Source organism: Reyranella sp. (genome assembly GCF_004297265.1).
Classification (GTDB): domain Bacteria; phylum Pseudomonadota; class Alphaproteobacteria; order Reyranellales; family Reyranellaceae; genus Reyranella.
The window spans coordinates 1-57671 of record NZ_SCUT01000047.1 but is presented as its reverse complement, the minus strand read 5'-3'; the positions used below and the strand labels follow the sequence as shown (position 1 = coordinate 57671).

Below are 57671 nucleotides of genomic sequence, written 5' to 3'. Positions count from 1 at the left end.
CGTCGCACAGGTCCGCACGATCCTCAGCACGCTTGGCGTCGATCACACGCTGCGCGTCTTTTCCCAGGGCGATCCCGCCGATTTCTCCGCGCTCGGCATTCCCGAGAGCCAACTGTTCCTCGACGCCGATCCGTTCTGGAGCATGCGCGAGATGATCGAAGCCGATCTTCTGGTCACGACGCGGGGCACGTTCGGCCATGTCACTGGCCTGCTGTGCGATGGGATCGTCCTGGCCGATGGCCTGTTGCCGACGCAACGGGGCTGGCTGACCTACGATGCCGGCGGAGGGTTCGACACGCCGGCACTGGTGTCCGAAGTCTCAGCGAAGATGCGCTCGGCCAGCGGGAGGTAACGCAGCAGCAGCGGCTCGAACTTGGTGTATTCGCGTAGCGCCTTCGTGATCGCGAACAGCCGCAGCCGGAAAGGCGGTAGCGGCGCACGCGGGTCGATCAGCGGACTCTCGAACGTCGACGCCCTGGCGCCCCGCGACCGGAACTCGATCGCCAGGCTGAGGCGGGGCTCGGCGCTGCCGGCATTGGCGCCGCCCCAATGGAGGATGTCGCCGCGCCAGCCGATCATCGCGCCTGCGGCGGCCGGCAGGGCAATCACGTCCTGCAGCGCTGCACGAACGACACGTGGCGACAGGGGCGTATCGGTATCATTGGCGTTGGAAATCTCGCGCGAGACGCCGGCCGGCAGCAGGAACATGCAGCCGTTCTCGACCGTGGCATCGGACAGGGGAATCCAGGCCGAGAGGAACGCCTCTCCACCGTCGCGGTAGTCGTCGTGTGGGCTCCAACCGGCGACGCCCCTTTCGCCCGAGACCCAATGCGCCCAGACGACCGTATTCTGCAGATAGCCCTCGCCAAGCGCGGACTCGAGGAACGAGGCGACTTGTGGCGATCGCGCGATGCGCCAGAACTCGTCGAAGACGAAGGCGAAGGCGACCGGCCAGCCATCGGCCCGAACCGCCTCGACGGTGCGCCGCATCCTGGCAATGTGAGCGCGGTCGAATACCTGCGGCAACCGGAAGTAGCCCTCGCTGTCGAGGCGGTGCTTCTCGCGTGCGGCATCCACATCGGAAATCCGCGCCAGGCCTTCATCGCCGCCGCCATCCGCTCCGATGGAGGCGAAGGGCGCGAGCCTGCGCCAGCGCTCGATGTCGAAGGCTTGCTTGATCCGTTTGTCCGTGACCTCAGGCGGCAGTTCGGACTGCTTCAGCAGAGTCTGGAAAGCCGACGCGAGCTGCTCCGGAGAAGCGCGCATCAGGCGGCTGAGCGCACGTGGGCGAACAGCTTGCGGAGGTCCTCCGGCATGCCGCCGAGGAAGCCCGGCTCGAAGACCAGGCGCTGCAGCGTCTCCTTCCGGAAATTGACCGGATCCTGATACCAGCGGCGCGCATAGGTCGCGTAGACCATCGGCCGGACCTGATCGGACCGGTTGGCCATCCCGCTATGGTATGTACGGAAATCCCACATCACGCCGGAACCGGGCGGGATCGTCGGCTGCTCCGGCTCGGCGCCTTCGTGACCGCCCCGCCGATGGCTGCCGGGCCATAGCGCCGTGGTGCCCGTTGTCTCGTTCATCTCGATCAGGGGAAGGGCGAAGGTCATGGCGTAGGCCGGCAGCAGACGTGAAATCTCGGAATTGAACAGGATCGGACCGTCATGGTGGATGTGCTGCTTTTCGGCGCCGCTCAGCGAGAGGATCGCGCCGAAGGCTTCGATGATCGCCTCGTCGTCGAGGATCATGCGGACGAGCGCGATCACATAGGGATTGGCGAAGACCTGCGCCGCGCCGAGGCCTCCCGAGAATTGCAGTGGTATCATGAAGCGCCGGGCGCCGACCTCCAGCGAATCGGCCGTTTCCTTGTCCCTGATCTGGTCCTTGTAGCGTTCGAGGAACTCCTCATGCAGCGCGCGAACCGTGTCCTGCGGCACGATGTTGTCGAGAATGACATAGCCTTCGCGCGTGAACCCGTCGAAGGCCGCCTCGATCTCCTTCGATTGGGAGAGTCCCTCGGTCGGAACGCCGGAAAAATCGATTCGAATCATGTGCGTCGCCTATAATCCCAGCCAGACCGCTGCGGTATCGTGTCGATGCCAAGGCTGTCGCAACAATCGAGGAAGTCAAGGCATTCTGCTATGAGCATGCAAGGTGTCCGCCCCGGGCCGCCGGCAGGAGTGCACGTGAACGCCCGTTGTCGATTTCGTAATCGCCACCTCGTCTATGGCCTCATGATCGAGAGCGAGTTGCCGCTGACGTCGGTGCACGAGGCGGCGGGCGGCGACGGTTGCGCCGACCTCACGATCCTCGCCGGATCGCCGGACTATTTCCGGGCCGTGGCGCCCGGCGGCCCCCGCGATCCCGAGGACTGGATCGAGCATGTCGTGCTGGGCGACGGCAGCGTCTACATGAAGTCCAGCGAGGTCTTCGAGGCCACGATTTCGGCGAACGGCCGGACCGCGATCTGCCGGATGCTGGGCGACGTTGAGCAAAGAGCCTTCGAAGCCAATCTCCTGAACTTCGTCGTCAGCGCGTCGCTCACCCTGCAGGGCGAGGAGACGCTTCACGCGACCGTGCTCGAGATGGAAGGCCGCGCCGTTGGACTGCTGGGCCGAAGCGGCGCCGGCAAGTCGACGCTCGCCGCCTACCTGATCAGCCGCGGCGCCGATCTCATCACCGACGACATGCTGCGCGTGAGCTTCGCCGGCGACACGATACTGGCCTATCCCGGCCCCTATCGATTGAAGCTGCTCGACAAGCCCGCCACGGGCTTCCTGCCCGATGCCGTGGCCGACGGGCATTTCAACGCGTTGAGCGGAAAGATCATGGTCCGGCCGCGCCGCGAGGTGCACCACCATCGCGGACCGTCGCGGCTTGCCGCGCTGTTCCATCTCGGCGAGCCCGATGACGAAACCGTCACGGAGATTTCGAGCATCCGCCTGAACGGCCTGGAACTCGCGAAGACCCTGATGTCCTCGGCGATGGACACGCGGTACGCCAGCAGCCGTCGCATGGAAAACCAGATCCGCTTCGTGGCGCGCGTGGCGGATCTGCTACCGGTCCATGCGCTGCGCTATCCGCGAACCGTCGCGGCGCTCGACGGCGTCGCCCGCGAAATCCGCCGGATCATCGGACCGTGAAACGGCTGGCCGCCTTCCTTGCCTTGCCGGGAAGCGACCGCCTGCTGCTGGTCAGGGCCGCCGCGACGCTGGTGGCCGTGCGCTGCGCATTGCATCTCGTGTCAATCAAGCGGCTGCGCGCCTGGGCCGGCCATCTCCGCGAAGGCAATCGACCGGCCGCCCCAATCATCTGGTCGGTCCGCGCTGCCGCCCGACGCGTGCCCGGCGCCACATGTCTTTCCTCGGCCCTCGCGCTCCAGCGCCTGCTGTCGTCGGCCGGTCACCCGTCGCAGATCCATATCGGCGTCATCCGCGATGCGTCGGGCTTCATGGCCCATGCCTGGCTCGTCCACGACGGTGTCGTGGTGATCGGCGAGGAAGAGCACGAGCGCTACACCCACCTCACGGCATGGGACGCGCGCAAGACATTGGGCACGTCGGGCTAGTGTTCGCGGCGCTTCTCAACATCAGGGATGAGCCGATCGACCTGCGGCAGCTCCCTTCCGGCCTCGAGATCGTCGGCCGGGCCCGACGCGCGGCCCTCATCGCCGGACCGGGCAGCACGTCGGCCTCGCTGGCCGGACGCTACCGGATCGTGGGCCGCTTCCGTCTCGACGCGCGCGACGAACTTCGCGCACGGCTCGGCACATCTGCCGCCTCGGCATCGGACGCGATGCTTTGCCTGCAGGCTTATGCGAAGTGGCACGAGGCCTTCACCGACTTCCTTGCCGGCGACTTCGCCTTCGCCCTGTGGGACGACGAGACGCAGTGCCTGCTCGGCGCGCGCGACCGCCTCGGCGTGCACGCGCTCTTCCACTCGAGGACCGCGGACGCCTGGCTCGTCAGCGATTCGCTCGACTGGCTCGCTGCGCGGGTGCCGACGCGCGACGCGCTCGACGACTACTGGATCGCCGACTTCCTGGCCCTCGGCGTGGCGCGCGAGTTCGAGCGCACCGTCTATCGCGACATCAAGCGGCTCGCGCCGGCGCACCTGCTGAAGCTCGGCGAAGGTGGCCTCTCGCTGCGCCGCTACTGGCGGCTCGACATTCCCGAGCCGGTCTACCTACACAGGGAAGAGGCCTTTCACGAGCGCTTTCGCGAGCTGCTGTCGCGTGCCGTGGCGGACCGGCTGCCCACCGACCGGGTGGGTGTCGCGATGAGCGGCGGTCTCGATTCGACGACCCTGGCGGCGACCGCCGTCGAAGTGACCGGCGATCCGTCACGGATCGTCGCCGAGTGCGAGCACTACGAACGGCTGATGCACATCAGGGAGGACCACTACGCGTCGCTCGCGGCACGGCATATCGGGATCGAGTTGCGCATCCGGCCGGCCGACGACATTGCCTACGACCCGCGATGGCGCGCTCGCGCCCTGCGGTCCGCCGAACCCATGACAGCGCTGGTCAACGCGCACAACATGCAGCGGGTCGGGCGCGAGATGGGCGCCGTCACTTCCGTCTGGCTGGACGGGGAGGGTCCGGACAATGCGCTCGCCCTCGAACGGGACGCCTATCTCGGGTGGCTGCGCCGGCAGCGATCGTGGCGGCATTTGGCTCAAGCGCTGGTCGGATATGCCGCGGCCAAGGGCCTCGCCGGCTGGGTGCAGACGATCGGCCGCCACACAAGGCTGCAACGGGAGGCCGAACTGGAGCCGGCGGATACGCTGCCGCCCTGGCTCCGGCGCGACTTCGCCGAGCGGTTGAATCTGGCCGAGCGACGGGAGTCCCTCGGCCTGGGGGGTGAGATGTCGCATCCCTGGCATCCAGCTTCGATCGGCTCCTTCACCAGCCCGATCTGGCAAGGCCACTTCGACATCCGCGCCTTCGAAGGATCGCTTGGCGGTTTCGAGTGGCGCTATCCCTATCTCGACCTTCGGGTCCTCGAATTCATGCTGTCGGTTCCGCCGGTCCCCTGGGGCTGGAACAAGCGGCTGATCCGCGGGGCCATGCGCGGTCGGCTCCCGGCGGAGGTGCTGGCCCGCCGGAAGACCCCGCTGGACTGCTATCCGGAGGTGGCGACGATCCGGGAAGTCGGCCTGCCCGTCCTGCCGGAGGACCACCGGATCGGCCGCTACGTCGACCCGCAATTCCTGCCCGATCGAGGCGCCTCCGATACCGATCTGGCGACGTCGCTCAATGCCCATGCGCTGGACCACTGGCTCGCGTGCAAACGCCAATGAGGCGGCAAAATCAATGCCTTATCGCATTTGCTCAGCAAGAAATCTGTTGTTACCCTTGGCGTTGGCATCCTTGGGTCCAACGGCATGAACGGATCTTCCCTGCTCTACAAGAAGTCGGCGCGGCAGGTTTCCTGCAGGATCAACGACGAAGTCGCGATTCTGGACCTGGATCGGGCAATCTACTTCGGCCTCCAGGGCGTAGGCGTTCATATCTGGGATTCGCTCGAGCAGCCCCGGTCGGTGGATGACCTTTGCGCTTCGGTGATGGCCGAATTCGAGGTATCGGAAGAAGCTTGCCAGGCGGATGTCGTGCAAATACTTGGAAGCCTCGAGGCCGAAGGCCTCATTGAAGCAACCCGATAGAAGAGCCTCGACAGGGTGAAAGGCTGATCCAATGACCGAAAAGTCGATAGACACGGGTGATGAGGCCGCAATGCTCTCGCCTGCCCTGGAGAAGAAGCCTTACGAGCGGCCCGTTCTCACCAAGCTGGGTGCCCTGCGCGACGTGACGCTGACCCAGTGGACTTCCAGGGGCCGGCGCGACGGTTGGAAGAATCGCAACACCGGCCGCGGCGGGATGAATGGCCTGTCCCGGGATTCCAATTCCTGAGCCGTCTGCCTCGACGGCGTGAACGCCGGTGTCGAGGTGATGCCGGAGTTTCAGTTTCTTTGTCTTGCGACGCGTCCGCAGCCCGATCTGACTCGCTTGAGGGAACTGCTGCGCGAGGGCATCGATCATCGGGCCCTGATACGCCTGGCCGCAGACCATGGGGTTCGGCCCTCCCTCCTGGATTGCCTGGGGGAACTCTCCTGGGAGACGGTACCGGAGAACGCGAAGGCCGATCTCGACCATTTTCGCCAGCGCCACCTTCTGAAATCCCTGGCTCTGGCCGGTGAACTGCACCGTCTGGCGGCTTCGCTGTCCGCCCGATCGATCCCCTTCGTCGCATTCAAGGGTCCGACCCTGGCACTTGCCCTCTATGGCGGCCTCGCCGGGCGGGAATACAACGATATCGACGTGATCGTGCCGCAGCGGCGGATCGACGACGCCGAAGACGTGATCGCGTCGATGGGATACGCCAGCCCCCAGGGCGACAGGACATTCCGGCGCACTTTCCTCGCCTCCCAAAGGCAATACGCCTTCACCCGAGCCGACGATGGTGCCGCCATCGACCTGCATTGGGGCTTCTGCGGCGCACACGTTCCCTTCCCGGTCGCGCCACACGAGATCTGGGACGATCCGCCCCTCCTCTCCGTCGGCGGCCACGACGTACCGGTCCTTTCGGTCCCGAACCTTGCCCTGCTGCTGGCCGGGCATGGCACGAAGGAGAACTGGACCCAGCTGAAATGGGTGAGCGATTTCGCCCGCATGGTCGACCGGCATCGCGACCTCGACTGGGGATCCCTGCATGCGCGCGCGCAGGGCCGAGGTTGCGGTGGCGCCATCCTGCTGGGCTGCGCACTGGCGCAGGAGCTGCTGGATGTCACCGTTCCACAGGCGCTTGCCTCCCGGATTGCCGACAGCGACCGCGTGCGCAAGCGGGCTGCCTCGATGGCCGAGACGATGCGGCGGGGACTGCCACCACCGGCCCAGGTCGAACACTTCGCCGATCTCCTCCTGTGCGACCGGACGGTCGACCGCGTCAGGGGAGCCCTGAAACTCGCCTTCACCCCGACGGCCGGCGACTACGAGGCGATGAGGCTCCCACCCGCTCTCTGGAACGCCTACTATGCGAGCCGCCCCTGCCGGCTTGCCTTCAGAACAGTCGTCCGCCGTGCCTGACTTCCCGCCGGACGGCCTCTGTAATGCCGCCATAATCAGGAGTCGCTAAGCGTTCGGTCCGGAAATTGCGGAAAACGTGGTTGCCGCCGCCCGAACGGCACGCCAGAAATCGTCGCCGCAACCGGGCGGCCCAAAGAGGAGACTGCGCGATCAGTACACAGTCCGTGCCCCGCCCCCGCCCTCCCTTCGAACGGATCGCACTCCTGCTGCAGGGCGGCGGCGCGCTGGGCTCCTATCAGGCCGGCGTCTATCAGGCCCTGTCCGAGGCCGATCTCCATCCCGACTGGGTGGCCGGCATCTCGATCGGTGCCATCAATTCGGCGCTGATCGCCGGCAATCCGCCGGAGCGGCGTGTCGAAAAGCTGCGCACCTTCTGGGAGACCATCACACGCTCGCCCATCGGCCTGCCGATCATGAAGGGCCTCGAATTCAGCAGCGACATGGAACATCAGTTCGTGAACCAGATGCGCTCGCTGGGAACGCTGATGTTCGGCGCGCCCGATTTCTTCAAGCCGCGATTCCCGCCGCCCATCTTCACGCCCGCCGGCAATCCGGGCAATCTCGCCTACTATGACGTCTCGCCACTCAAGAGCCTGCTCGAGCGGCTGGTCGACTTCGACCTCATCAACGCGAAGGAAATGCGGTTCAGCGTCGGCGCCACCAACGTCAGGACCGGCAACTTCATCTACTTCGACAACGACACTCATACGATTGGGCCGCAGCACGTAATCGCCAGCGGCTCGCTGCCGCCGGGCTTTCCCGCGGCGGAAGTGGACGGCGAGTTCTACTGGGACGGCGGCGTCGTCTCGAACACGCCGTTGCAATGGGTGCTCGACGCCCGGCCGCGCGCCGACACGCTTGCCTTCCAGATCGACCTGTGGAGCGCGCGCGGCGACCTGCCACGCGACATGGTCGAGGTCGACACGCGCATGAAGGATATCCGCTACTCGAGCCGCACGCGCGCCGGCACCGACCAGTTCCGCCAGATGCAGGCGCTGCGCCGCGCGACCGCCAAGCTGCTGGCCGACATGCCGCCGGAGCTGAGGCAGTCGCCCGAGGGCGAGCTGGTGGCGAAGGAAGCCGACAACAAGGTCTACAACATCATTCACACGATCTATCACGCGCAGAAGTATGAGGGCTCGTCGAAGGACTACGAGTTCTCGCGGCGCACGATGGAGGAGCACTGGAAGTCGGGTTACTCCGACATGGCCCGCACGCTCGAACATCCAGAAGTCTTGCAGCGTCCGGAGAGCCCGGACGGCGTCTTCACCTTCGACCTGGCCCTGCAGGGCCGCAAGGAGCCCCGGAAATGAAAATCGACGATGTCCGCAAGAACGCCTTCGCGATGCCGCTCAACAACCCGAGCTATCCGAAGCCGCCGTACAAGTTCTACAATCGCGAGTTCGTCGTCATCACCTATCGCACAGATCCCGAAGTGCTGCGCGCGCTGGTGCCGGAGCCGCTGGAGGTCGTGGGCGACACGGTAAACTACGAGTTCATCCGCATGCCCGATTCCACGGGCTTCGGCGACTATACCGAGACCGGGCAGGTCATCCCGGTGCGTTTCAAGGACAAGGACGGCCAGGTGCAGGAAGGCGGCTATGTGCACGCCATGTATCTCGACGACAATTCGCCGATCGCCGGCGGCCGCGAGATCTGGGGTTTCCCCAAGAAGCTCGCCACGCCGAAGATCAGCCACGAGAGCGAGACGCTGGTGTGCACCCTGCACTACGGCTCGGTGCTCTGCGTCAACGCCACCATGGGCTACAAGCATCGCGAACTCGATCACGCGCCGCTGATCAAGGCGCTCGCCAAGCCCGCCTTCATGATCAAGATCGTGCCGCACGTCGACTGCACGCCGCGAATCTGCGAGCTGGTGCGCTACTACTGCGAGGACGTGACCGTGAAAGGGGCCTGGACCGGCCCGGCGGCGCTCCAGCTCTTCGATCACGCAATGTGCGACGTCTCGCGCCTGCCGGTGCGGGAAGTCGTCTCGGCCAGCCACTATGTCACCGACCTCACCCTGGGTCTCGGTGAAGTCGTGTTCGACTACCTCGCGAAGTAATCACGCACAGAGAAGGACAAAGCCATGTCGCGTTTCACCGGAAGAATTGCCATCGTCACCGGCGCCGCTTCGGGCATCGGTAAGGAAATCGCACTGCGCCTCGCCGCCGAGGGCGGCACGCCGGTGATCGCCGATCTCAACCTCGATGCCGCGACCGCGACCGCGAACGAGATCAAGGCCAAGGGTGGCGACGCCTTCGCCGTCGCCATGAACGTCACTGACGAGGCGCAGGTCGAAAAGGGCGTCGCCGACACCATCGCCAAGTACGGCAAGATCGACATCCTGGTCAGCAACGCCGGCATCCAGATCGTGAAGCCGCTGGTCGACTTCCCCTTCGCCGACTGGAAGAAGCTGCTGTCGATCCATCTTGACGGCGCCTTCCTCACCACCAAGGCCTGCCTGAAGCACATGTATGCGGCCAAGTACGGCCGCGTCGTCTACATGGGCTCCGTGCATTCCAAGGAAGCCTCGAAGCTCAAGGCACCTTATGTCACGGCGAAGCACGGACTGATCGGTCTCAGCAAGGTGCTGGCCAAGGAAGGCGCGGAGTACAACGTGGCGTCCAACGTCGTGTGCCCGGGTTTCGTGCGCACGCCGCTGGTCGAAAAGCAGATTCCCGAGCAGGCGGCGGAACTGAAGATCACCGAGGAAGAGGTGATCAAGAACGTCATGCTGAAGGATACGATCGACGGTCAGTTCACCACCACTGACGACGTGGCCGACGCCGTCCTCTTCTATGCCGCCGCCAAGAGCACCGTGCACAGCGGCCAGTCGGCCGTAGTGAGTCACGGCTGGTTCATGCAGTAGACCTGACGAAAAACTGTTGCTTTGCGGCCACGTCGCGTTGCCAAGTGGCTTGCAGGTTCCCTGAAAAGGGCAACTAATTTTGAACCGCCCCCGTTGGTGAGGCGCGTCCCCGAGCCTGGATGCGTCACCCAACGAGGGAACATGAAAATGAAGAAGGCACTTCTCGCTGCTGCAGCACTGATGGCCACCCCCATGGCAGCGAACGCGCAGTCGATGTGGTCTCCCGGCCCGTCGAACCCCGGCATCTACATCGGCGGTGAAGGCGGCCTCAACTGGCTGCTGAACAACAACAACTACAACATGGACCTCGGCTACGCCGTCGGCGGCTTCGTCGGCTACGATTTCGTGGGTCCCAGGGTCGAGCTGGAAGGCGTATTCCGATCCAACAACGGTCGCGGCACCGCCAACTTCGGCAACATCTTCAGCAACACCAGCGGCCGGATCGAGCAGCTCGCCATCATGGCCAATCTGCTCTACGACTTCATTCCGGGCGCGACCATCACACCGTACATCGGCGCCGGCGCCGGCATCGCGTTCGCCGATTCCTCCATCAACGGCTGCTCTCTCTGCAGCACGCAGTTCGCCTACCAGGGCATCATCGGCCTGGGCTGGAACGTCGACCAGAATTTCCGCGTGAACCTCGACGGCCGCTACTACGGCACGACGAATCCGGGCATGTACCAGAACAACAACATCACGACGATGCTGAGCGTCGCCTACAAGTTCGGCGGGCCGGCAGCAGCTCCGCCGCCACTCCCGGCGGCCGCGCCGGTCACCCCGCCGTCGTTCATGGTGTTCTTCGACTGGGATCGCTCGAACCTGAGCGACCAGGCGCTGACCACGATCCGCCAGGCCGCCAATGCCTACAAGCAGAAGGGCAATGCGCGCATCACCGCGACCGGCCACACGGACACGTCGGGCTCGGAGAGCTACAACATGGCGCTGTCGCTGCGTCGCGCCAACGCCGTCAAGGACGCACTGGTCCGCGAGGGTGTGCCGGCGACCAACATCGCCGTCCTCGGCCGCGGCGAGCAGGGCCTGCTGGTACAGACAGGGGACAATGTCCGTGAGCCGCAGAACCGCCGCGTCGAGATCGTGGTCCAGTAACCGGATCTGCGATCGGAACACGAACGGCCGGGCGCTCGCCCGGCCGTTCTCTTTTGGGGCGAGCGCGCTACACTGGTGAAAACGATCAGGAGGATTCGCATGGCACGCCCCTTCGACATCGCGCCGCTCGACGCCACCTTCGGGGCCATCGTCACCGGCGTGAAGCTCGCCGGTCTCGACGAGGCCTGTTGGCGCGCCCTGCATGCCGCGTGGCTCCAGTACGCGCTCCTCGTCTTTCCCAACCAGCATCTCGCGCGTGTCGAGCAGATCGCCTTTGCCAAGCGCTTTGGGCCGCTCGAGTTCGAGATGGCGGCGATCAGCAACGTGCGCGCTGACGGCAGCCTGAGGGTCGAGACCGACAATGACGACATGATGAAGATCCTGAAGGGCAACATGGGGTGGCATGCCGACAGCACCTACATGCCGGTCCAGGCCAAAGGCGCGGTGTTCAGCGCCGAGGTCGTCCCCACGATCGGCGGCCAGACCGGCTTCGCCGACATGCGCGCGGCCTACGATGCGCTCGACGAGGATTTGAAAGCGCGCGTCGAGACGCTGCAGGCCTATCACTCGCTGCACTACAGCCAGTCCAGGCTCGGCCACGAGACGAAGAAGGCCGATGGCGAGTACAGCGGCTACGGGCTGCACGACGGGCCGGTGCCGTTGCGACCACTGGTGAAGACACATCCGGAGACCGGCCGCAAGTCGCTGCTGATCGGCCGCCATGCCCACGCGATTCCCGGGATGGAGCCGGGCGAGTCCGAGCGCTTCCTGCAGGAGCTGATCGACTTCGCCTGCCAGCCGCCGCGCGTCTATCGTCACAACTGGGCGCCGGGCGATGCGGTGCTGTGGGACAATCGCTGCCTACTGCACCAGGCGACACCGTGGGACATGACCCAGAAGCGCATCATGTGGCACAGCCGCATCGCCGGCGATGCTGCGGGCGAGACGGCACTGGCGCATTGACGTATCGTTGGCGGCATGAGCCTCTTCCGACGCGAAGCCCTTCTGGGAAGCGCTGCATTGGCAGCAGCGGGGCTCGTTGAGCGCCGTTCGACGGCAGCGACGAACCCGATCCGCCTGATCTGCGGCTTCGGCGTCGGCAATCCGACCGACCTCTGCGCCCAGCTGATCCAGCATGGGTTTTCGGCCGCGCTCGAAGAGCCGGTGGAGTTCGACTATACGCTGGGCCAGGCGGGGCGGCGGGCCGCGCTCGAGGTAATTGACGCGCCACCCGACGGGCGTCTGCTGCTGATCGCCGAAATCCTGAATCTCGTCCTGCAGGAAACGCCGGCGGAGCCGCTGCTTTCGCGCCTGCAGCCGATCGCCAAGATAACGCGCGGCTTCTCCACGGCGCTCGTGGTGAACGAGTTGTCGGATGTGAGGGACTGGCCGGGCCTGCTGGCCGCCGCCCGCGCCAGCCGCCTGAAGGCGGCGACGATGGGCGCCGACACGACCATCGGCCTCCTGTTGGCACTGGTCGAACGTCGCATGAAGCTCTCCTTCGAGCCGATCGAAGTCGCCGGCACTAACGCTGCCGTGGACCTGCTGCTGACGCGTCGCGCCGACATCGCGGTCGTCGATACGCGGACCGCGCTGCTCCACAATGCCCGCAGCCGCGCGAAGCTGCGTGTGCTCGCCACCTCGGGCGCCGCCCGCTCGCCGCAGTTGCCAAAGGTGCCGACCCTGGCCGAACTGACTGGAGACAGGAAGCTTGCCTACACGATCAGCTTCGGCCTGTTCGCGCCTTTCGCGACGCCGTCGCCGATGGCCAGCCGACTGACGGATGCGCTACTGGGCCTGCGCCACGACAAGTCGTTGCAGACCCAGGCCCGCCTCGCCGACATCCCGCTGCAGTTCGACGGACCGGCCGCCGTCCTCGAGACGGTCGTGCGCGACCGGCGCGTTGCAGCCGACGTCGCCGGATAGGCGCTCCTTTCGCTGGGTAATGGCACTCGCCGCTGACTGATTGACCGCCTGCCCGAGCGGCCCAGTATGCGGCGGACGAGCAGATGCAGAGGCAATCCGAGGACGCCCATGGACAGCGTTGAGACGGCCCCCACCACCGCCCCCGAGCGGGCGCTCGCCCTGCAGCCGCTACTCGACCGGCATGGTGCCGAGATGGACCGCCGCCGCGAGGTCGTGCCTGAAGTGGTCGACGCGCTGGTGGCGAACGACATGCTGCGCCTGCTGCTGCCCCGCAGCCTGGGCGGCGCCGAGCTGCCGCTGATCGAGTTCTGCAAGACCGTCGAGGCCATCGCCTGGGCCGATGCCAGCGTCGCCTGGTTCGTCAACCAGTCCAACGTCTCCTCCGCCACCTCCGCCGCCGCGATGCCGCACGACGCGGCCCTCGCTTTCTTCGGCAGTCCCGGCGTCGGCCTCGCCTGGGGCGCGCGCAACGGCACCAGCAAGGCGATCCGCATCGAGGGCGGCTACCGCCTGAGCGGCACCTGGAGCTTCGCCAGCGGTGGGCGGCACACGACCTGTATGGGTGCACACAGCGCCGTGCAGAACCCGGACGGCACGCCGCATCAGCGCTACGGCAGGCCCGACGACCGCAGCTTCGTGTTCAGGCGCAGCGACGCCCGAATCGTCGACGACTGGTTCGTGCTGGGCCTACGCGGCACCGGCAGCGACACGTACACGGTCGAGGACCTGTTCATCCCCGACGCGCATGCGCCGGCGCGCGATGCGCTCCAGGAGCGGCGCGAGACCGGGCCACTCTACACGATCGGCTCGACCCTCCTCTATGCCAGCGGCTTCTGCAGCGTGACCCTTGGGCTCGGCCGCCGCCTGCTCGAAGCCTATGTCGAACTGGCGCGTGGCAAGCACAGCCGCGCGTCGATCAACGCCATGTCGGCCAACAATGCGATTCAGCGCGAAATCGCCCTGCTCGAAGCGAAGCTCTCAGCCGCCCGCGCCTGGCTACACGCCGAGGTGTGCGCGGCCTACGACAAGGCCGCGAACGGCACGCTCGACGTCGACGGTCGCATGCGGCTGCGCCTGGCGACCACCCACGGCATGAACGAGGCAACCGACGTGTCGATCGCCGCGTATCGCGCGGCGGGCACGACGGCCATGCTGAATTCGGCGCCGTTCGAGCGACGCTTCCGTGACGCCATGAGCGCCAGCCAGCATCTGCAGGGCATGATGGGCCATGTCGAGATGGTCGGCCGCCACATCCTCGGCGTGGAGAACAAGCTCCAGAATCTCTGATCGAACGCCTGACCGGACGCGCGGCAATCGGGTGGAGCGACTCGGACTAGCGGCGTCGGTCTCCCTTGTCGCCCTGTCCGCGCTTGGCAATGGTCTTCGCCCTGCGACGACGGTCCGCCGACAGGGAGCGACCGACGTCTTCCACTTCCTTGAATGACGTACCACGTGCGTTGCGCCGGACGTAGAGCTTGTTCGTCCCGGTGTCGATCAGTTCGCGCTTGGCGGCGCGCTTGCGTGCGACCTTCTTCCTGGCAGCCTTTTTCGCTGTGGCCATACGTCACTCCCTATGATGCAACGAGAACGAAACGCGGCACGCGGAGTTCCGCGAACGTGCGGATCGGCTCCCTGGCCTGATCGTCCCGGAGCGGGCGGGATCTCGGTGTCGCCGAGCACCAGAGTCGGAAGCGGGGAGTCCGCCCGAACGAGGCAATGGTCGGACCCTTCCAAGGTCCAATGTACAGAACGAGATCGGCTTTATATCCTGAAAGAATGCCTCTTCAACGGACACTTCAATCCAAGTTCAGGCTGGTCACCGTGTCAGTCGAGCGAGACGTGGTACGGGGCGAGATCGAAGCCTGTCCCGACATGGTCCGCGCTGCCAAAGTCAGCGCACGGCGCAAGCTCAGAAGTCGATTCTGATGGTCGGTCATTCGCCAAAGTTTCATGAGGCACGGCCATTTACGATGGCACGATTTGAGCTATACGCATCCGCGGGACGACCGCCGATGATAGCCTTGCGTTCCGCAACGAACGCATCGGCCCCGGCCTTGGGGGACGGAATCCAGTCGAACTTGCTCTTGTGATCACGCCAAGGGTATTTGCAACGCCGATGAAATAAGGGGATAATACTGTGACCAAAGAAGAACAGATCGAACTCGGCAAGAAGCTCATCGGAGAAATGCGTGCCGCCTTCGTCCGCGGTGCCTGGGACGAGACGACGAGCACCTACGAGCAGATGGAAGGCATCAAAACCGACCGGGCGATCAATCTGGAGGCAACATGCCTCGCGGTTCGCGCCCTTGTCGCCGCCAATGAACGGGCGGCCGCGCGTCAACTGCTCGCGAGAGTCGCGACGGCCCAATACAAGAAGCCTGCCCACTATGAATTCCTGGCGCGCGCCCACCTCGACCTCAAGCGGTACAAGGAAGCCGCAGCCGCCTGCGAACGCGCCGAGGAACTGCGCATCGCCGAGCTGAAATGACCGGCTGGTGCAAGTCCGAGCGATAGACTTGCAACTCGGACGCCGGGAGGATCGCCCCGCCCCCGGCGCCGAACTCAATCTTGCCGCCGCTGCTCCGAATTTCAGCGCATATGCAGTGGCGAGAGGCAAGAGGGGTCACGGACCCGACGACAGGGAAGAGGCAGCACGGACGTCCACCTGCCGGACATCAGCGTAGGAGCCGCGGTCCCGAGGCGCCCAGGTAGCGGAGCGATATGAGCCGGGCTAGCATGGGCTCAAATACGGGGAAGGTTGGCCGGACGCGGTCCGATCAGGGCGGGGAAATGGAATCCGAGCGGCATCATCAGGGAGGCGCTCCGACAGGAGCGCCGGCCAACGACCGTTCGTCGAGGTCCACAGCCTCGTTCGCTCCGAAGTTGAGTCCGTGGATCGCGACGGCCGCCCCTGTTCTGGTCGTCGGCGACGCGATGCTCGACGTCTCCGTTTTCGGGAGCGTCGAGAGGATTTCGCCGGAGGCTCCAGTGCCGGTTATCCGGCAGGAGAACATCGTCGAATCCGGAGGCGGCGCCGCCAATGTGGCCCTCAACATCGCCGCCATGGGCGGGGCCGCACATCTCGTCACCTGTGCGGCCGCCGATCCCGAAGGCGAGCGGCTGGTATGGCTTCTGCGCCAGGCCGGTGTCTCGCTCGACGTGGTCGCGACGCCGGGACGGCCGACGACGGTCAAGACACGGTTCCTCGCCCGCCACAATCAGCTCCTGCGCCTCGACCGGGAAGTCACGATGCCGATCACGCCGGCCTGTGAGGAGCAGATCGTTGCCGCGTTGCAGGCGCGGATCGACAGGTGCAGCCTCGTGGTGATCTCCGACTACGGCAAGGGGCTCGTCACGGATCGGGTGATCGAAGCGACGCTGGCGCTGGCGGCCCAGGTCGGACTGCGCGTGATCGTGGATCCCAAGCGTCGCAACCTCGCGGACTATCGCGGCGCCAGCGTCATCAAGCCCAATCGCCGCGAGCTGGAAGCCGCCACAGGCCTTCCCGTGAACGACGACCGGCAGGTCGAAGCGGCCGCGTCATCCCTCGCCGTGGCGACGGGCGCCACCCTTCTCGTGACGCGCTCCGAGGACGGCATGTCGCTGGTCAGGCCGGACGGCTCGGCGATCCACATGCCCACACATGCGCATGAGATCGTCGACGTGACCGGAGCCGGAGACGCGGCAATCGCCGCCTTCTCGCTCGCCATCGCCGAAGGTCGGCCGGCGGAGGAAGCCATGGCCTTTGCCAACATCGCCGCCGGCATCTCGGTGATCAAGCCGGGAACGGCCACCGTCTCCGCCACGGAAATCGAACACGAGCGCGCCGTCCTGGCGGGCCAGCTGCCGGTCCCGAAGGGCTCCCGCGTTTCGGCCGACACCGCCTCGCTGCTGCGCGCGCAATGGCGCCAGCAGCGGCTCACCGTTGGCTTCACGAACGGTTGTTTCGACCTCTTCCACCCCGGCCATGTCGCCCTGCTGCGCGAGACGGCCCGCCAGTGTGATCGTCTGATCGTGGGCCTCAACAGCGACGACTCGGTGAGACGCCTCAAGGGCGAGACACGGCCCGTGCAGGACGAGGAGGCCCGTGCCGAGATCCTCGGGGCGATCGGGTATGTCGACCTCGTTGTCGTCTTCGACGAAGATACGCCACACGACCTTATCGCGCGCCTGGAGCCGGATCTCCTGACCAAGGGAGCCGACTACAGGATTGAAGACATCGTCGGCGGGGACATCGTGCGACAGGCCGGCGGGCGGGTGCTGACCATCGACCTCGTGCCGGGCCATTCCAGCACGCGCCTCATCAACAGACGATAGCGCTGCGCGGGACGAGGAAGAGTCATGATCGTCGTCACGGGTGCAGCGGGATTCATCGGCTCGAACGTTGTCGCCGCGCTGAACGACGCCGGTCGCGACGACCTCGTGCTCTGCGACCGACTGGGACAGGACGATCGATGGCAGAACCTCCGGAAGAGGATGTTCCGCAACTTCGTCTTTCCGGATCAGCTCTTCGAGTTTCTTGCGAAGGCTCGGGATGTCGAGGCCGTCGTCCATATGGGGGCGATCTCATCGACGACGACCCGCGACGGCGATGCTGTGATGCGGGACAATTTCCAGTTCTCGCTCGGGCTGCTCGATGTCTGCGCGTCGCGCAGCATTTCGCTGGTCTATGCCTCGTCTGCCGCCACCTATGGCGACGGCAACCAGGGTTTCACCGACGACCTCCCCTTCTCAGGCCTGCGGAAGCTGCGGCCGCTCAACCTCTACGGCTGGAGCAAGCATCAGTTCGACCTGGTGGTGGCGGAGCGACGGGAACGAGGCTTGCCGCTGCCGCCGAGATGCGTCGGCCTGAAGTTCTTCAACGTGTTCGGTCCAAACGAATATCACAAGGGCGACATGATGAGCGTCGTCGCCAAGAACCACGACCTCGCCGCCGCCGGCGGCGAGGTCGAGCTGTTCAGGAGTCACCGCAGCGACTTCGCGGACGGCGGCCAACGCCGCGACTTCGTGCTTGTCGACGATGTGGCCGACGTCGTGATCTGGGCCCTGAACCACGGCCCTGCGTTTGGCCTGCTCAACGTCGGCACCGGCCATGCGACTTCGTTCCACGACCTGATCGATGCCCTGTTCAAAGCGGTCGGGCGCGAACCGCGCATCGCATACGTCCCGATGCCGGAAGACCTGCGCGATCGCTATCAATATGCAACCGAAGCGCCGCTCGGCGCATTGCGGAACGCCGGCTACCGCAGGGCGTTCACGCCCGTCCCGGAGGCGGTCGCCCGCTACGCCGGCTTTCTTGGTGCCGCCGACCGCTACCGCTGAAATCCGTCAGAGATGATCGCGGATGGAGTAGTAGGCGAGAGACCCCAGCCCCCAGGCGACGAGCCCGACGAAGAAGACGATCGCAATGATGCGCAGGCGGCGTGGATGCAGCGCCTCCTCGGGGAGCTTCGGCTTCACGAAGGCATTGAGATAGAGCTTCTGCCGCATCGCCTCGATGCGCGACTGCTCCGCGAACTGCAGCGCGAAGAGATAGAGCTTCTCGCGGAAGGCCTCTTCAAGCTTCAGCGCCTCGTATCCGCCCATCAGCGCCGTGATCGTCGGGCCGCCGGACTTCTCCGGCGCCGCCTTCCGGCCCTGCGTCATGCCGGCCTGCTGGTCGCGAATGATGCCCTCGATGGCGGCGATCTCGACCCCGAGATGGCGAAGCTGCGGCGAGTTCGGCGCCGACTTGCTGATGGAATTGTACTGGGCCTGCAGCGTCGCCAGCCGCTCACGCTGGTGGGCCTGCAGGTTGATGTCGACCTCGACCGAGCGTCCCGGATCGACCATCTCGGCCTTGTCGCGAAAGTCGCGGACGGCCACCCTCGCCTCGACGAGCCGGCGGTCCGCTTTCGCCACCTCCTCCTCGCCGAACGCGATCGCGTCCTTTTGTGCGCGCGTGGACAGGTCGTTCACCGTCTTCTCGGCGCTCCGCAGCACCGCATTGGCGACCGCCAGTGCATCCTCGGGCGTGAACGCCCGCACCGACACGGAAATGACACCCGTCATGGCGTCGAAGAACGGTTCGACCATGCCGCGCCAGTACTCGGTCTTCCGTTCGATCGACCGCGCGTCGCCAAGCCGGCTCACCCAGTCGACCTCGGCCCGCCGGTAGAGCCGCTCGAAGCCCAGCTCCGCCTCGAGTGCGTCGACGACGTCGCGGCTCCTTATGAACTGGACGATGGTCTGCGAGTCCCAGATCTGGCTCGCCGTCAGCCCGGTGGCGACCAGTGCTCCGGATGGGTTTCCATTGTTGGCGCCGCCCGCGAGAACAGGCTCCGCGGCACGCCGCAGGTTGAAACGGAACTCGGCGACATACTGGTCGGCCGCGAAGCCGTACAGGTAGACGCCGGCAGCGACCGTCGGGACGAGTGCCAGCAGCACGAAAGCCAGGAGATGGCCCTTGATGCCGCGCTTGCGCCGCATGGCAGGCATCGGACGCGCAAGCAGGTCCGGCTCCTCCGCCGTCTCCTTGCGCAGCTGGATGACCCTCTGGCTCATGTGACACTCACCCGCCCGGTTCCGGGACCCTATCAAGGCCCAGGAGCTTCCGATAGTCCGCAATCGCCCCTTCGATCGTCTCGTACATCACGAGCTTGCCGTCGTTGAGGACGGCACCCTTCTCGCAATAGGACCGGATCGTCTCGAAGCTATGCGAAACCATGATCACGCTAGCATGGCGGATCCGCTGCTGGAATGCCTCGTGGCAGCGCGACTGGAAGCGCGCGTCGCCCACTGCCGTGATCTCGTCGACCAGATAAACGTCAAAGTCGATGGCGAGACTGAGGCCGAACGACAGGCGCGCCATCATGCCTGAGGAATAGGTCCGGGTCGGCATGTCGAAGTAGCTGCCGAGTTCGGCAAACTCCTGCACGAACTCGATGGCGGCCCGCCGGTCGACGCCGTAGACACGGGCGAGGAAGATGACGTTGTCGCGGCCCGTGGCGTTGGGATGGATCGCCCCGCCGAACCCCAGAGGGAACGACACGCGGCTGGTGCGCCGGATGGTGCCGCGATCGGGCAATTCCGTCCCCGACAGCAGCCGCATCAGGGTCGACTTGCCCGCGCCGTTGACGCCCAGGATCCCGATGTTCACCCCGTCGGCAAGGACCATGCTCACGTCATCCAGCACCCTGCGGCGGGATTCCGGAGTGCGGTAGCTCTTGTGGACGTGGTCGAGCGTAATCATGCGACCGAGAGCCGCCGGCGGCAGGCACGTTCCAGGCTGAAGCCGATCAGCACGGCGGCAAATCCCCACAGGACGACGTATCCGCGATCCAGCCAGATCGGATGCCAGCTGTCGAAAAAGCCGCTGCGAATCCAGTCGATGGCCTGCAGGACCGGGTTCCAGACGAGGATGTCGCGCACCCATTCGGGCATCTCGGCCGGATTGAGGAAGATGCCAGAGGTGAAATAGAGGGCGCGCACGACGTTCGCGAAGACATGGTCCCACGACTTCACGAAATGGATGATGGTCGCATTGGTCACGCCGATGCCGAATCCGATAACCCAGATCGCGAAGAGCCCGCTGGCCGCGTCGAACACGTCGTTCGGAACCGCGGGCAGGCCAAGCAGAACGAAAGCAGTCAGCACGATGATGGCGACGCAGAACTGGGTCAGCAGCTCGAGCAGACCGCGCGCCAGCAGGACATCGACGTGCTGGACCAGAGGGATCTGCAGCAGGGGGCGGTTGGCGACGAGGCTGTGCTGGACCCCGAAGACCGTGTTGGAAAACAGCAGGTACGGCAGCACGCCGGTGAAGTAGTAGACGATGAGGTTGCTGCCGACGGGCGCCGTTCCGCCGATATGCGTGGCAGCGAACACACTGGCGATCAGCGCCAGATGGGAGATCGGCTCCAGCAGGGCCCAGAGGTAGCCGAGGCGCGTTTCTCCGAAGCGGGTCTGCGCGTCCCGCAGCAGCAGCGCGATCAGGATGCGTCCCTGGCTGGCCACGGCGGCCCGCCATCCCGGCCGGACGGACGGCCTGGCCTGCCAGCCCGGACGCGGCGTGGCCTGTTCTCCCGGTTCACCCGTATCAGGGGGGAGCAGCAGCTCCAGCCTCGCCGCCCGTCGCTTCTCGAGATCCGAGACATAACGGTCAAAGTCGAGATTTCCGGGCGCGAGAGCCCGGGCCTTACGGGCATGGTCGATCGCGGCATCGAGATCGCCGGCCCCGTCATGGATCACGCTTCGGAACCACGCGACCCGGGCGGTCTCGCCCTCGATCGCCTCGGCGGCACGGACCTCGGCCAGGGCGTCGGCAGTCCGGCCGAGATGGTTTAGCAAGCCCGCGCGATGGAGGCGGAACTCCGGATTGGAGGTCTCGAGCAACACCGCCCGGTTCGACGAAGCAAGTGCCCGATGGAATTCGCCCAGCGCCTCGAGCGCACCGGCATGATTGCGCCAGCCCAGCGCCGACTCGGGCGCTCGCTGCAGGTAGATGTCGAGATGATCCAGCGCCTCGCGGTGCTCGCGCAGCGCCAGCAGCCCGAAGATCAACTGGAAACGCGCCTCCGGATCCGCGGGGTCGCGCCCGACCAGCAGGCGCCCCTGTTCGACCGCGGCGGCGAAATCGCCCACCATGAGCAGGAGCGTCTGAGATTTCCTGAGTACGCGATCGTCGCCCGGATTGAGGGCGGCGGCCCGCCGGACGGCCGCGGCCGCCTCCTCCTCCCGACCGGCGAGACGAAGACGCTCGGCCACCACCGCGAGGCCGTAGGCGTTGGCCGGGTCGGCTTCGACGGCTGACAGCGCCAGCGCGAGTTCCTCGTCCAGCCCGTCCGGTGTCGCCATCGGAACTGCTCCCGTCGAGCGGCTCTACGCCGCCGGTTGCGTTGTCCCCGTCTGCGGCAGCCCAGGCTCGGCCGGCACGGTGAAGCCCAGTTTCTCCAGATGCAAGGCCACGTTGCTCTGCAGGTTGTAGGTCGCCAGGGCACGGTTACGCGCTTCCTCGAAGCGGTTACCGCCCCGCTGGATCTTCTGTGCCAGTTCCACATGATTGCCGATGTCGAACGAGACGAAGACCTCGCCGTAGTACTTCATCACTTCGGCGAAAGACCTGTTGCGGGCACAATACAGGTTGGCGCCGCATTCGATCGCGAGCGCGATGACACCGGACATGCTCTGGCCGACCTCGAGATAGGGCAGAGCAACCGCATCACAGCCGCGCAGCGCCTCGATGAAGTGCGGATCCGACAGTTCGCCAATGAAATGGACTCGCTTCAGCAGGTCGTAGGACAGGAGCCTCGAGAGCGTGTCTTCCCTGCGCTCCGCGACCTCCGGGCCGGTGTCCGCTGGCGCAACCGTCCCGCGTCCGAAGGGCATCAGTCGCCGACGGGAGTCGCCGACGACCTCGTCGTTCTTCTCCCTGATGAGCTTCAGCAATGATTCGATGTACGGATCCAGCTGGACATTCTCCGCGACGGAAGCGGGATGCTGTCCACCGAACAGGTAGAGGTGATGGTCCTCCGGCAGTTCCTTCAGCGCGTGGATCAGCGTCTCGTAGCCCTTGTAGGAGGAGATGAATCCGAAGGCGCCGATCACCTTGACGCCGGGCGCAATCCCGTGGCGCTGCCGAAAGGCCTCGACGTCGGTTTTCTCCAGCACGTCGCGCCGCTGGTCTTCCGTCAGGAAGGTGATCGGGAAATCGACCACCTTGTCGAACCTGTAGATCTCCCGGACGATGCGCCGCTCCCGCTTCGTGTGGACCATGATACTGACGTTTGCGGAACGCGAGCGCCGCCGGCAGGCCTCGATGATGCGGGAATAGAGCTTCGCCGCCGGACGCGCGTAGAAAATTTCCGCAAGCATGGCCCGGGTGGCCACGATCGGATGCCCCGCGACGAAAGTCTCGGCGAACTGCCAGAGGACGCGCGGCAGGTAGAAGGTCGGCGGGTTGATGCGATGCATCGTGACGACGACGCTCCGGCAGGCGTCCAGGAGCATCGTCAGCCGACGCAGAACGTCGCTGTCCTTCGCGCCATAGAGACCCGCCTCGAACTGGATGTTCACGTAGTCGTAGCCCGAGAGGCGCGCCGCGATCTCGGCAATATGCCTGTCGCCTGCCGACTGGAAAGCGGGACTGGACCTCTGCAGCAGGAAAAGGTCGAGCGGGATCACATCGCAGTGGACGTACTCCGAGAACTTGTTCCTGAGCACATGGGCGTAGGATGCGTTGCCGCAGCTCTCATTGTAGGAACAGACGATCGCCAGTCTCTTCTGCGTCATGGTCTTTCGGTTCCCGAACGTGATCGCCTATCGGGGAAGCAGGCCGAGCTGGCGGCCCAACTTCACGAGGGGGCTGGCTTCCAGCCGGGCGAGCCGGTCCTCGGCGAGCGCCTTTTCGGCCTTGAGCACGTCTTGGGCCGCCACGGCTTCGCGGAAGGCCTTCTCGCCATGGGCGACGGCCCGCGCCATCGCGGCTTCGGCCGCTTCCTTCTCGGCCTTCAGCGCGTCCTGGACGGCGACCGCCTCACGGAACGCCCGGTCGCCATGGGCCATGACCCGCTCGATGTCGGACACGCCCGGCTGCTCGTCCGGGACGGGCGCCGCACCGGCGAAGGGCAAGGTGCGGCCGCGCAGCCGCGAGGGCCGCGCAGGCGCCGTCGGTCGCAGCTTCACGTAGAATTCGGAGCCATGCCCGGTCTGCGTTGGCGGATTGGACTCGAGCGATTCGATCTCGAAATCGAAAAGGCCGATCTCCCTCAGTTCACGCGCGACTTCGGCAAAGCCGTCGCGGGAGAAGGCCCAGCAATGCACGTCGACATACTCCTGGCTCGCGCGCAACGCCGCGGCGTAGGAGTCGGAGTTGGTGAAGAGCCGCTTGACGTCGGCGAGCGTACGGCCCTCCAGGGGCACGTTCTGGAAGTCGAAGAGATTCTTGAGCCCGTCATAAACCTGCCCCGGTGAAGGCACGGTCTGTCCCAGCAAGTAGGAACTGATGAGCTCGGCTGCATTCGTCTCGCGCCGGAAATACTCGCCGCTGCCCTTGCAGTCCGGCAGCACCATCGCGATCACGCCATCGTCCTTCACGACGGCCCGGACCTGGTAGAGATACTCGAGAAAGTTCGGCACGTGCTCGAAGACATGGCACGAAACGACATAATCGAAGGGAGCCGCCGTGCCAGCGCATTCCTGCAGCGTCTTGCCGATCTCCCAGATGAAATCGAGGCGCTGGACGCGCAGGCCGTGCTGGATTCGGCCGGGATTCGTCCTTTCGCGCTCTAGCAATTGCTCGTAGGTGAGATAGTCACAATAGAGAACGTCGCCTTCCGACTTGGTGACGACCGGCGCCCAGTTCGGCGCGATCTCGAGCCCGCAGCCGGTTTCGAGAGGCAGCAGCCTGTGAACCATGCGCCGCCGGCCGTCGAGCCCGAGCGCGCTCAGCCGCTCCTCGGTGGTCGGTGCCCTCTGTGTTTCCGACGGTATCGCCGGGTCTGTGCTGATCGCCATGGCGTCGATGTATCCGCGGCCTCAAAGGCTCACGGACACCCCTTCGGCACGCGTCGATGCCGATGGCGACTCGCCGTCGAATTCACGGCAGTACCATTCCCAGGTCTCGCGCAGCCCGTCGGCGATGGCGTATCGGCACTCGAAACCGGCGAGACGCATGCGACTGAGATCGTATTCGCGATACTCCTGCCCGTTCGGCTTGGTCGGATCCCATCGCACGCGGTCCGCCATGCCCGTGATCGCTCCCAGCATGTCGACGATCTCGCGGATGCTGTAGACGACGCCGCTGCCGATGTTCACGGCGCCGTCGACGCTTTCCATGATCGTCTGGAACGCGCGGGCGGCATCCCGGCTGTACATGAAATCCCGCTGCGCCGAGCCATCGCCCCAGACGTCCACGCTGCCGCCACTGCGGCGGGCCTCGTGAAACTTCCGGATGAGCGCCGGCACGACATGCCCGAACTTCACGTCGAACCTGTCGCGCGGCCCGAAGAGATTGCAGGAGACGATATAGGCCCACTTGAGACCATAGCTCTCCTCGTAGGCTTCGAGCATCGCCAGCATCGCGCGCTTGGCGTTCGCGTACCCTCGTTCCGACGCATGCGGAATGCCGAAGTGGATCATGTTCTCGCGCAGCGGGACGCCCGGCGGCGGATAGGGATAGACGGCCCCCGTTCCCATGACGGTGATCTTCTCGACGCCATGCCGGCGAGCCGCCTCGACGACGTTCGTGTTGATCATGCTGTTGTCATAGAACGACAGCCCCTGGTTCATCATGTTGCCCAGGATGCCGTAGACCCGGCCGGCCGCATGGAACACGTAGGTCGGCCGCGTGCGGGCGAAAAGCGATTCGGTACTTTTCGAATCGGAAAGATCGCAGTCTCGCCGCAGCACTGGAACGAGGCGAGCAAACCCTTCGCGAGCCAAGTGCTCCAGTAACGTGGAGCCGACCAAGCCACCGGCGCCCGTCACCATGATCACCGCATCGCGCTTCATGGCCCTTGGCCGCCCCCGAGTTAACAATTACCGGTGGCATTATTTGCACGTTATCGACGCGATCTCCAGCACCCAAACGCCGGGAATCAACGCTCCCTCATGCTCTCTTGGCCATGGCGTGAAAGCGGCGACAGCAGGTAACTGATGATGGTGCGCTCGCCCGTCATGATCTCCACCGTCACCGCCATGCCGGGCGCCAGGCTGACGACCTTGTCGCCGACCTTGATCTGGCTGCGATCGAGCGAGATGCGCGCGGCGTAGACGGGGTCCTGCGGCGCGCCCGCGGCACCGGGCATCATGGAGTCCGGCGACCGTCCGTCCGGGAGGTCGCGTGTCGGGTCCGGCTTGATCGCGTCCATCGAGACGCTCTCGACGACGCCTTCCAGCAGGCCGTACTTCGTGAAATCGAAGGTCCTGACCTTGACCGCCGCCCTCTGGCCGATCTCGATGAAACCTATGTCCTGGTTCGGGATCATCGCCAGGATCTCGAGCCGGCTTCCGGTTGGCACCAGAACGAGCAGAGGCTGCGCCGGCGTCACGATCCCGCCGATCGTATGCACGGCGAGCTGCTGGACCACCCCGTCGATCGGGGCCACCAGGGAGCGCTCGCGCGTGCGCTGGGTGGTCTTCACGAGATCCTGGGTCAGAGCGGCGACGCGCTGCTCGGCCTTGGACAGTTCATCGGCGGTCTTGCGCCGGAACTCGGCCTCCACCTGGTCTCGGGTGGCCGTGATCGCCCCCAGCGCCGCGACGGCTTCCGCATGGCGACTTCTCTGGATCAGCAGCTCGTTCTCGGCGCCGACCAGCTCGCCCTGCTCCTGCAGGTAGAGCAGCCTGGAACCGAGATCCTTTTCCATCAGGGCCCGGCGGATCTCGAACCGCTGGCGCAGGATCGGCAACATCGCCTCGATCTTCGCGATGCTGGCCGCCAGCGTCGCGACTTCCTTTTCCTTCTGGACCTTCTGGTTGTCGACCGCTGCGGTCTTGGCGCGGCGTTCGGCAACTTCGCTGGCAAGGAGATGGCGTTGAGCGGCCACCAGGGCCGGGTCCGCTTCCCCGGGCGGTTCGAACTGCGCGACCGGATCGGGCACGTCGGAGAGCAGCGCGCGCAGCCGCGCCACGTCGAGCCGGGCCGCCACCAGGTCGGCCTCGGTGCGTGTGCGTTCGGCGACACTGACGGTCGAATCCAGCTCGATCAGGACGTCGCCCGCCTTGACCGTCTGGCCGTCCTTGACGTGGATCGCCCTTACGATGCCGCTCTCCAGCGGCTGGAGGGTCTTCGTACTGCCGCTCGGGATGATCTTGCCCTGCGCCACGGCGATGATGTCGATCGTGCCGAAGGACGCCCACAGGATCGTTGCGAGGAACACCACGACGATGAGGCCGCTGATCGCCCGCCCGATCGGCGATGGCGGCGTCTCGACGACTTCGAGGGCCGCCGGCAGGAACTCGACCTCGTGGGCATGACGCCGGACCGGCCGCGGTCTCGCGGGCGGCTTGGGCGGCGCAGCGACGGCGTCCGTCATCGGTCGCGCCCGGCCTCGGACACGACCTGGATGCCACCTTGCAGACGATAGAGCTGTGAGTAGCGGCCGCCGGTCCGCATCAGGTCCTCGTGCTTGCCGTCCTCGACGATCCGGCCGTGGTCCATGGTGATGATGCGATCGGCGTGCCGGACCGCCGAGAGGCGATGCGCGATAATGAACACGGTCCGGCCCCTCGCGATCTCGGCCATGTTTTCCTGGATGATGCGTTCGCTCTCGTAGTCGAGCGCACTGGTCGCCTCGTCGAAGATGAGGATGCGCGGATCGGTCACGAGCGCCCGCGCGATGGCCAGCCGCTGGCGCTGTCCGCCTGAGAGGCTGCCGCCGCGTTCACCGACGATCGTGTCGTAGCCCTCCGGCAACTCAAGAATGAACTCGTGCGCGCCGGCGAGCTTCGCCGCGGCGATCACCTTCTCCATGGGCATCGCCGGATCCGTCAGGGCAATGTTCTCGTGCACAGAGCGGTTCAGCAGCACGTTTTCCTGCAGCACGAAGCCGACCTGGCGTCGCAGCCAGGACGTGTCGACGAGAGCAAGGTCGACTCCGTCGATCAGGACGCGGCCGCTTTCGGGGACGTAGAGCCTCTGGATCAGCTTCACCAGCGTGCTCTTGCCCGAGCCCGACGAGCCCACGATGCCGACGGTCTGGCCGGCCGGCACCGTGAAGTTCACGTCGTGAAGGATCTGCGAGCCGTCCACGCGGTAGCGGAAGCTGACATGCTCGAACGCCACCTCGCCGCGGATCGGCGGCCGCACCACCCGGGTCGGATTGTAGACGGTCTCGGCCGGGGTGTTGAGGATGTCGCCCAGCCGCGCCACCGACAGCCTGGCCTGGTGGAAGTCCTGCCACAGCTGGGCCAGGCGCAGCACAGGCTGGCTGACGCGGCCGGCCAGCATGTTGAAAGCCACCAGCTCGCCCACCGACAGCGAGCCGGTGATTACGAGCTTGGCGCCGAAATAGAGCGTCGCGGAGACGACCAGCTTGTTGACGAGCTGCACCGCCTGACTGGCGTAGTTGCCGAGGTTGGTGACGCGGAAGCTCGCGGCGACGTAGCCCGCGAGCTGCTCCTCCCAGCGCCGCTGCATCTGCGGCTCGACCGCCATCGCCTTCAGGGTCTCGACGCCCGTCGTCGTCTCGATCAGGAAGGCCTGGTTCTCGGCGCCGCGCCGGAATTTCTCGTCCAGTAGCCGGCGGAAGAACGGCGTGGCACCGGCCGAGATGGCGACATAGACCGGCAGCGAGCCGATCACGATGAAGGTGAGAAGCGGCGAATAGACGAACATCACCGCCAGGAAGACGACGGTGAAGAAGAGGTCGACCACCAGCGTGAGCGCCGAGCTGGTGAGGAAGTTGCGGATGTTCTCGAGTTCCTGCACCCGCGCCACCGAATCGCCGGCGCGGCGGGTCTGGAAATAATTTATCGGCAGCGCCAGCAGATGCCGGAACAGCCGCGCGCCCAGCTCGACGTCGATGCGATTGGTCGTGTGCGAAAAGAGATAGGTGCGAAGTCCCCCCAGGATCGTCTCGAAGATTGAGATGGCGACCAGGCCGAGGATCAGGACGTCGAGCGTGCTGATCACACGGTGCGACAGGACCTTGTCGATGACGACCTGGAAGAAGAGCGGCGAAACCAGTGCGAAGACCTGCAGGAAGAACGAGGCAACGAGCACCTCGCCCAGCAGGCCGCGGTACTTGGCGATGGCCCCGGCGAACCAGCTGATGTCGAACCGGCGCGTCAGGCTGGAGAGCGCGCTGCGCCGCGCCATCAGCACGATCCGGCCGTCCCACACCTCCTCCAGTTCCGCCTGCGTCATCACCCGGGGACGGGCGGCCGTGGGTTCCTGGACGAGGACCCTACCCTCGTCGATGTCGACCTGGCCGATCAGCAGGAAACTGCCGTTGCGCAACGCAGCGATCACCGGCAGGGGCGTATGGGGTAGCCTGCTCCACTGGGTGCGCACCACCCGGGTCCTGAGCCCGAATTCCTTGCCACAGCGCACCATCTCGGTCACGCCGACTGGCCGCGCCGCGAACCGGTGCCGGATCTGATCGCCGTCGGCCGCCACCCCATGCAGGCGCATCAGCATCACCAGGGCGATGATGCCGGGATCGTTGGGCAGCTCCTTGTCGGGATCCATGGCTCTGGGTCGCGCCTCCACCCGCTTCAACACCACGAATATTGTATTGTGTTTCCGCAGGCAAAAGTTAGATTTCTTACCGTACGGCCGGGATGCCCGTACCGTGAGACTCGGAGGGCGCCGATGCCTGCAGTCAATATTAATTTCGGAAGCCAGATGGCGTCGCAATTGACGACGACGAACGTCGCTGGCTGGGCCGTCTATTTCGATGTGAACGGCAACACCCCCACCTGGCAGCAACTGACTGGCACTGCCACCACGCTCACTCTCCCGGATCAGCAGGGCCTAAAGGTCTATTTCCTGCTCCAGAGCATGGCGCCCGGCATCGAGTCTGTGCAGACCCAGATCCAGACAGAAAGCCAGATCTCGCCGACCGGCACCTTGTCCAGCGCGGACACGCTCAACTACCGCTACGACAGCTTCGAGGTGACCTTCACGCCGGCTCCCGCCGATGCCGGCAACCTCACCGACATCAACGGCTTCGGCATCCCGATGGGGATCGACGTCGTTTATGCCGATGGCACGAGCGGGACGCGTGGCTACGCGATCCCGGGTGGCAGCGTCACAACCGACGACACGATATGGAACGCGCTCTCCAGCGCCGGCGGCGCCGGGAGCATCCAGAACTTCACGTCCGCAAGCACGGGCGGCCTCACCGGCCCCCGCATGGCCATCTCCCCCGCCACCGCGATCTCCGAGAATGTCAGCGGAACGAATTATCAGACTTCCAACTGGAACAATTACGTCACGAACCTGCAGACCAGCACGGCGGTATCGGGCGGCGCGGGGGGCGCCGCTGGAACGAACCAGATCCAGATCACTGGCTACTTCAACGGCGCGCCAGACGGCAACCATGTCTGGCACAATGCCGGCTTCTACTCCTATCGGGTAACGTTCAGCGGCGGCAATTTCGTGCTGACGCCGGACGAGGCCAGCCAGATCCAGGGCACGATCACGATCAGCCCGGCCGACCTCGAAAACAGCATCTACATGACGCTGGGCAACGCGACCGTCTCCGGTCTGGCCAATCCCAATGGCGTGCCCGGATCGACGACGACGCTTACGATGAACACCGGCTCCAACAATGAGTGGGGCGCCGTCCTGCGTGATTTCCTCGCGGGCTTCACGGCCGGCTACTACGACGCCACCGGCACCTCGCTGAACTCGGCGATCACCACGCCGCTGAACCTGAACAAGGAGTGGAACCAGGATCCGACCTACGCATTCGGCGGCGCGTCGCCCGGCCTCGTGACCCCGCCAGGCTACGTCTACTACGACGAGTATGCCAAGGTGTTCTTCAACTACACGAACTCCTACGGCAACGGCTATTCGGACTTCCTGACCCGCGCCTACAATGTCGGCCCTCTGGTCAACGTCACCCAAAGCCCGACTGGGTCGCCCACGAGCAGCATCACGATCACACTGTACGGGGATAGCGACACGCCCGCCGGCTACACCCCGCAGACCATCGCCAACTACATCGCTCCACCCGGCGGCAGCTATCTGGTTCCAGCCGGCGTCAACACGAGCGGCATCCAGACGACGCTGAACTTCAACAACATCCAGACGAGCCTCATCGAGGGAACGCCGGTCCAGATCATCCTGAAGGGCGCAACCTCGGCCTCCGATGTGGTGGTGGCAACGATCACCGCCTCTGGCAACTACCAGATCGTCAGCAATGGCAGCGGCGGCTACACCACATCGACCTACGGCAATCCCCCCCCGCTGGGCGTCGTCAACCTGCTGGACCTGCCGGTCACCGCCGCGAGCTCGGGCACCGGCGTCAACTGGTACCAGATCGTCGTCGGCTCGGGGGTGGCGGCCAAGACTTTCAATCTCTACATGACGGTCGATTCGGCCGGCAATATCCTCAATCCAGCCTATAGCGGCCAGGGTGGCGCCATCGCCATCGACGGCCTGGCTGCCATTACCGGCACCGGGACGGGGCAGTACGTCACCGCGGCAAACGGGGGGATGACGATCAGCTTCTTCCCGGGCGGCATGAATACGCTCGATCCGGCTCTGCTGACGACGGTCTCCGGCACTTTGACCCCCTGGGCGCCGCTCGTCGGCATGCGGCCGGGCTACGCGCCGGCCGACGGCGCACCCTTTCTGCAATCCTATGAGGTCTGGAACGCCCAGACCTCCAGCAGCGCGACGCCCCAGACCGTCTACAACGGCGCACTGGTGTTCGGCTGGAACGGTTCCGACCAGGCCGCGCTCCAACAGCAGACGGCGGCCAGCAACTATTATGTCAGCTCGTCCACCAACAAGATTTTCGGCAGCAGCTACGCCAAGCTGACCTTCACCGCGGTGGGTGGCGGCGCGCTGCCCTCCGAGATTGTGTCGAACGGCGGCTACCTCGTGGCTCAGGCCGACGCCGACGGCAACTGGGCAACGTCGGTGCCGGTGTCGTTCACCAACGGCACCTACACCGTCCAGATGCAGGAATTCGCGGATGCGGGCCTGACTTCCGCCCTCAACAACGCCAGCGTGGTCCAGAGCTTCACGGTGGCCCAGGGTGCGGCCATCAGCTCCTACAACCTCTCCCTCGAAACGGGACAGACGAGTGCCGGCCTGCTCATCACTTCCGGCGGTGCGCTGACCGTGAACGGCGGCACGGCCAGCGCGACCATGGTCAGCTCGGGCGGCATCGAATATGTCGCTGGCGGCATCGATAACGGTGCCATCGTGCTCGGCGTGCACCAGGTCTGGTCTGGCGCTAGTGCCACCAGCATGACGATCGCAAGCGGTGGCAGCGGCTACGTGTACGGCACGACATCGGCAGTCGCCGTCAATGGCGGTGGCTTCCAGTATGTCGGCGGCCAAACGTACCAGTCGGTTGCCAGCGCGACGACGGTCAATTCCGGCGGAAACCAGTACGTGTTCGGCAGCGGCTTCGCCTACGGAACGACGGTGCTGAGCGGCGGCAAGCAGATCGTCGGCGGCTCCACCTCGCCCGGGGGCGGCGGATTCGCCATGAATTCCCTGATCGAGACCGGTGGACACCTTCTCGTTTCGGCCGGGGGCAGTGCCGGCAGTTCCTACCAGAGCAGCTACATCGATTCGGCTGGAAGCTCGGTGACAGCGACGCTGGTCTCCGGCGGTGCGACCATCTCGGGTGGCCTCGGCTATGTCTATTCCGGCGGCGTCACATTGGGGACGCTGCTGCAGGGCACTGGCAGCGTGCTGAATGCCTATTCCGGCGGCAGTGCCGCCTCGACCACCATCCAGTCGGGCACGAAGCAGTATGCTTATTCCGGCGGCAGCTCGCTGGCCGCGACGGTCCAGTCGGGTGGTTACGAGATCGTGTGGGGCACGGGCAGCGTGGCCTCGGGCGCCACGGTCCAGAGCAAAGGCTACGAATACATCTACGACGGGGCGCAAGCGAGCAACACGACCATTCAGTCTGGCGGCAACCAGCTCGTCTGGGACTCCGGGACGATTGCCTCGAACTCGCTGGTCCAGAGCGCCGGGCTCATGCATGTGCATAACGGCGGATTGGCCCTGAACGCCACGGTCCTGGGCGGCGGCCTGCAGGTGATCTGGAACGGCGGCAGCGCCAGCAATACCACCGTGAACGGCGGCAGCCAGCACATCGGGCCGTTCGGTTCCGCCTTCGCCACCACAGTTAACAGCGGCGGCTTCGAGTACAACTACGGCTCCTCGCTGAATACGGTCGTCAATTCGGCGGGGTCGGCCGTCACCTTCTTCGGTGGCATGGCGACATCCGCGCAGATCAATTCCGGCGGCACGTATCATGTCATCGCCGGCGGCGTTGCGGACGACCTCACCGTGATCAGCACCGGCCAAGCCTATGTATGGTCCGGCGGATCGCTGCAGGGAGCCACCATCAGCGGCGGCTTCCTCGAGGTCCTGAGCGGCGGCGTGGCCAGCGGTTCCACGATCACCTTCGCCACAACGGGTGGCACCGTGAAGTTTGACGATTCGGTCTCCATCAACGGAAACGTCAGCATCTCCGGTCTGACCCCCACCAACGGCGCGATCATCTTCGGCGACATCGGCTACACGGCCGGCGTCACCTCGGCGACGTGGAACCAGTCTTCGGGCGCTGGCGGCGTCCTCACGATCACCAGCGGCACGCTGCAGGCCTCCATCAACCTGTTCGGCAACTACGTCGCGGGCAACTTCAAGCTGGCGACCGACGGTGCCACCGGCACGCTGATCACCGATCCCGTCGCCAATACCGACCCGTTCAGCCTGCTCGCACATCCACACGCTTAGGCCAGCTCCCGGGGCGCGAGCGACGTCGCTCGCCCCCGCGACAGTTGACGGTCGAACTCACCCAGCATGTCAGAACAAGTCGTACCACCACCCCAGCCTGTCCTCTCGGTAACACTCGACACGCCCGCGGCCGCCGCGCCGGCCGCGTCGTCGCAGGCCGCTCCGGAGGAACCTCCCAAGAGGGCGTTTCCGGCGCCGGCACCGAAGCCTGTTCTGCAGGGCCCCAAGGGCATCTGGTTCGACTTCAACGACGGCTGTCGCGTCGGCATCGAGGACAGCGGCCAGCTCCGTCGCATCCGGCTCAGCGACATCGACACCGACAACATCCTGTTCGAGACGCAGATCAAGTCCGGGCGGGTGAACAGCAGCAAGCGCTACTTCGTGCGCTTCCGCATCGAGGTCTGGGAAGGCGAGGAGAAGGTCTTCCAGCACGACTACTCGGCTGCCGACCGCGAAGTCCTGGTGCAGCTGCCGGTGGGCACGCTCGGCGACACGCTCGGCTGGTTTCCCTATGCCGTGCGCTTCAAGGAAACCCACGGCTGCCGCCTCACCGTATCGATGGCCGAGTGGCTGATCCCGCTGTTCCGCGACACCCACCCCGACATCACCTTCGTGAACCACGAGCAGGTGAAGCCCGAGCGCTACTACGCCACCTACAACGTGGGACTGTTCTTCGACGACAAGGAGGGCCTGCTGCAGCCGAGCGATTTCCGGCTGGTCGGGCTGCACCGTTCGGCCGGCTACATCCTCGGCGTCGATCCTTCCGAAATCCCACCCCGGCTCGCGCTGGCCGACGCCTCACGACCCATCCCGGAACGCTATGTCTGCATCGCCGCACAGAGCACGACGCAGGCGAAGTACTGGAACAATCCGACCGGCTGGCGGGAAATCGTCGAGTTCCTGAAGCAGAACGGCTACCGGGTCATCTGCATCGACCAGCGCCCCGTGCATGGCCACGGCATCATGTGGAACCACATTCCCTACGGCGCCGAGGACCAGACGGGCGACAAGCCGCTGCAGGAGCGCGCGCGCTGGCTGCGCCACGCCGATTTCTTCGTCGGCCTGTCGAGCGGACTGTCGTGGCTGGCCTGGGCTGCCGGGACGCCGACCGTGCTGATCAGCGGCTTCACCCACCCGACCAACGAATTCTCGACGCCCTATCGCGTCATCAACTATCACGCCTGCAACAGCTGCTGGAACGATCCGCTGCTGCGCTTCGACCACAAGGACTTCCTCTGGTGCCCGCGCCAGAAGGACACGCCCCGGCAGTTCGAATGCACGCGCCTGATCACGGCTACACAGGTCAAGGCCGCGATCCGGCGGATTCCCGGCTTCCCTGCCGCCCCCAAACCCTGACGCGCGCCGCCTGCTGCCTCTTGCGGCCGCCGGTCAACGCGTGGTCACGGCGCCGACAGTGACCGCGGTCGCACCGGCGCCCAGGAACGGCAGCAGGATCGTCATCGCCTTCTGGATCTCCATGGACGGCGCGTTGGAGACATAGACGATGTCCTTGTTCCTCACCGGGAAGCGCCGGGCGATGAAGAAGCCGACCGGGTCGCGCAGCGTCAGACGGTAGATCACCGGGACCTCTGGCAGCGCCGACGGGTCGGGCCGTTGGAGGCCGAGCTGGTCGTAGTCGGCGGGCCTCTCGAAACGGATCACGAAGACACCTGTCGGGTCGGCTCGAAAGTCGTTGACGCCGCCGGCCTTGGCGAGCGCCTGCTCGAGCGTGATTCCCACCGCATCGAACGGGATCACGGTGTTGACGCCGGTCGCGCCGGCGGCGGTGAAGGTCTGCGGATCGCGTGCGACGCTGACCACGTCGCCGGCCTGCACGAAGACGTTCTCCGCCGGGTCGTTGAGAATGGCCTGCATCGGGATGCGGACCGATGCGCCGTCGCGCACCAGGGTCACGAAGACCTCGTGCGCTGCCGCCCGGGTGCCGCCGGCGGTGGCGATGACGTCGAGAAGCCGGTCGCCGCGCGTGGTCAGCGGCACGCGGGCACCGTTGGTCACCTCGCCGATCACCGTCACGGTGTTGGCGACATTCCGGGTCACGGTCACCAGCACCTGGGGCTCGATGGCCTTCTCCCGCAACGCCTGCACGATGGTCTGCTCGACTTCGGCTGGCGAGCGACCGGCGACGCGCACGCGGCCGGCATAGGGCACCGTCAGGGCGCCGTCGGGGCCGACGACCTGCTCGGGAATTGTGGCGGAGCGCGAGCCGGAACTGCCGCGGTCGTTGGCGGGCGCGGAAAACAACCCGCCCGCGGCCGCTTCCCAGATCACGACCTGGACGTAGTCGCCCACGCCGATCAGCTGCCGGGCGGCGGGCCGCTGCCGCCCGAAGCTTCCCTGGAGCGATGCCGCGCTCCAGCGCTGCATGATGGCGACCGTGTCGGCCGTCACGTCGACCAGGGCGAACCGTGTGCCGCCCGACCGCCCCGGCCGGCCGGCACCCGCGATTTCCGACGTCGTCGGCCCGCTCGCCGGCAGACTGTCACAGGACGCGAGAAAGGCAGCGGCCGGAAGCGCGCTCAGCAGGTGACGACGCGTCGCCAGGATGCGGAAACGGAAATGGGAATGGGAACGCACGGTCGTGGGAGGTTTGGAATTCACACCTAGCAGTCTCGCGGAACGCGACGACGCGCAACGCATAACTGCCTGATCTTAGATGAATTCCTGTCGGCAAAGCGAGTGGACAAGCGGGCGCTCGTCGGCGCCGTTACCGTCCCGCAGCGTCGTTCACCTCGCGCAGCAGCGGCCACACGGGCTTGCCGTCCACGATGCCGACGCTGAAGCGCACGCCGATGCCGCGGCGATTGTCCAGATAGCGAATGCGCGTCGGCCGGAATATGTGCGCATGGGCGCGGAACGCAGAGCGGACCGCCCCGACCGGATTGGCCATGAGATCGCGCGCAAAGGGGAATTTCCCGACATAGGCCGCGAACGCCGCAGCCTTCGCGCCGATCGTATGGGCGAGCCCGGCCACGCCCTCCATCTGCAGGCCCCTGATGTCCCGCCAGGTGGCGACGGGAGCGTGCACCGACGCGGCGCAGACCGGATTGATCACGAGGTTGCGGCAATGCCGCGAATCGAGCGAGGAAAAGAACACCAGGTCGAAGCCCGAGGAGGCAAAATAGACATCGCTTGCCCAGGGTACGTTGTCGGCACAGGTCGCCAGGGTCATCGGGGCCACTTCGCGAAGCAGCGCTCCCGTCGCGGCCTCGAACTCCTCAGACGTCATCGCCGCTCCAGCGCCGGAACAGGTCGTGCTCGATCTCGAACTGATCGAGAACCTTGCCGACCGTCTGGTCGACCACGTCCATGATGGTCTTGGGGCGATGATAGAAGGACGGCGCCGGCGGCAGGATGATGCCCCCCATTTCCGCGACGGCCGTCATGTGGCGCAAGTGCCCGAGGTGGAGCGGAGTCTCGCGCGGCACCACGATGAGCTTGCGGCGCTCCTTCAGCGTCACGTCGGCCGCGCGGGTGAGCAGGTTCTCGTTCAGCGACAGGGCGATCTGCGCCAAGCTCTTCATGGAGCACGGCATCACCACCATACCGGTGACCCGGAACGAGCCGCTGGAAACCGATGCGGCGAGATTGTCGTGGGCGTGGACGACGTCCGCCAGCTCCCTTACGGACTCGGCGCTGCGATCCGTCTCGAGCCGCAACGTGAGCTCGGCGCCCTTGCTCAGGACGAGATGGGTCTCCACGTCGCGAATGCCCTTCAGCACTTCGAGCAGCCGGACGCCGTAAATGACTCCGCTCGACCCGGAGACGCCCACGATCAGTCGCTTCATGACATGACTCCCCTGGTTGCAAGTCATCGCGCGGGCGAAATGCGCCTTCGGCACGAACTCGTCCGGCTATTCGTCGGTGTCGAAGCGATCCTTCAGCGGGAAGCCCGGTGGATAGTCCACCTCACCGGTCTTCTCGTTCCAGCGCACGACACCCTCGCGCGGAACGCCGGCAGTGGGGCCTCCGACGGCGTCGGTATCGACCAAACGGGCCGTCCGCAGCCCGTTGATCAGCCAGTCGCCGTCGACCGCACGCTGGGCGCACTTCGTCCACTCCTCGCACCAGTCGCCGAGGTTGTAGCCGTACCACTTCCAGCGCGGGGTGACGGGCGGCAGACCGGCCTTGTCCCAGAGGGTCCTGGCCTCCTCCATCAGCTCCCGCGCCGGCAAGGCAACCGGAGGCATGTCGTAATGGAGGGTCGCGTCGATCATGATCTTCGCTTCCCATTCGCGGTCGCGCAGCTTGGGCGCATGGCCGTTGGCCTGGTGGTCCACGATCTTCACCGACTTCATCAGGTCGGTGCGATAGGCGATCGCCCACAGCACCTCCTCGACGTTGTTCGGGTTGATGTCCTCGTCGACGGCGACCGTCATCTTGCCCACCGAGCGCATGAAGGTGGTGGCCCCCTCCAGTGCCCGCCAGATTTCGGTCTTGGGCGTGTTCCGCTCGAGAACGACGACCGTGAACCGCGAGACGCCGATCATCGGCCCATGCAGCGCGACGTCCTTGACCTGCCGGATATACAGCGTGTTCTTCAGGTGGTTGAGCATGATCGCGCTGTAGTTCAACTGCTTGATGACACCCGACTCGGACGGCGCCATCTGCGAGATCATCGAACTCAGCACGGCCTTCTTGCGCCGCGTGATGGCGGTGACGGTGATCGAATGGTTGTATTCCTCCACCGACATGTTGCCGTAGGACTCGCCGAACGGCGCCTCCATCTCGAGCTTCTCCGGATCGAGCCAGCCCTCGATGATGATCTGGGCGTCGGCCGGCACCATGAGCGGGATGGTCTTGCACTTGACCTTGCGGTATGGCGCGCCGGCCAGGGCGCCGGCCACGTCCATGTCGTCGAGATACTCGGGCACCTTCTGCGGGCCGACCACCTGCAGCGTGGGCGGCGCGCCGACGATCAGCGCCACCGGCATCTTCTCGCCGCGCTCCTTGTATTTCGCCCAGTTCTGGTGGGCGCCGCCGTTCGTCTGGATCAGCCACATCCCCGTCATGCGGTCCGACGCCTTCAGGCTGCAACGGTTCTGGCTGATGTTCTGGATGTTCGTGTCGGGATTGAGCGTGACGAACAGGCCGGCGGAGAAATACGGCGCCGTATCCCAGCCTGGGGTATTGTTGGGAACAGGCAGCGTGTCGAGGCCGTTGCCGGCGCCGCCCTTCAGATCGTCGCCCGTCAGCACCACCTCATGGACGGGCGCCTCCTCCGACGGGATCTCGACGGCGGGAATCGGGTGCTGGAAGGCGTGGGACCATTTGTCGAAGATCTTCTGCGACAGCGCCGACAGTCCTTCGTCGGGCTTGTGCTCGATGCCCATCGACAGGGCGTAGATCGCCGGCGACCCTGCCGTGCCGCCGACCTGCACGTCGCAGTTTCCCTTGTACTTGCGCCCCTTGGAATCGGTGACGTTGGTGAACAGGAAGGCCCGCTTCGGATTGCTGTTGAGTACCGTGCCGACGTCGCCGACATAGCCCCACCGCACGAAGGCATGCAGGTGCCGGTCCTTGTTGATCTCCTGGTCGATCTTCCAGAGCAGATCCGCCTTCTCGAGCTTCTCCAGGTGATCGTTGAGGTCGTCGTACTTGCGCTGAAATCCCTTTTGCACGGCAATGCTCCTCTTGATGCGGTTGGCCTAGTCGCCCTCGGATCGAATGCCGCGCGCGGGATCCTGCGGCTCGGCGGTGGTACTCATATGCGCGGCGGAGCGGCGGCCGTTGGCGATCCAGTCGCCGCGTGCGGCGCGTGCGGCGCAGGCGTCCCATTCCTCGGACCAGTCGCCGAGCGAGTAGCCGCTCCACGGCGACTGCGGCCGCAGCGGCGGCAGCTTGAGCTCCTCCCAGAGCGCACGGGCCCGCTCCATGTATTCCTTCTTCGGCAGCGCGACCGGCGGATAGTCACCCTTGGCCGTGGCATCGATCAGCATGGTCGCGTCGGTCTCCGAGCCCTTCAGCGCGGGACCGTGTCCCTTGCCGCGGTTGGGCACGACATGCGTGTCCGTCAGCGGGTTGGAACGGTAGGCGATCGCCCACAAGACATGGTCGGTGTCCTCGGGGTCGATATCCTCGTCCAGGGCGATGCAGAACTTGCCGATCGCCGGCGTGAGCGAGGCCGTGCCCATCAGCGCCCGCCAGATCTCGGACTTCGGCGTGCCCTTCTTCAGGATGAGGAAGACGAACGGCCTGAGGTTGGTCAGGGGTTCGTGCATCGAGACGCGGACGACGCCCTTGATGTTCAGCCCGTCGCGCAGATGGGCGAGATAGAGCGGCTCGTAGGCGACCTTCTTGATGACGCTCGATTCGCTCGGCGTGACCTGGGAGATGATCGAGGTGATGGTGTAGGACGGACGCCGGGTGATGGCGGTCACGCGCATCGAGAAGTTGTATTCCTCCAGCGCCATGTAGCCGTGCGACTCGCCGAATGGCCCCTCGGGTTCGAGCCGGTCGGTGTCGATGAAGCCTTCGATCACGACCTGAGACTCGGCGGGAACGAGGAGATCGACCGTCCTGCATCTGACGACGTTGATGGGGCATCCCGCGAGGCCGCCCGCCACGGTGAGTTCGTCGCAATCGAGCGGCAGCTTCTGCGGGCCGACGAAGGCCACGATCGGCGGGGCGCCGAGCACCACCGCCACCGGCATCGGCTGGCCAAGCTTCCGGTACTTGCGCCAGTGCACGCCACCGCCCGCGAGCGTCGATCGTTCCATCATCACGGCCAGGCGATCCGGCGCTTTCAGGTTGCCGCGATAGAGGCCCATGTTCTGGATGCCGCTGTCGGGATCGCGGGTGAACCAGAGCGCCGCCGTGAGGTAGGGCGCCGTATCATAGCCGGGGGTCGAGATGGGAATGGGCAGGGCATCCAGCCCGTGACCGGGCTTCGACAGGGCCTCGCCGGTCTCCACGACCTCCTGGCAGGGTGCCGCCGCCACCTGCCGCGGGGCAATGGGATGGGCGATCGCGTCGAGCCAAGCCTTGCCGATCTCCGCTTCTGGCCTCTTCATGCCGAGCGCGTAGATCTGACGGTTGCCGGCCAGCGCGCCGATAGCGACGCGGGCACCGGGATAGGAGCGCCCCGTCGCATCGACGACGTTGGTGAACAGGAATGCCTTGCGATCCGCTTCGGCGATGCCGCCGCGATACTGCCAGCGCACCAGCGGATGCATCTCGGTATCCTTGTCGATGGCGCGATCGACCGAGCAGACGAGTCCGAGCGCCTTCAGCCTCTCGACATGCGCATCGATGTCGTCATAGCCGACCGGCCCTTCTGCCATCGATTCCTCCCCCCGAAGGGCGCTTTCCAACGCCGCGCGAAGGCCGCACGCCCGCTGCTGAAATCAAGCTATCAGCAGCCCGGAGGAGGTCGTTTGATGCAGGTCAATCGAAGGGGATGGCGACGCGCCTAACCGTCGAAGCCGACGAACACCGCTGCTTCGGCGACGGACTTCCGTTCGGACACGACCGCATTGGCCGGGAAGCTCTCATCCGGCCAGCCCAGCGCGATGCTCTTCATGATGACCTGATCGTCGGCGATGCCGGCATGCTCGCGCACCACGGGCGACTGCATGATGCCCTGGCTGTTGATCACGGCGCCAAGCCCGCGCGACCAGGCGGCGTTGACCAGCGCCGTCGTCACGGCGCCGCAATCGAACGGCGTGTCGTCGCTACCGTCCAGCACGCGATCATAGGTCACGATCACGCACACCGGCGCGTCGAACTGGCGGAAGCCGCGCAGCACCCAGTCCTGGCGCATCTCCTTGTCGTCGCGCGCAATCCCCATGGCGGAGAACAGTTGCTTGGCAACGCCGACCTGCCGATCCCTATGCGGCCCCGCGAAGGGCTGTCCCGTCCGGAACTCCCGCGACTGCGGGATGCCCGCCAGCATCCGCTCGGTGTTGCCCGCGCGGATCCGGTCCAGCGGTTCGCCGGTGAGGACGTAGAAATTCCACGGCTGGGTATTCATCGACGACGGCGCGCGCATCGCCAGCCCGATGATTTCCTCGATCAGCGCCCTGGGGACCGGATCGGGCTTGTAGCCGCGGATGCTCCGGCGACCGAGAATGACGTCATCGAACTGCATTTGCCTGGAGTTCCCCCGCATGCTCCCTGAACCGGCTGCAATTCTCCGGGCATCAGAGCCCGCGCGCAAGGCAGGCCGACCCGCCTCGATCAGCAATTCACGGAGAGCGGGTTGGCTCGATGAACCACGTCATCTTCAGAGGCCGGCACTGTCCTGCGGACCGCGGCCGTCTCCAGCCACTTTCGCGCCCGATCGACTTCGGTGAAGACCCGCATCGGCCGGCGGGGCGTCGCGAGAATCCCGAGAACCCGGGAAAGCAGCGGGTACTTGTCCGCGGGGATGACGACGGCGAGAGGTCCGAGAGGCGCGCCGTCACCATGGAGGGTGCGCATCCGGACGCCGATATTCAGGACATCCAGGGCGCCCATCCTCGTATCCGCCTGACTGCCGTCGAACAGCTTCCGATATCCGAGCGCATCGGAGCCGACCAGGACATCCAGCATCCGGTGAATCTCGTCCGCCTCGACCAGGCCCGTGCAGATAGCTTCGAAAAGCCTCGTTTCAGAATTGATGGTCCAACGCACGGGCATTGCCGATGCTCTCCCAAGGCCATCCCACTGGCCACCCCAATATTACAAGAAAATGTACCACTTGCGGTGTCATTGCAATATTCGCACGCGCAAGCTGCCCGGCCACTTGATGGCGAGAGCGGCTTCGTTGCCATCCGGCGTCCCTCTTTGTAGGCTATCAGATGGCTGGGAGAATCTGACGATGGCAACGTCGTCGGGACCTTTGTGAGAAAAGGTTAGGCAGACCATTTGGGGGGTCGCCATGACGTCGCTGGTCAACAATCTGGGCGGCACCGCCGGTTTCGGTGAGTTCTCACTCCCTGGCAACGACGATGGTTCCACGGGGTTCATCGACCTTACGCCGATCTTCGGCGCGCAAGGCATCAACTTTTTCGGCCGCTACTATACGGGCTTCTATCTCAACAATAACGGCAGCGTGACCTTCAACGCCGCCTCCAGCAGCTTCACGCCGAGCGCGATCACCGGATCGACCAGCAATCCCGTCATCGCCGCCTATTGGGCCGACATCGACACGCGCGGCGGTGCGGTCGCGCCGACGCCGGGCGGCACGTCGGCCGGCACCAACCTGCTCTGGTACGATCTCGATCCCGTCACCCACACCTTCACCGCCACGTGGGACGATGTCGGCTACTACAGCGGCCAGACCAACAAGCTGAACGCCTTCCAGCTCAGCATCCACCAGATCAACGCGCAGGGCGACTTCGACATCACCTTCCGTTACGAGAACGTCGACTGGACGACCGGCAGCGCGTCCGGCGGCAGCAACGGCCTGGGCGGCACACCGGCCAGGGCCGGCTACAGCGCCGGGAATGGCGTCGAATTCTACGAGCTTCCGCAATCCGGCAACCAGGCGGATCTGCTCGCGCTGGAGAGCGCCAGCAACGTCGGCACGGCGGGCACCTTCGTGTTCTCGGTGCGCAACGGCGTGCCAACCGTGGGCATCACCGTCGGTGATGCCGCGGTCGACGAGGGCGATGGTGGCGATCCCCACTACCTCAGCATTCCGGTTTTCCTGACCGAGGCTTCCGCCTCGACCGTCACCGTCCATTACACGACCGCAAACGGTACCGCGCTCGCCGGGCAGGACTATGTCGCACAGAGCGGCATCCTCACCTTCGCGCCCGGGGTGACGCAGCAGAACATCCTCGTCGCCATCGGCGGCGATGCCATCGTCGAGGGCAGCGAGACCTTCACCGTCAGCCTGTCGGATCCGTCGGAGGGCGCGTCGATCCTCGACGGCAGCGCGACGGGTACGATCGTCGACGACGATGCCTCCTTGTCGATCGCGGCGGCCGGCGCCGACGCGGCAGAAGGCAATGCGGGCACCACGGCGCTTACCTTCACCATCACGCGCAGCGGCGACACCGACCGGCCGGCGACCGCCAACTGGGCAGTGAGCGGACCGGCGGTGAACGGCGCCGATTTCGCCGGTGGCACGCTGCCCTCCGGCACAGTCACACTGGGGATCGGCGAGACTTCCAGGACGATCACCCTCCACGTCGCCGGCGACACCCAGCTCGAAGGCGACGAGAGCTTCACCGTCACCCTGTCCAACCCCGGCCCGGGCGCCAGCCTCGGCACGGCCTCGGCCACGGGCATCATCCGCAACGACGATTTCGCGCCGGCGTCGCTCTCGATTGCCGCCACCAGCGCCAGCAAGCGCGAAGGACAGTCGGGCAGCACGCCGTTCACCTTCACCGTCACCCGCTCGGGCGACCTGAGCGGCGCCGCCAGCGCGCACTGGGCTGTTGCGGGTCCGGCGGTCAACGGCGCCGACTTCACGGGCGGCGTGTTGCCGTCCGGCACGGTGAGCTTCGCTGCCGGCGAAAGCTCCAAGCTCATCAGCGTCGGCGTCGCCGGCGACACCGCTGTCGAGACCAACGAGGCCTTCTCGGTGCAGCTGTCCCAGCCCAGCACCGGCGCCATCCTCGGCACCGCCTCGGCGAACGGCCTCATCTGCAACGACGATGCGTCGCTCTCGATTGCCGCCACCAGTGCCAGCAAGCGCGAAGGACAGTCGGGCAGCACGCCGTTCACCTTCACCGTCACCCGCTCGGGCGACCTGAGCGGCACGGCCAGCGCGCACTGGGCTGTTGCGGGACCGGCGGTCAACGGCACCGACTTCACGGGCGGCGTGTTGCCGTCCGGCACGGTGAGCTTCGCCGCCGGCGAAAGCTCCAAAGTCATCAGCATCGGCGTCGCCGGCGATACCGCCGTCGAGACCAACGAGGCCTTCTCGGTGGTGCTGTCCAATCCCAGCGCCGGCGCCATCCTCGGCACCGCCTCGGCGAACGGCCTCATCTGCAACGACGATGCGTCGCTGTCGATCGCCGCCACCAGCGCCAGCAAGCGCGAAGGCCAATCCGGCGGCACACCGTTCACCTTCACCGTCACCCGTACCGGCGACCTGAGCGGTGCCGCGAGCGCGCACTGGGCTGTTGCGGGACCGGCGGTCAACGGCACCGACTTCACGGGCGGCGTGTTGCCGTCCGGCACGGTGAGCTTCGCTGCCGGCGAGACATCGAAGATCATCAGCATCGGCGTCGCCGGCGACACCGCCGTCGAGACCAACGAGGCCTTCTCGGTGGTGCTGTCCAATCCCAGCGCCGGCGCCATCCTCGGCACCGCCTCGGCGAATGGCCTCATCTGCAACGACGACGCATCGCTGTCGATTGCCGCCACCAGTGCCAGCAAGCGCGAAGGACAGTCGGGCAGCACGCCGTTCACCTTCACCGTCACCCGCTCGGGCGACCTCAGCGGCACGGCCAGCGCCCACTGGGCCGTCACCGGTCCGGCGGTCAACGGCACCGACTTCACGGGCGGTGTGCTGCCATCCGGCACGGTGAGCTTCGCCGCGGGCGAGACCTCGAAGGTCATCAGCATCGGTGTCGCAGGCGATACCGCCGTCGAGGCCAACGAAGCCTTCTCGGTGCAGCTGTCCCAGCCCAGTGCCGGCGCCATCCTCGGCACAGCCTCGGCGAACGGCCTCATCTGCAACGACGATGCGTCGCTGTCGATCGTTGCGACCCATGCCGACGGGTCCGAAGGGGATCAGGGCACCACCCCCTTCACCTTCACCGTCACCCGTACCGGCGACCTGAGCGGCACGGCCAGCGCGCACTGGGCTGTTGCAGGGCCGGCGGTTGACGGCGCCGACTTCACGGGCGGCGTGTTGCCGACGGGCACGGTGAGCTTCGCCGCCGGTGAAAGCTCCAAGGTCATCAGCATCGGCGTCGCTGGCGACAGCACCGTCGAGTCGAACGAGGCCTTCTCGGTGCATCTGTCCCAGCCGGCCGCCGGCACCAGCCTCGGCAACGCCTCGGCCAGCGGCATCATCCGCAACGACGACGTCTCCCTGTCGATCGCCGCCACCAGCGCCGACAAACCCGAAGAGGATCTGGGCGCTACGCCGTTCACCTTCGCCGTCACCCGCTCGGGCGACCTGAGCGGCGCGACCAGCGTCAATTGGGCCGTGAGCGGGACCGACGTCGTCGACTCGGATTTCATTCCATTCCACGAGCTTCTGGGCTCCGCCGGCCTGATTTCCCTGACGGCCTCCATCATCGGTTCCTTCTTTCCCCAGACCCCCTCCGAAGCCGATGCCTCCTTTCCGCCCTTCTCTCTCTACGGCGGCATCCTGCCGTCCGGCCAGGTGAGCTTCGCCGCCGGGGAGTCCTCCAAGGCGGTCACGGTCTGGGTCCTCGGCGAGACGCTGGTGGAACGAAACGAAAGTTTCCGTGTCACCCTGTCCCATGCCAGTGAAGGAGCGGTCATCAACACCGCGTCGGCCGTCGGAACCATCCGTAACGATGACAGTGCCTACACGGTCGAGTCCTTCCTCAGCCACGTCATGGGCGCGGACCTGCTGGGCTGGTCCTGACGAACCACGACAGGAGCGGCCGGTCATCGAAATGAAACGCCGGCCTCACGAGACGGCAACGCGACTGTTGCATTGGAACGGGAGTGTCCGCCTCCCGCTCCCCGGTCGAATCAGGGCAGAACCATCAGGCGCTGGCCCATCCGGATTTTCGTGCCGTCGGCGATGCCGTCGCACAGGCGAAAGCCGCGCGGGGCGAAGACGATGATCGTGGACCCGTGCTCGAACCAGCCCAGCTCGTCGCCCCGTCGCACGCGCGTCGCGCAGGCGATGTCGGCCGCGCCGCGATAGTTCATGTTCATCACGACGTCGAGGAAGTGCAGCCGGATACCGGCGACCAGGATCGCCGCGACCGGCACCAGAGCCACCGGATGGCCGCCCGCGGCGAGCCGCAAGCGCAGCACCGCGCGCTCGTTGCGGCAGAACAGGCGCTCGACCCGCCTGAGCGCGATCGGATTCACGTTCCAAGTGTCGCCCGACACGTAGGTCACGCGCTCGACCGTCGCGTCGTGCGGCGCGTGGAAACGATGGTACATGCTCGAGGTCAGCCGCAGCGTGACGTAGGTCCCGTCGCGATAGGTCTCGACCAGGCCCGGGTCGATCAGCAGATCCTCGAGCCGGTAGGGAAACCCCTTGGCCTGGAACAGTTCGGAGCCCCGGACGGCGCCGCACGCACCGACGATCCCGTCGCAGGGACTGACCAGCATCGAGGGATCGGCGTCGAGCGGCCGCGCGCCGGCGCGCAGCTCGCGTGTGAAGCAGTCGCGCAGACTCCGGAAGGACGTCTTCTTCGACTCGGTGAGGTCGAGATCGGCGAACAGGCGCCAGACCGCGATCGAGGCGCGCGTCAGCGCCGGGCTCTCGATGCGGCTGAACCAGCCCATCCAGCGCGTCGCGAGCCTTCGCGGGATGCGGTTGGTCAGCAGGAAATTGATGTCCTCCTGGTGGAGGACCTTCAGCAGTTGCGACTGCACGCTCTTGGCCACGACGACAACTCCGGGGAAGCTGGATGACGAATCTGATGGATGGCGAGACCCTGGCGGCGCTGGCCGCGGGAGGGTTGGCGCTGGGGCTGCTGCTGCCCCGGCTGCGCGACCGCCTGCAGCTTTCGCGGGCCAAGCACCGCTCCCTCGCCGGCCATGCGCGTATGTCGCGGCGCATCGCCGGCCTGGTCCCGCGCTACGTCTACGGGGACGACCTGTTCTTCCGCGCCGACGATGCCAGCGAGGCCGTCGCTTCCCGCCGCAAGGCGGGCTTCGAGGCGCTGGCGGAGACCTTGCGCTCGGGCACCGGTCGCACGCTGCAGGTGACCTCGGAGGCGACGCGCCACATCTCCGACCTGCAGTTCACCGAAAGCTACCGCGTCCCGTTCCAGTTCAGTCCACGCGTCCGGGCGGCGCTGCCGGCCGGCGCCTTCGTCGCCTCCTCCGAGGGTGTCCAGGTCACCGATCTCGACGGCACGGCGCGCTACGACCTCAGCGGCTCCTATGGCGTGAACCTGCTGGGCTACGACTTCTACAAGGGCTGCATGGAGCGCGGCGCCCGCCGCGTCGCCGGACTGGGGCCGGTTCTCGGGGCCTATCCCGATCTCGTCGCCGACAATGCGCGGCGGCTCGCCCGCATTTCCGGCAAGCCGGAAGTGTCGTTCCACATGTCGGGCACGGAAGCGGTGATGCAGGCCGTGCGACTGGCGCGCTATCACACCGGCCGCTCGCACCTGGTGCGCTTCTGCGGCGCGTACAACGGCTGGTGGGGCGACGTGCAGCCCGGCGTCGGCAATCCGGTGGCCGCGCACGATACCTACACCCTGGCGGATCTGTCGGAGAAGACGCTCGCCGTCCTGCGCCGCCGCACCGACATCGCCTGCGTGCTGGTCAACCCGATCCAGGCCATGCACCCTAACCAGGGAGCGCCCGCCGATTCCACCCTGATCGCCAGCCGGCCGGACCGCAGCGTCAGCCGGGAGACCTATGCCGCCTGGCTGAAGGCCCTGCGCCAGGTCTGCACCGAGCGCGGCATCGTTCTCATCCTCGACGAGGTCTTCGTCGGCTTCCGGCTCGCGGCCGGCGGCGCCCAGGAATATTTCGGCATCGAGGCCGACCTGGTGACCTACGGCAAGACGGTGGGCGGCGGGTTTCCGATCGGCGTCGTGTGCGGCGACCACCGCCTGATGAAGCGGTTCCGGGACGACCGGCCGGCCGACATCTGCTTTGCGCGCGGCACCTTCAACGCCCATCCCTATGTGATGGGGGCGATGAACGAATTCCTGCTCCATCTCGACTCGCCCGGCATGCAGCAGGTCTATCGCGACCTCGACGAGACCTGGGACCGGCGGGCTGCCGATCTCAATCGTCGGCTGGCCGAGCGGCGACTGCCGGTGCGCATCGGACACCTTTCGTCGATCTGGACGGTCTGCTACCCGACCGCCTCGCGCTATCACTGGATGTTCCAGTACTATCTCAAGGCCCATGGAATTGCGCTGAGCTGGGTGGGCACGGGGCGCCTGATCTTCAGCCTCAACTTCACCGAGGAGCAGTTCCAGGCGGTGGCCGACCGCTTCGTCGCGGCGGCCGAAGCGATGCAGCGCGACGGCTGGTGGGAGCCGGGAGCGCTCGCCACCGACCGCGCGATCAAGCGGCGCATCCTGCGCGAGATGGCATCGCACCTGCTGGGCTTCCCGGGTCGGGGACGCAAGGAGCGGCTGCTCGGGCCGCAGCCTCTAGATGCTGCCCTTTGAGGCCGGGGCAACGGCGTCCTCGACGACGGTCGGGGGCAGCTCGGGAATGACCTCGCGCAGCAGCTCGTCGGAAACGATGGGAGCCGCGACGGCCTGCGGCGTGTGGCGGCTGTGCCGGCCGGTCAGGAGTTCCCACGGCGCGCGGTGATAGAGCTTGATGTCGTGGAACGGATCGGTGGCGATCTTGGTCACCCAGACCAGCCCGGTGGTCAGGTCCTTGGTCACGAACAGCTGAACCGCGCGGAAGGCGATGCCGGCCAGCCCGACGACCAGCCACAGCTCGCCCACATGGGTCATGAACCCGGCCCAGTCGGCGTGCGGCGCGAAGAGGCCCAGCAGGGTGGGATCGACCACCAGCAGCAGCGGCGACGCCGCCCATACCGCGAGCAGGACCAGCTTGCGCTTGATGTTGTAGCCGACCTTGATCTCCTCCTTGTATTCGTCGGTCGCCTGGTTGACGGCGTCGTAGCCGCGCGGCTCGAAGAACAGGTGGCCGACCTGGCGGGTCGTCATCGCGACCAGCCAGCCGATCAGGGCCGCCATGGCGGGATCGGTGAAGGCAACGACATAGGCGAACAGGAAGCTGGTCGCGCTCAGCAGGTGCAGCGACTGGTTGACCTTGCTGTGATGGTAGTAGCGATGGTCGTCCCATCGCTGGACCTTCAACTCGTGCAACAGTCCGGTCATGGTATTTTCCTTTGGTGGGGGCGCTACAGGTTGACGACGAAAATGCCGGCGGCAGCGGCGGCTATCGCGGCCGCGGCAATCGCCGCGAGCGGCACCAGCGGGTGCACGATGTTGAGACGACGGAACAGGTTGCAGAGGTAGCCCACGGCCTTCTGCGCCGGCGTGCGCGGGCTCTTCGAATATTCCATCGCCGCCTTCACGACGTAGAAGACTGCCGTGTTGGCCGCGAGCGCGAACCGGCCGCGGAGGCCGGCGCCCGGGGCGGTCACGAGGTAGTTGCACTTCAGCAGGATGCGCTGCGGCGCGCCTTGCGTGTAGCTGCCCTCGACCCAGTGCAGCTCGCGATGGAAGTCGAGCAGGCCGAACTCGTAGGTGGTGAAGGCCTTCTCGACCCGGCTGTCGCCGAACACCACCTTGTAGCTCGCGTCGGACTGGAGATAGATCAGCGCCCGCACGACCCTGCTCGACGAGAGAAATCGCAGGTTGCCGTCATAGTGCCTGTCGAACAGGCCCTGGTCGCCGCCGCGATCCTTGTTGTAGTGCGAGATGTAGAGTTCGTCGGTGTGCTTCATCGGCTCGAAGCCGCTGCCGGCCGGAACCCGGCGCAGGATCAGCTCGCGGATGACCGGACTGTCGCGCAGCCGGTCGATCCGGTCGACGATGTCGGCGGGCAGCGTCGAGAGGTAGACGTGGCATGACGGCCGCTTGGCCAACGCCTCGCGGAAACGGTCCTCGACCCAGCGCGACAGGCCGTCGATCAGGGCGCGGTCTTCGGCGCTCTCGAAGCGGCCGATCGTGGCGGGAAACAGGGTGGAGACCGCGCCCCGCGTCGAGCCCGGGGCGGTGGAATCGAGAATGTCGGTCACGAGGTTTCCTGGCTGAGGCGGCTCGCTACGGCGTGGTTGCCCGCGGCCATCATGGTGGCCATCGTCGCGGTCGCCGCCGTGGCCGCGAGGACGACGAGTCCCGCCAGCCTTATGGCCGGGCGGCGGCCCGGTCCCGCCCGCTCCATCGCGAGCAGGCCGATGTTCAAGAGGACGTGCAGTGCGGCGAGCGGCCACCAGGCGGCGCGGAAGGCCGGGTTGAGCAAGGTGCCGCCGAAGGCCATCACGTTGCCCGCGATCATCGGGTGGGACATCAGGGAATAGGGAAACGCCGTGACCCGGCGCGCGGGCAGCCCGGCCAGCTCGTGGCCGTAGTAGGTCCGGTCGATCCCCAGCACCGCAGCGGCACGCGCGTTGAGGAGAATGCCGAGGGTGATCACGCCGAGGGAGAGGAGATCGGGCGGCGCCTGCAGGTAGACGAAGGCGAGCGCGGCGACCGACACGGCCTTCAGCAGCATCGCGTCGCGCTTGAAGACCTCGAACGAGCGGACGCCCCAGGCGAAGGCGTACCAGTAGAGGCCGTAATAGACGAAGCTCGCGAGGTAGATCGCGACGGCCGGCTCACGGCCGATCGCGGCCCCGGCCAGCACGGCGGCGACGATCGTCCAGCAGGCGAGAGACGGCCCGCGCCGGTCGAGGATGCTACGAATCCGGGACACCACGCGAAAACCCATATGCCGGGCATGTTGCCGGCCCATGAAGAAACCGCGTCGGTTCGTTGACCCGTGCCGGGCGGGCGACCAGAAAAATGCAGTCGCCCTGCGTCGAAACAGGCGGCTGGCCCGCGGATTCCTTTTTTTCGTTTCGACTGTTTCGTTTGTTTCGATTATTTCGTTTATGCGCGATGATAATTTCGCACAGAGGAATTAGCATCGCGCCGAGATGGACTGCGGGAAGCGAGCGCGATCAAGCACATAACGCCAAGTGCGACATGATACGTCCCACCACCGAATGCTGCACATTCAACACGTTGAAACGTGACCCCGGCGGGGCCGCTCGCCGCCCAACGTGACAAGGTGAGGATACCGGCGTAGCCGTGCTCACGAGGGCTGCTCCCAGCAGTGCGACACACCGGGCGGCGCGAGACTTCGGTGGGTCGATCGCTGCAAGTGCATGGCTGAACCAGTCCGGCGACGTTACCGTCACCAACTTTCGACCCTGGCTCTTCCAGGGGTTCATCCGGGAACTGTCGGACAACGCATGTTTGCCAACCTCGCGCTCGCGACCTTCATGGTCAGCCTCACCGCCGCCATCCATCTCGGTGGCCTGCTCGGCCTCTTGTGGGTGCTGCGCAACAGGGCTCATCGCATCCGGGCCCATGAAAGCCACCTCGTCCCGCTCGGCGTCATCCTGTTCGTGGTCCTGGGACTGGTGGCCATCCATTCGGTCGAGATCTGGCTGTACGGGGCCGCCTTCTGGGCGATCGGTGCCGTGGGAGACTTCGAAACGGCCCTCTATTTTTCGACCGTGACCTTCACGACCCTGGGCTACGGGGACGTCGTGCTCGCGGGCAACTGGCGGCTGTTCGGCGCGATCGAGGCGGGCAACGGGCTGATCCTGTTCGGCTGGTCGACAGCTTTCCTGCTTTCCGTCACCAGCCGGCTGAGATTGCTGGAGCATGACTGGCTGGAGAAAACCAACGCCGATTGAGGCTTTCGCCGGCGCGACAGAAACGGGCGTCCAGGTGCCGGATCAATATGGATCAATGAAGGAAATGGTGCCCCGAGACGGAATCGAATTGCCTCTTAGGAGATTGATATTGAAGGTTTATTTCCATCTCCATTTTCCGGTGTACCCGTCAATGTACCCAGCGCTCAACAGCCATGCGAAGGCGGTTTGGGGTGGCAAACAGCGTATCCACGCTTGGGTGACTTCTCGCTAAGCCGGCCACTCAACAGAAGAATGCACTTCGCGCCATCCTCCCTCACGCGCTGATGTTATTTCGACAGAATCGTGCGTGGCCCCCGCTAGAGCACCCTGTTCGCATTCGTCGGGTAGGTCCTCATTTTCACGGCGCATAAGACGTCACTATGTTCATGCGCTACGTCCACACCGAAGACCATCCAGTGAGGACGACGGTTGAGGCGGTGGCATCACGACGTCAAAGCCGGATCGGCGGCGTGGTGTCGGCCACTGACACAGTTTCCGCTCCAATGCTGGCAATTTCGCCTGGGACACTCGCGGAGCCGAGCGCGAGAGGTGAGAAGCCGCCAGGTTTTGGCGATGGTCACTACCGCTCTCGTTCGCGCACACGGCGGATGTATCGACCGAACGCCACGGGCTTTCCCTCTTGGGTGGCGGTTATGCGCAAATACATCAGACGACAGTTGTGATCGCCGGGCGTTCCCAATATGTTCTCGTTGGATTGGAGTCAAATCGCTCCGTCAAATGAGCCCAAATGGCCGACCAGATCGTCATCACAGAGAAGACCAGCCAGGCAAAGGATGTTCGCGCGGCCGTCGGTGCCCGCTATGGCACCATCCTTCCGGCGGAAGGCCATTTGATCGACCTGCAGGAACCGGAGGATGCGGATCCTGCATGGAAGCGCTGGTCGGCGATCCTGCTGAAGCCCGAGGGTCTGTACGGCACACGTCCTGCGGCCGGTGGAAACAAGGCTGCCAAGCTTGCGGCCATCCGAGAGGCGTTACGTTCGGCAAAGCGGGTGTGGCTGGCCACGGACTGCGATCGGGAGGGTCAGTTGATCGGTCAGGAGATTCTTGAGCATTACAAGTATCGCGGTGAGGTAATGCGGGTCCTGTTCACGGCTCAGGACTCACAGACCATCCGCAATGCTTTTGGTCAGGCAAAACCCAACTCCGAGTATGCCCGACTGTATGCCGCCGCCGTCGCGCGTCGGCAGGCCGACCAAATCTACAATCTCTCCCTCACCCGCACCGCAACCGTAATCCTGGGACAGGGCGCGCGAGGGGTGATCGGGGTGGGGCGCGTAAAAACGCCGACGCTGGCGATCGTTTGCAAGCGTGAACTCGAGCTCAGGAACTTCGTACCGGTGACCTATTATGAAGTCGTCGCTACGGCGACGGTCGCCAGCGGCGAGTTCAAGATGCGGCATGCACCGCAAGACCGCATCCTGAAGAAGTAAGCCGCCAATACCGTCGCGTCAGCGGCTCAGGGCTTCGAGGGTCCGCTCGCGGTGAAAGTCGAGGACAAGAAGCAAAGCCCACCCAAGCTGCATGATCTGCCGTCGCTGCAGAAACTCTGCTCGTCGCGCTTCGGCTGGTCGGCAGCCAAGACCTTGGAGGTCGCCCAAGAGCTCTATGATGGCCAGGGCAAGAAGATCATCACCTATCCCCGCGCGGAAGTGCGCTATCTGCCGGAGAGCCTCATCGCGGACGTGCCCATGATCGTGGCCGGCTTACAAGTCGGTCAGTCTTTCAAGTCGATCCTTGTCCCCGCGCCGCCGATCATTCGTCGAGGCGCAAGCGGGCCATTCCACGACAGGGGGCTCGACGGGGCCAGCCATCACGCGGTCATCCCCAACGTCAACACCGTCGACAGCTTGCGCGAAGTCTGGCCGCGCCTGTCCCTCGATGAGAAGAAGCTGTTCGACGTCATCGCCCGAGCCTATCTCGCGAGCCTCATGCCCGACTTCCGCTACCGCCAGACAACCGCGACGCTCGACGTAAAGGACTTCCCATTCAAGGCGACCGGTCGCCAGCCCATCGACCTTGGGTGGCGCGCGGCCTTTCCAGAATGGCAGCCAGCCGACGAGAAGGGTGATGGCGGGCAACTCCTTCCTGCGATGCGCGACGGCGAGACCGCGCAATTGCACGATCCGACCGTCGAGACCAAGGAAACCAAGCCCCCTTCCCGCTACAGCGAGGGCACGCTGATCGAGGCGATGCAGAATGCCTGGCGGTTCGTGGACGACGAGGTACTGCGCGATCGCCTGAAGGAAGCCAAGGGGATCGGCACGCCAGCGACGCGCGCCGAGATCATCGGTGGGCTGAAGAAGCAGGATTTTCTGGTCGCCCAGGGCAAGAACGTCGTTCCGACCGAGACTGGGTTAAAGCTGTTCGGTGTCCTGAAGCAGGCTGATCCCGCTCTGGTCGATCCCGGCGTGACGGCGCAGCTCGAGTGCCTCCTGGACGATGTCGTGGTCGGCAAGCAGGGGATGGTGGGCGCCATCGATGCCGTATGTGATGTGGCGCTGCGCATTATCGGCAAGCTGACGCAAGGTGCGGCGTCTGGCGGGCCTCCATTGCTTGGTCCTGCACGCGGCGGCAGCGGCGGCGAACGTCCACCGACGCCTGCGATGAAGCAGTTTGCCGTGGCCCTTGCCCGTCAGAAAGGCGTCAGGCTCCCTGCCGGCTATGGCACATCCGGCTCCATCTGCCGTGCGTTCCTCGAGCAACATGCCCCCAAGAAGGCCCGCGGAGAGACTTCGGCGGCACCTGCTTCCGGGGCCACAAGCCCCACGCAAGCCTCAGGAACTGAGGGCACGCAACCCGCCCGTAAACGCCGCCAGGCCAAGGGCGCGACAGCCCCTACACCGTCGCCCAAGAAAGCGGCACGCGCCAAGAGGCCGCGAAAGCCGGCATTCGGCAATCCACCGGTAAAGGCGCCCGGCCTTCACCTGCGTGATGTCGGCCGCAACACCCCGCTCAGAATTCCTTATGGCAACAAGGAAGTCGCAAAAAAACTCGGGGCGCTTTACGGCGCCCACGGGTGGTATGCGCCTCCCGGCGTCGATCTCTCCGCCTTCAAGGAAAACGGCTGGCTATAAGTTCCTGGCATCTGCTTCCACGTTGCGGCCGACCGGTCGACGGTCGACACTCCATCGCGAAGGCAAGATGCGATGCGCGCGCGACCCACTTGGAGAAGTGACACTTGCTCCAACTCGGTCGACCAAGCCACTGCTGGAATTGTGATCGAGACAATCGCGGCATTTTGAAAAACCTAAGCAACAGTAACGCCGTTCTGCCCAAGTATCTCTAACAGTCTCGGAACGTCTGTAGCTCCCACGGGGCTGGCCTGATCGACGGCGGTGAACATTTGGGTGGCCAGAGCATTCGCTCCCGTGATTTCCAGCATCTGGCCGCCGCCTACGCCATACTGAAACCCGTGCACGGTGCCACAAGGGATATGCACTAGTGTACCGGGTAGGCACACCTGGGTCCGTCCATCGCAAAGAAATCGGATCTCACCGCTCAATACGTAGAATGCTTCGTCCCAGCCGTGACTGTGCGCAGGCGGGCCGGTACCTTCATCACCGCGCTGCAGCGTTATTCCATAGCTCTGCGCCTCACTGTTTGCAGCCAGGACAGTGACTTTCGTACCGGCTACATTGAGCGCACGCGGTTGTTGATCGGGCGGCAGCACAAAATATGAACTAGCCATTCTTACAACCTCTACTTGACGCTTGATGGTACGGCATTTAGCGGCGTCCAGCCCGTCTCAGACAAGCACTCTCTGTCGCTGAACACGCCGGCAGCAATTTCGTCCGGATTCTTCTGTAGTCCTGTGGCGCTGCGAGCGAGATCAAGCGCCAGCTTTGACATCGCGGCCGGCAAGGACGGGCCCATCCCCACCTGAAAGAGGCACCAGTGCAGCGCGGGCCTGAATTTGGACTCATGGTGGGGCAGAAGACTGCTGTCGAAGGAGACTACTTCACCGAGTTTGCCTCGTGAGCCCCGTCCGGATTGGTGATGGCGATAGGAACGATCTGGCTGGCGTCGTCCCACGACGACGATGTCCACTCAGTGCAGAACGACCCTTTGCACTGAGTACTGCAGCGCGGATTAGGCCGCTGACCTGGGCCCGGAGAACTCGGCCAGTTAGAGGTAGAATTCCTCTTCGAGTGCTCCGAGACCGAACTTTGGACTACAGGGGATCGTTGGCTGCGAGCGATGAGCGAGATTGCGAACGCAGCGCTCGGCGGGCTGTCGGGGAGTTCGCGGCGATGTATCCGGCTCGGCTGGGACGACCGTCGAGCGCGCCGGAACCTTTGTTGCGGGCGATGCTACTGCAAGCGTTCTACGGCATCCGGTCGGAATGGCAACTGATGGAGCGGATAGAGTTCGACCTTCTGTTCCGCCGGTTCGTGGGTCTGGGGTAGACGACCCGGCGTGGGACCATCGAGCTTCTCGAGGAACCGGGACCGGCTGCTGGAGGGCGAGATCGCGCCGAAGTTCCTTGCGACGGGTGTGGCCCAACCGAGGGTTAAGCGACGCCAGTCGACCGATCACTTCTCGGTGAACGGGACGCTGCTGGAAGCATAGGCGCCGATTAAGAGCTTCCGGCGCAAGGACGGGAGCGACAACGAAGCGACGGGCGGTGGGCGCAACGCTGAGCGCGACCTTTACAAAGAGTTCCGAGCATCCCTGATCCCCCCGTACCTGGCCGTTCATGCGCGTTACGCCGACCTAATGTTGCTCGGACGGCCCGCTCTTCCGCACCGTCTTTCGGGCGGCTCGATCTGCCTGAAACTATGCAATTGTCTGCCGGTTAGCCGACCCTCGTCTTGTTGAAGACCGACGCGCGCTCGGCGTGCGCCAAGGCCGTCAAGGAGACCGTCATGGAACCGCCGGCCGGTGGCGCTATTTCCGCGAAGGTCCAGTTGAATACGCTGCCTGATAGTTTCCGGCATTGCCGGGAAACAAGGCGTGTACTGAGACGGTAATCGGCTGACAGTTGCCGCGCCCTGACCGGTAGTCAGGCGGCTTCAGTCTGGTCGATGTTCTGGTCGTTGTCCTCCTGTGGGTTGTCGTTTGCGGGTATACGGTCGAGGAAGGCGCGGCCGGGGGTGCGGCCGTTCATGCCACGGCCTTGGTGTGGCCTGGCAGTGTTGTAGGTGACGAGGTAGGCGTCGAGCGCCTCCTGCATCTGCTCGACGGTCTCGAACCATGTCCTGCGGCCTTCGACGCGGAAGTGCTCGTCGAGCAGCGTGCGATGGAAGCGCTCGACAATCCCGTTTGACTGCGGACGCCGGACCTTGGTCTTGCGGTGCTCGATGCCTTCGAGCTGAAGGAACAGCTCGTAGGGATGGCGGTCTGGCCGGCCGCAGAACTCGCGGCCATTGTCCGACAACACGGTCTTGATCGGCACGCCGTGTTCCTCGAAGTGGGGCACGACGTCCGTGTTGAGCAGGTGCACGGCGGTCAGCGGCATCTTGTTGGTGTAGAGCCTGCCCCAGGCGAAGCGGGAGCAGCAGTCGATCGCTGTCTGCAGGTAGACCTTGCCGATCGCTTTCAGGTGACCCACGAAGAACGTGTCGACGGCCACCAGATCGCCGCTGTGGTGGGCCTCGATGTGGCGTTCGCGGAACTCCGGGCTGAAGCGTTCGAGAGCCGCCACCTGTTCTTCGTTGAGCTGCACGACACGGTCGGCCGAGGCCTTCTCCAGTCGCATCAGCCGGTCGTGCTTGCCGAGCAGGCCGTGGCGGCTCCACACGCCGCGCACCCCGCTCGACGAGACCTGG

At 65.5% G+C, this 57671-nt stretch carries 47 protein-coding genes and 2 pseudogenes (1 of these 49 running past the window's edge); 25 read left to right on the top strand and 24 right to left on the bottom strand.

Going from position 1 to position 57671, the window contains the following annotated elements; genetic code table 11:
• Positions 1-352, top strand: the final stretch of a protein-coding gene (locus EPO41_RS20280; RefSeq protein ID WP_296328843.1) for a hypothetical protein. 620 nt of this gene lie to the left of the window's left edge; only the last 352 of its 972 coding nucleotides appear in the window; its start codon lies beyond the left edge, outside the window; it ends in the stop codon at positions 350-352.
• On the opposite strand, the gene EPO41_RS20275 is transcribed toward EPO41_RS20280, so the two are convergent.
• Together EPO41_RS20275 and EPO41_RS20270 are read right to left on the bottom strand one after the other, a co-directional pair.
• Positions 271-1266, bottom strand: a complete 996-nt coding sequence (locus tag EPO41_RS20275; protein ID WP_296328839.1) for a phytanoyl-CoA dioxygenase family protein — start codon at positions 1264-1266, stop codon at positions 271-273. The genes EPO41_RS20280 and EPO41_RS20275 overlap by 82 nt on opposite strands.
• A complete protein-coding gene (locus tag EPO41_RS20270; protein ID WP_296328838.1) occupies positions 1266-2054 on the bottom strand; it encodes a phytanoyl-CoA dioxygenase family protein in 789 nt (262 codons plus the stop codon). Before EPO41_RS20270 ends, EPO41_RS20275 begins: the two co-directional genes overlap by 1 nt.
• Before the next feature lie 135 nt (positions 2055-2189).
• Here EPO41_RS20270 and EPO41_RS20265 point away from each other — a divergent pair, with 135 nt between their 5' ends.
• The 13 genes from EPO41_RS20265 to EPO41_RS20205 all read left to right on the top strand — a co-directional run bounded on the left by EPO41_RS20265 (position 2190) and on the right by EPO41_RS20205 (position 14279).
• Entirely contained in the window at positions 2190-3146 is a 957-nt protein-coding gene (locus EPO41_RS20265) for a hypothetical protein (protein WP_296328834.1), read from the top strand.
• Entirely contained in the window at positions 3143-3571 is a 429-nt protein-coding gene (locus tag EPO41_RS20260) for a lasso peptide biosynthesis B2 protein (RefSeq protein WP_296328831.1), read from the top strand. The genes EPO41_RS20265 and EPO41_RS20260 overlap by 4 nt, the downstream gene beginning before the upstream one ends.
• Positions 3571-5304, top strand: coding sequence for an asparagine synthase-related protein (locus tag EPO41_RS20255; RefSeq protein WP_296328828.1), 1734 nt, complete (start codon positions 3571-3573; stop codon positions 5302-5304). The genes EPO41_RS20260 and EPO41_RS20255 overlap by 1 nt, the downstream gene beginning before the upstream one ends.
• A 27-nt stretch (positions 5305-5331) precedes the next feature.
• On the top strand, positions 5332-5667 hold the full coding sequence (locus EPO41_RS20250; RefSeq protein WP_296328825.1) for a PqqD family protein: 336 nt from the start codon (positions 5332-5334) through the stop codon (positions 5665-5667).
• Between the two features lie 70 nt (positions 5668-5737).
• Positions 5738-5914, top strand: coding sequence for a lasso RiPP family leader peptide-containing protein (locus EPO41_RS20245; protein WP_296328822.1), 177 nt, complete (start codon positions 5738-5740; stop codon positions 5912-5914).
• A gap of 96 nt (positions 5915-6010) precedes the next feature.
• Positions 6011-7087: a nucleotidyltransferase family protein gene (locus EPO41_RS20240; RefSeq protein WP_296328819.1), complete on the top strand. Its 1077-nt coding sequence runs from the start codon at positions 6011-6013 to the stop codon at positions 7085-7087.
• 164 nt (positions 7088-7251) lie between these two features.
• Positions 7252-8400, top strand: a complete 1149-nt coding sequence (locus tag EPO41_RS20235; RefSeq protein ID WP_296328817.1) for a patatin-like phospholipase family protein — start codon at positions 7252-7254, stop codon at positions 8398-8400.
• Positions 8397-9152, top strand: coding sequence for an acetoacetate decarboxylase (locus tag EPO41_RS20230; protein ID WP_296328816.1), 756 nt, complete (start codon positions 8397-8399; stop codon positions 9150-9152). Before EPO41_RS20235 ends, EPO41_RS20230 begins: the two co-directional genes overlap by 4 nt.
• 24 nt (positions 9153-9176) lie before the next feature.
• Complete coding sequence (locus tag EPO41_RS20225) at positions 9177-9959, top strand: 3-hydroxybutyrate dehydrogenase (protein WP_296328814.1); 783 nt, start codon at positions 9177-9179, stop codon at positions 9957-9959.
• Between the two features lie 147 nt (positions 9960-10106).
• Positions 10107-11066: an OmpA family protein gene (locus EPO41_RS20220; protein ID WP_296328812.1), complete on the top strand. Its 960-nt coding sequence runs from the start codon at positions 10107-10109 to the stop codon at positions 11064-11066.
• A 99-nt stretch (positions 11067-11165) separates the two neighbouring features.
• Complete coding sequence (locus tag EPO41_RS20215; RefSeq protein WP_296328810.1) at positions 11166-12029, top strand: TauD/TfdA family dioxygenase; 864 nt, start codon at positions 11166-11168, stop codon at positions 12027-12029.
• Positions 12030-12044: 15 nt separating this feature from the next.
• Positions 12045-12992, top strand: coding sequence for a tripartite tricarboxylate transporter substrate-binding protein (locus tag EPO41_RS20210; protein ID WP_296328807.1), 948 nt, complete (start codon positions 12045-12047; stop codon positions 12990-12992).
• Positions 12993-13100: 108 nt separating this feature from the next.
• The gene (locus EPO41_RS20205; protein WP_296328804.1) at positions 13101-14279 is read left to right on the top strand and encodes an acyl-CoA dehydrogenase family protein; all 1179 of its coding nucleotides are present in this window, start codon (positions 13101-13103) and stop codon (positions 14277-14279) included.
• A 46-nt stretch (positions 14280-14325) separates the two neighbouring features.
• On the opposite strand, the gene EPO41_RS20200 is transcribed toward EPO41_RS20205, so the two are convergent.
• Positions 14326-14553: a hypothetical protein gene (locus EPO41_RS20200; RefSeq protein WP_296328802.1), complete on the bottom strand. Its 228-nt coding sequence runs from the start codon at positions 14551-14553 to the stop codon at positions 14326-14328.
• A 576-nt stretch (positions 14554-15129) separates the two neighbouring features.
• Between EPO41_RS20200 and EPO41_RS20195 the strand changes: the two genes are divergently transcribed.
• The 3 genes from EPO41_RS20195 to rfaD all read left to right on the top strand — a co-directional run bounded on the left by EPO41_RS20195 (position 15130) and on the right by rfaD (position 18314).
• Entirely contained in the window at positions 15130-15480 is a 351-nt protein-coding gene (locus EPO41_RS20195) for a hypothetical protein (RefSeq protein WP_296328800.1), read from the top strand.
• A gap of 233 nt (positions 15481-15713) precedes the next feature.
• Entirely contained in the window at positions 15714-17309 is a 1596-nt protein-coding gene (rfaE2, locus tag EPO41_RS20190; RefSeq protein ID WP_363247212.1) for a D-glycero-beta-D-manno-heptose 1-phosphate adenylyltransferase, read from the top strand.
• Between the two features lie 24 nt (positions 17310-17333).
• A complete protein-coding gene (rfaD, locus tag EPO41_RS20185) occupies positions 17334-18314 on the top strand; it encodes an ADP-glyceromanno-heptose 6-epimerase (RefSeq protein ID WP_296328795.1) in 981 nt (326 codons plus the stop codon).
• Between the two features lie 6 nt (positions 18315-18320).
• Here rfaD and EPO41_RS20180 read toward each other — a convergent pair whose 3' ends face one another.
• The 8 genes from EPO41_RS20180 to EPO41_RS20145 all read right to left on the bottom strand — a co-directional run bounded on the left by EPO41_RS20180 (position 18321) and on the right by EPO41_RS20145 (position 29163).
• Positions 18321-19535, bottom strand: a complete 1215-nt coding sequence (locus EPO41_RS20180) for a hypothetical protein (protein ID WP_296328792.1) — start codon at positions 19533-19535, stop codon at positions 18321-18323.
• Positions 19536-19542: 7 nt separating this feature from the next.
• Entirely contained in the window at positions 19543-20223 is a 681-nt protein-coding gene (locus EPO41_RS20175) for an ABC transporter ATP-binding protein (RefSeq protein WP_296328786.1), read from the bottom strand.
• On the bottom strand, positions 20220-21827 hold the full coding sequence (locus EPO41_RS20170) for an ABC transporter permease (RefSeq protein WP_296328783.1): 1608 nt from the start codon (positions 21825-21827) through the stop codon (positions 20220-20222). The genes EPO41_RS20175 and EPO41_RS20170 overlap by 4 nt, the downstream gene beginning before the upstream one ends.
• A gap of 24 nt (positions 21828-21851) precedes the next feature.
• On the bottom strand, positions 21852-23261 hold the full coding sequence (locus EPO41_RS20165; RefSeq protein WP_296328780.1) for a hypothetical protein: 1410 nt from the start codon (positions 23259-23261) through the stop codon (positions 21852-21854).
• Between the two features lie 27 nt (positions 23262-23288).
• A complete protein-coding gene (locus EPO41_RS20160; RefSeq protein ID WP_296328778.1) occupies positions 23289-24485 on the bottom strand; it encodes a class I SAM-dependent methyltransferase in 1197 nt (398 codons plus the stop codon).
• 21 nt (positions 24486-24506) lie between these two features.
• Positions 24507-25481, bottom strand: coding sequence for an NAD-dependent epimerase/dehydratase family protein (locus EPO41_RS20155; protein ID WP_296328776.1), 975 nt, complete (start codon positions 25479-25481; stop codon positions 24507-24509).
• A gap of 86 nt (positions 25482-25567) precedes the next feature.
• Positions 25568-27007, bottom strand: coding sequence for an HlyD family type I secretion periplasmic adaptor subunit (locus EPO41_RS20150; RefSeq protein WP_296328774.1), 1440 nt, complete (start codon positions 27005-27007; stop codon positions 25568-25570).
• The gene (locus tag EPO41_RS20145) at positions 27004-29163 is read right to left on the bottom strand and encodes a type I secretion system permease/ATPase (protein ID WP_296328772.1); all 2160 of its coding nucleotides are present in this window, start codon (positions 29161-29163) and stop codon (positions 27004-27006) included. The genes EPO41_RS20150 and EPO41_RS20145 overlap by 4 nt, the downstream gene beginning before the upstream one ends.
• A gap of 156 nt (positions 29164-29319) precedes the next feature.
• Between EPO41_RS20145 and EPO41_RS20140 the strand changes: the two genes are divergently transcribed.
• On the top strand, positions 29320-33408 hold the full coding sequence (locus EPO41_RS20140; RefSeq protein ID WP_296328769.1) for a hypothetical protein: 4089 nt from the start codon (positions 29320-29322) through the stop codon (positions 33406-33408).
• 66 nt (positions 33409-33474) lie between these two features.
• Entirely contained in the window at positions 33475-34764 is a 1290-nt protein-coding gene (locus tag EPO41_RS20135) for an autotransporter strand-loop-strand O-heptosyltransferase (protein ID WP_296328766.1), read from the top strand.
• Between the two features lie 33 nt (positions 34765-34797).
• Here EPO41_RS20135 and EPO41_RS20130 read toward each other — a convergent pair whose 3' ends face one another.
• From EPO41_RS20130 to EPO41_RS20100, 7 genes are all read right to left on the bottom strand, one after another.
• Positions 34798-36003 carry a polysaccharide biosynthesis/export family protein gene (locus EPO41_RS20130; RefSeq protein ID WP_296328763.1) on the bottom strand — a complete coding sequence of 402 codons (1206 nt, stop codon included), beginning with the start codon at positions 36001-36003 and terminating at the stop codon, positions 34798-34800.
• Between the two features lie 130 nt (positions 36004-36133).
• Positions 36134-36655, bottom strand: coding sequence for a pyridoxamine 5'-phosphate oxidase family protein (locus EPO41_RS20125; RefSeq protein WP_296328760.1), 522 nt, complete (start codon positions 36653-36655; stop codon positions 36134-36136).
• The gene (locus EPO41_RS20120) at positions 36645-37214 is read right to left on the bottom strand and encodes a UbiX family flavin prenyltransferase (RefSeq protein WP_296328757.1); all 570 of its coding nucleotides are present in this window, start codon (positions 37212-37214) and stop codon (positions 36645-36647) included. The genes EPO41_RS20125 and EPO41_RS20120 overlap by 11 nt, the downstream gene beginning before the upstream one ends.
• 66 nt (positions 37215-37280) lie before the next feature.
• Complete coding sequence (locus EPO41_RS20115; RefSeq protein WP_296328754.1) at positions 37281-39047, bottom strand: UbiD family decarboxylase; 1767 nt, start codon at positions 39045-39047, stop codon at positions 37281-37283.
• Positions 39048-39074: 27 nt separating this feature from the next.
• Positions 39075-40709, bottom strand: coding sequence for a UbiD family decarboxylase (locus EPO41_RS20110; protein ID WP_296328751.1), 1635 nt, complete (start codon positions 40707-40709; stop codon positions 39075-39077).
• A gap of 128 nt (positions 40710-40837) precedes the next feature.
• Complete coding sequence (locus EPO41_RS20105) at positions 40838-41515, bottom strand: nitroreductase (protein ID WP_296328748.1); 678 nt, start codon at positions 41513-41515, stop codon at positions 40838-40840.
• An 89-nt stretch (positions 41516-41604) separates the two neighbouring features.
• Positions 41605-42045: a hypothetical protein gene (locus tag EPO41_RS20100; RefSeq protein WP_296328746.1), complete on the bottom strand. Its 441-nt coding sequence runs from the start codon at positions 42043-42045 to the stop codon at positions 41605-41607.
• A gap of 241 nt (positions 42046-42286) precedes the next feature.
• Here EPO41_RS20100 and EPO41_RS20095 point away from each other — a divergent pair, with 241 nt between their 5' ends.
• Positions 42287-45925 (top strand): Calx-beta domain-containing protein, encoded by a 3639-nt coding sequence (locus EPO41_RS20095; RefSeq protein WP_296328742.1) that lies wholly within the window; start codon positions 42287-42289, stop codon positions 45923-45925.
• 110 nt (positions 45926-46035) lie between these two features.
• Here the strand turns inward: EPO41_RS20095 and asd are convergent, their stop codons facing one another.
• Positions 46036-46908, bottom strand: coding sequence for an archaetidylserine decarboxylase (gene asd, locus EPO41_RS20090; RefSeq protein ID WP_296328739.1), 873 nt, complete (start codon positions 46906-46908; stop codon positions 46036-46038).
• Positions 46909-46931: 23 nt separating this feature from the next.
• Here asd and EPO41_RS20085 point away from each other — a divergent pair, with 23 nt between their 5' ends.
• Positions 46932-48659 carry an aminotransferase class III-fold pyridoxal phosphate-dependent enzyme gene (locus EPO41_RS20085; protein WP_296328737.1) on the top strand — a complete coding sequence of 576 codons (1728 nt, stop codon included), beginning with the start codon at positions 46932-46934 and terminating at the stop codon, positions 48657-48659.
• On the opposite strand, the gene EPO41_RS20080 is transcribed toward EPO41_RS20085, so the two are convergent.
• The 3 genes from EPO41_RS20080 to EPO41_RS20070 are packed head-to-tail and all read right to left on the bottom strand — an operon-like array spanning position 48642 to position 50889.
• Positions 48642-49346, bottom strand: coding sequence for a hypothetical protein (locus EPO41_RS20080; protein WP_296328734.1), 705 nt, complete (start codon positions 49344-49346; stop codon positions 48642-48644). The two genes, EPO41_RS20085 and EPO41_RS20080, sit on opposite strands and share 18 nt — an antisense overlap.
• A gap of 23 nt (positions 49347-49369) precedes the next feature.
• Complete coding sequence (locus EPO41_RS20075) at positions 49370-50212, bottom strand: hypothetical protein (RefSeq protein ID WP_296328731.1); 843 nt, start codon at positions 50210-50212, stop codon at positions 49370-49372.
• Positions 50209-50889: a methyltransferase gene (locus tag EPO41_RS20070; RefSeq protein WP_296328729.1), complete on the bottom strand. Its 681-nt coding sequence runs from the start codon at positions 50887-50889 to the stop codon at positions 50209-50211. The genes EPO41_RS20075 and EPO41_RS20070 overlap by 4 nt, the downstream gene beginning before the upstream one ends.
• 541 nt (positions 50890-51430) lie before the next feature.
• On the opposite strand from EPO41_RS20070, the gene EPO41_RS20065 reads away from it, so the two are divergent.
• From EPO41_RS20065 to EPO41_RS20055, 3 genes and pseudogenes are all read left to right on the top strand, one after another.
• Positions 51431-51880: a potassium channel family protein gene (locus EPO41_RS20065; protein WP_296328726.1), complete on the top strand. Its 450-nt coding sequence runs from the start codon at positions 51431-51433 to the stop codon at positions 51878-51880.
• A gap of 748 nt (positions 51881-52628) precedes the next feature.
• Positions 52629-54350: pseudogene (locus EPO41_RS20060) on the top strand (DNA topoisomerase); the annotation flags it as partial.
• Between the two features lie 15 nt (positions 54351-54365).
• Positions 54366-54977, top strand: coding sequence for a DUF5710 domain-containing protein (locus EPO41_RS20055; RefSeq protein ID WP_363247236.1), 612 nt, complete (start codon positions 54366-54368; stop codon positions 54975-54977).
• Positions 54978-55150: 173 nt separating this feature from the next.
• Here the strand turns inward: EPO41_RS20055 and EPO41_RS20050 are convergent, their stop codons facing one another.
• Entirely contained in the window at positions 55151-55591 is a 441-nt protein-coding gene (locus EPO41_RS20050) for a cupin domain-containing protein (protein ID WP_296328724.1), read from the bottom strand.
• A gap of 509 nt (positions 55592-56100) precedes the next feature.
• Here EPO41_RS20050 and EPO41_RS20045 point away from each other — a divergent pair.
• Positions 56101-56568 (top strand): annotated as a pseudogene (locus EPO41_RS20045) (transposase); the annotation flags it as partial.
• Positions 56569-56905: 337 nt separating this feature from the next.
• Here EPO41_RS20045 and EPO41_RS20040 read toward each other — a convergent pair.
• On the bottom strand, positions 56906-57671 hold a 766-nt coding region (locus EPO41_RS20040), incomplete at its 5' end, for an integrase core domain-containing protein (RefSeq protein WP_296328722.1).

Excerpts from the sequence above, each read along its gene's own strand:
- EPO41_RS20275 (WP_296328839.1), bottom strand. The coding sequence starts at position 1,266 with ATGCGCGCTTCTCCGGAGCAGCTCGCGTCGGCTTTCCAGACTCTGCTG.
- EPO41_RS20270 (WP_296328838.1), bottom strand. The coding sequence starts at position 2,054 with ATGATTCGAATCGATTTTTCCGGCGTTCCGACCGAGGGACTCTCCCAA.
- EPO41_RS20245 (WP_296328822.1), top strand. The coding sequence starts at position 5,738 with ATGCTCTCGCCTGCCCTGGAGAAGAAGCCTTACGAGCGGCCCGTTCTC.
- EPO41_RS20230 (WP_296328816.1), top strand. The coding sequence starts at position 8,397 with ATGAAAATCGACGATGTCCGCAAGAACGCCTTCGCGATGCCGCTCAAC.
- EPO41_RS20225 (WP_296328814.1), top strand. The coding sequence starts at position 9,177 with ATGTCGCGTTTCACCGGAAGAATTGCCATCGTCACCGGCGCCGCTTCG.
- EPO41_RS20220 (WP_296328812.1), top strand. The coding sequence starts at position 10,107 with ATGAAGAAGGCACTTCTCGCTGCTGCAGCACTGATGGCCACCCCCATG.
- EPO41_RS20215 (WP_296328810.1), top strand. The coding sequence starts at position 11,166 with ATGGCACGCCCCTTCGACATCGCGCCGCTCGACGCCACCTTCGGGGCC.
- EPO41_RS20210 (WP_296328807.1), top strand. The coding sequence starts at position 12,045 with ATGAGCCTCTTCCGACGCGAAGCCCTTCTGGGAAGCGCTGCATTGGCA.
- EPO41_RS20205 (WP_296328804.1), top strand. The coding sequence starts at position 13,101 with ATGGACAGCGTTGAGACGGCCCCCACCACCGCCCCCGAGCGGGCGCTC.
- EPO41_RS20200 (WP_296328802.1), bottom strand. The coding sequence starts at position 14,553 with ATGGCCACAGCGAAAAAGGCTGCCAGGAAGAAGGTCGCACGCAAGCGC.
- rfaE2 (WP_363247212.1), top strand. The coding sequence starts at position 15,714 with ATGAGCCGGGCTAGCATGGGCTCAAATACGGGGAAGGTTGGCCGGACG.
- rfaD (WP_296328795.1), top strand. The coding sequence starts at position 17,334 with ATGATCGTCGTCACGGGTGCAGCGGGATTCATCGGCTCGAACGTTGTC.
- EPO41_RS20180 (WP_296328792.1), bottom strand. The coding sequence starts at position 19,535 with ATGAGCCAGAGGGTCATCCAGCTGCGCAAGGAGACGGCGGAGGAGCCG.
- EPO41_RS20175 (WP_296328786.1), bottom strand. The coding sequence starts at position 20,223 with ATGATTACGCTCGACCACGTCCACAAGAGCTACCGCACTCCGGAATCC.
- EPO41_RS20170 (WP_296328783.1), bottom strand. The coding sequence starts at position 21,827 with ATGGCGACACCGGACGGGCTGGACGAGGAACTCGCGCTGGCGCTGTCA.
- EPO41_RS20165 (WP_296328780.1), bottom strand. The coding sequence starts at position 23,261 with ATGACGCAGAAGAGACTGGCGATCGTCTGTTCCTACAATGAGAGCTGC.
- EPO41_RS20160 (WP_296328778.1), bottom strand. The coding sequence starts at position 24,485 with ATGGCGATCAGCACAGACCCGGCGATACCGTCGGAAACACAGAGGGCA.
- EPO41_RS20155 (WP_296328776.1), bottom strand. The coding sequence starts at position 25,481 with ATGAAGCGCGATGCGGTGATCATGGTGACGGGCGCCGGTGGCTTGGTC.
- EPO41_RS20150 (WP_296328774.1), bottom strand. The coding sequence starts at position 27,007 with ATGACGGACGCCGTCGCTGCGCCGCCCAAGCCGCCCGCGAGACCGCGG.
- EPO41_RS20145 (WP_296328772.1), bottom strand. The coding sequence starts at position 29,163 with ATGGATCCCGACAAGGAGCTGCCCAACGATCCCGGCATCATCGCCCTG.
- EPO41_RS20140 (WP_296328769.1), top strand. The coding sequence starts at position 29,320 with ATGGCGTCGCAATTGACGACGACGAACGTCGCTGGCTGGGCCGTCTAT.
- EPO41_RS20135 (WP_296328766.1), top strand. The coding sequence starts at position 33,475 with ATGTCAGAACAAGTCGTACCACCACCCCAGCCTGTCCTCTCGGTAACA.
- EPO41_RS20125 (WP_296328760.1), bottom strand. The coding sequence starts at position 36,655 with ATGACGTCTGAGGAGTTCGAGGCCGCGACGGGAGCGCTGCTTCGCGAA.
- EPO41_RS20120 (WP_296328757.1), bottom strand. The coding sequence starts at position 37,214 with ATGAAGCGACTGATCGTGGGCGTCTCCGGGTCGAGCGGAGTCATTTAC.
- EPO41_RS20110 (WP_296328751.1), bottom strand. The coding sequence starts at position 40,709 with ATGGCAGAAGGGCCGGTCGGCTATGACGACATCGATGCGCATGTCGAG.
- EPO41_RS20105 (WP_296328748.1), bottom strand. The coding sequence starts at position 41,515 with ATGCAGTTCGATGACGTCATTCTCGGTCGCCGGAGCATCCGCGGCTAC.
- EPO41_RS20100 (WP_296328746.1), bottom strand. The coding sequence starts at position 42,045 with ATGCCCGTGCGTTGGACCATCAATTCTGAAACGAGGCTTTTCGAAGCT.
- EPO41_RS20095 (WP_296328742.1), top strand. The coding sequence starts at position 42,287 with ATGACGTCGCTGGTCAACAATCTGGGCGGCACCGCCGGTTTCGGTGAG.
- EPO41_RS20085 (WP_296328737.1), top strand. The coding sequence starts at position 46,932 with ATGACGAATCTGATGGATGGCGAGACCCTGGCGGCGCTGGCCGCGGGA.
- EPO41_RS20080 (WP_296328734.1), bottom strand. The coding sequence starts at position 49,346 with ATGACCGGACTGTTGCACGAGTTGAAGGTCCAGCGATGGGACGACCAT.
- EPO41_RS20065 (WP_296328726.1), top strand. The coding sequence starts at position 51,431 with ATGTTTGCCAACCTCGCGCTCGCGACCTTCATGGTCAGCCTCACCGCC.
- EPO41_RS20055 (WP_363247236.1), top strand. The coding sequence starts at position 54,366 with ATGGTGGGCGCCATCGATGCCGTATGTGATGTGGCGCTGCGCATTATC.
- EPO41_RS20050 (WP_296328724.1), bottom strand. The coding sequence starts at position 55,591 with ATGGCTAGTTCATATTTTGTGCTGCCGCCCGATCAACAACCGCGTGCG.